Raw genomic sequence first — 55266 nt, 5'->3', positions numbered from 1 at the left:
GTGCTCCGCGACCTGGCCCCCGAGCCCGCCCGCTACGCCCGCGCCCTGCTGAACACCGCCGAGCGCCGCCGCGCCCAGGTGTGGAAGGCGGCCGCGTGATGACCCGCTTCGTGCGCCGCGGCCTGCGCGGCACCAACCGACCCCACCTGACCGCCTCCCCTGCCGGGGACGCGGTGTTCACCCCGCCGGAGGCGGCCGGATCCCTGCCGGGCGCCGCCTGCACCGGCGTCGACCCGGACCTGTTCTTCCCCGAGGACGACGCCGACGACTACGGCTTCTGCGTCCTGCGAGCCAAGGACATCTGCGCCGGCTGCCCGGTCCGCGAGATGTGCCTGGCCCTGGCCATGGAGCGCGGCGAGAAGCACGGCATCTTCGGCGGCCTCACCCCCTACCAGCGCCGCCTCCTGGCAGACCGGCAGCGGAAGCAGGCGGCCTGATGACCACCACCGCGACCGCGGACACCGTGCAGGCCGACGAGGCCCTGCGCCGGGTCCGCGAGAACGCCGCCCGTCTGGCGGAGCGGGTCGAGCGGCACGCCGCCGACCTCGACGCCTGCCACCGCGCCGAGCGCGCCGCCACCCCGATGCCCGCCCGGATCGGGGGTGCGCGGTGAAGCCCCGCCGGATGGACGTCCTGGCCTGGCTGGCCATGGGCGCCGCCGTCACCGTCTCCGCCCACGGCGAATGGGCCTTGGCCGTCCAGTCCGGGTTCCACCCCGTCGTGGCCGCCGGCCTCCCGCTGGCGCTCGACACCTACGCCCTGCGCGCCCTGCGGGCCGGACGCGAGGTGTTCCCGCCGGTGCTCGGGATGATCGCCACCAACGCCGCCGCGCACCTGCTCGCCGCCGGAATCCTGCACCCCGGCTGGCAGCTCATCGCGCTCGTCTCCGCAATCGCCCCGCTCGTGCTGTGGCGAGTCCACGTGCTCCACACCAAGGACGCCACCGAGCCCGCCCCGGCGGACGGGCGGTTGCCGGAGCCGGATCTGCCGCCGCTGTGGGCCGAGCCCGTACCCGCGGTACCCGGCCCGGCCGGGGTGTACCCGGCGGCCGTACCCGCCGTACCCGGGCCTCACCCGGCCGCTGTACTGGAGCCTGTCGTGGCCCCTGTTGAGGCAGCGCCGGAGCTGCTGTTCATGCCGCTCCCGGCCCGCCCCGCACCCGCCGCGGACCCGGAGCCTACCCGCCCGCACCACGTGGACGGGTACGTACCCGAGGACGACGAGTACACCGGATACACCGCCCCTGACCAGCAGGAAGACCCGGGCACGGTGGATGAGCTGCTGCCGGTGGCGGCGGCGCGGTTCGCGGGTGTACTCGCCAACGGCGGCCTGCCGTCGGTGCGTACCCTGCGCGCCGAGTACGGCATCGGCCAGCCCCGCGCCCAGCGGGTACGCGACGCCCTCCGGCCGCTCGTCGGCGCCAAGGTGGTACCCGCGTGAAGCGCCGGTCCGAGGCGCCGGCCGCCACCGGGCCGGGGTGTATCCCGACGTTCCGGTGGCGGCAGGCCCCCGACGGGTACGCCACCCGCCGGCAGCTCCGCAAGCGCGGTCTGCGGCCGGGCGGGCAGCCGGTCGCCGCGCAGATGTGCTGGCGCTCGCGCTTCGGCGGCACCGCCACCGCGTTCCTCTACCGCCTCGACCTCGCGGCGCCGGTCCGGCCGATGACCCCCGCCAGGCAGGCCGCGCTCGCCAAGGCCAACTCGGCTCGCCGCTGGTGCCCGCAGTGCTCGCGCGACGCCGGTTACGTCCTGCCCGCCCGGTACGGCACCTGCGTGCCGTGCGCGGACCGGCTCGGCCTCACGGCCTGAACATCCCACCACTGAACGGGAGATGCACCATGTCCGACACCACCGTCACCACCGCGGCCGCCGACCGGACGTACGCGTGGATCATCACGCTGCAGGCCTGGATCGGCAACGGCACGCTGAGCGTGTCCACCACCGACGGCAACTACACCCCGCCCGCGGGTGCCACCCGCGCCGACGCCTACCGGGCCATCCGGGAGTCGGTGACCCGGCAGAAGCCGGAGCTCGCCAACGCCAACACCATGTTCTTCAGCCTGGAGCCCAACCAGCTCTGACCACCACGGACCAGCGCCACCCCGGGACGGCCGCTCCTGCCGGCAAGCTGACCGGCCGTCCCGGGCCTCCGAATCCCTCCCTGAAGAGAAACCGGAGTTGCCATCATGGCCGAGCCTCCGACCGTGGTCGAGGTCACCGCCCAGCCCCTCCCCGCCGTCCCGCCCATGCCCACCGCCCCGCCGACCGCGGGCAACCCGCCGGTGGCCCCGGTGCCGGGCCTGCCGCTCGCGGTGGCCGCCGCGAACGCGGCCGGCGCCGTCGCCACCGGAGCCTTCGCCCTCGGCGGCCCCGCATCCCTCGCGGTCGCCGGTGTCGCCGCCGGCGCCCTCGCGGCCCGCTCCCTGGCTCGCTGCGGCCACCGCAACCGCACCAACACCTCCACCCGCAGCGGCAGTCCGGCCGGACCCGCCACCGGCGGGGGACGCGGCACCGTCCCGCGTGCGTCCACCGGGCTCGGGCAGGTGCCCGGCACCCGGCGAACGTCCGCCGCCGCCGGTGGTGGTGGGGTGCCGTGGGCCGGGCAGGCCCGGCCGAGCGCGTCCGGGCTGCGGGCCGCCGCCCGCACCGCCCAGCACCGCACCACCCCGACCGCCCCCAGCGCAGCCCAGCCGCAGACCGCGACCGCCACCCCGGCCACCGGGGCCGTCCCGGTCGGCGCCCGGCGGGCCGCCGCCGGTCCCGCGAGCACCGGCGGCGGCCGGCCGGGAGCGGGCACCACCACCAGGTCGTCCGGCCGGTCCGCGGCCGGCCACCGGGCCGGTGCCGACAGCCGTTCCGGGTCGGGTGGTTGGCGTCAGCCGGATTGGGTGGCCCGGTCGGTGGCGAAGGGCGCACGGGGCAACGAGCCCGTTCGCCGCGGCAGTCCGGGAGAGCGCTGGCCGGAGGCGTCCGCCGGCCGGGCGGCGAGGATCGCCGCCCGCACCGAGAAGCGCCTGATCAAGGGCCACCAGCGCGCGTTGCGCAAGGCCGGTCTCGACCCGGCCACCGGCCTCACCGCCACCGCTGCCGCCAAGGCCAAAGCGAAGGGCGGGAAGCCGTCCGCCCCGGTGGTGTCGACGCCCGAGCAGCAGAAGGCGCTTCGCCGCTCGGCGTGGCGCTACCGGGCGCGGATGGCCGGCGCGGTCCTCGGCACCGGGTTGGTGGGGCTGGGGTCGGTATTGGCGGGCAACTGGCGGCACCGCGGCATGGTCGCCTCCCACCTGCGCCGCACCTGGCGGCACCTGGCCGGCCGCGCCCGCACCGCCCGCGAAGCACGGGACGCGGCCATCGCCGGGGCCGACCTGGCCGCCGTCGGCGAGGTGCCGGTGCCCGCCGAGACCGTGAACGACCCCGCCCGCACGACCGAGCCCACCACCGCGGCTCCCGAGAGGCAGGCGGTGCAGGAACCGACCGTCTGGACACCGACCCGCGTCATCTTCGGCTGGCGCCCCCAGGAGGCAACCATGTCCGACTCCCAGTCCACCGTTCCCGCGTTCTCCCTCTCCTCCGCCGCCGACGTGATGCTTCAGGCCGCCTCCACCTTCGACCCCGAGTACATGACGGAGTTCGAGCAGCTGGTCAACGACCTGCCCACCGCGTTCCTCACCATCCAGGACGTGCTGCGGGTCCTCGCCGAGCTGTCCGCCGAACGCCTGCCGGTGGACCCGGCGGTGGTCGAGGAGATCGGCGAGGGCTACCGCGCCATGGCCAAGGTCATCGCCGCCCTCGAAGAGGTCCCCGTCATCTACCGCCGCGTCCACGAAGCCGACATCGAGCGGATCGAGAACCCCCGCAACGGCCTCGACGGCGAACGCCGCTGGAACGTCCAGTAACCCCCGGCGTCCCGCCGCTCGTCCCCGGGCCGCCCACCCCACGGTGGGCGGCCCGCTCCCTCCCCCCTCCACCCTTCGTGAGCAGGAGAGAAGCACGATGACCAACCCCAAGCACCCCAAGTCCGGGGTGCGGATCGACTGGAAGGCCGGACACGGGATCCTGTCCGGCACCGTCAACGGCACCCTCGGCGCCCTCACCACCGCGAGCCTCGGCCACGCCACCGGCATGCCCGCGGGCTGGGCCCTCGCCGCCGGCGCCGCCGGGGCGATCGGCACCCTCGCCGCCGGGATGCGCCGCCGCCTCACCGGCGCAACCCTCACCTTCCGCGGGGCGTGCTGGCTCACCGCCGGCGGCTGGTCCTCCTGGGCCATCGCCCACGGCGGCCCCTGGACCTGGCCCCACCTCGGCACCCTCACCGCCGCCGGAATCGCCGCCGGCACCCTCGCCGTCGGGTTCGCCGCCCACGAGGAGATCGAGCAGGAATCCCGCCGGCACATGCTCCTGATCGGCGCCCGCCGGCAGATGGGCGCCGAATGGACCGCCCGCATCAAGCGGGTCTGCAACGTCGACGTGGTGGTCCTCGGGATCGAGCACTGGCCCTCCGGCGCCGGCTACACCGTCGAGGTCGAACTCCCCGAGGGCGGCACCACCCGACGGGCCATCACCGACCGCACCGAAGGCCTCGGCGCCGACCTCGACCTGCCCGAGGGCTGCGGCCTGGCCACCATGCCCGGCATCTCCCGCCGGCGGGTCCTCATCATGGTCACCACCCGCAGCCTCGCCGGGACCGAGCTGCCGTTCCCGGTCGAGGACCTGCACGAGACCACGACGGTGAACAACCCGGTGCCGGTCGCGCTGCTGTCCACCGGCGAGCGCGCTGAGCTGGACCTGCGGCAGGCGTCCACGATCGTCACCGGCCCCACCGGCTCCGGCAAGACGAACTGGCTGCACACCCTGATCGCCCTCCTCGGCCAGACCAACGACACCCTGGTCTGGGTGATCGACCTCAACGCCGGATCGATCGGCCTGCCCTGGCTGAACGCCTGGCGCGACGCCCAGACCGGCCGGCCCGGAACCCGCTGGGCCGGGGCGGACATCCCCACCCCCGGCGTCGACTGGGTCGCCTCCACCCCCGCCGAGGCCAAGCGCATGCTCGGCGCGGCGGTACGGATCGCCAAGCGCCGCAAGACCGCCTACCAGGACGCCATGCGCGACGCCAACGAGGACAAGCTCCCCGTCGGCCCGAACGTCCCCGAGATCGTCATCGTCATGGACGAAGGCGCCGAGGTCGCCGCCACCCGCGAGGCCAAGGCGGTGCTCGCCGGAATCTCGGAGGTCATCCGGATCGCCCGCGCCATGGCCATCCGGGTCGTCGTCTCCGTCCTGCGCGTCACCCAGGACGTCATGCCCGACCCGCTGGTCCGCAAGATGGCGTCCAACCGGGTCGCCACCGGCGCCTACGAGGACTCCGAGCTCGGGCACCTCTTCGGCTGGCGGGCCCTGCGCGCCGAGGACTCGTTCTCCGGGCCGGGGTCGCTGCTGGTCGGCACCGAGGGCAAGCAGCCCACCAAGGCCCGGCAGTGGCGCATCACCCCCGGCCAGATCGAGGACATCACCGCCCTCACCTCCCACCGCCGCCCCGCGCTGGACGCCCCCTCGCTCGACGCCGCGGGCATCGACTACACCGAACGCTGGCAGCTGGAGCGCTGCGGCCACCTCTGGGAATCCACCACCGTCCCCGCCGGCGGCCAGCCCGGCAGCACGGAGCAGGCGGCCGGCAGGGCGGAGCAGGGGCTCGGCACCGGTCCGCTGCCGGGCGGGTGGAAGGCCACCGCCGGATGGGACCAGCCCGCCGAGGCGCCGACGGACGAGCTGGAAAGCCTGTGGCTGCTGCCCGCTGCCGACGAGCCGGGCAGCGCGACGGCCACCGACTGGTCCGACCCCAGCACCTGGTCCAGCGGCCGCGAGCAGGACACCCCGGAGGAACCCGGCGCCCGCGAAGCAGCCCTTCTGCTGCTGATCAAGGCCGGACCGCAGGGCACCGGGGCGTCCGCCATGGAACGGGTCCTGAAGCCCGAGTTCGGCACCACCCGGCAGACCATCAACGGCTGGCTCAGGGAGTGGACCGAGGCAGGAGAGACGGTCCGCACCGGCTCCGGTACGGCAGCGCGCTACGTCCATCACACCCACGTCCCCAAGCCTCCCGCCAAGGGCTGACACCGCCCCCGCTTGTCGCTTGTCATCTCCACCCGCCCAGGGGCCCCGTGCGCTTGTCGCATGGCGCGGATACCCCCTGTGACCTGGGAGGCGACAAGCGACAAGCGACAGACGACAAGTGCCAAGCGACAACCAACGCGACAAGCCGCAGGCCGCCTCTCTGCGGCCTGCCACTGGTGCCACGTGATGGCCCACAACCCCGATCCGAACCGGCACCCGAAAGGCCACCGCCGTGATCGTCTCCGTCTCGCTCGCCGTCCTGCTCGCCATCGTCAGTGTCCTGCTGATCCGCGGCCGCCGGGCGTCCATGCCGACCGCCGCCGCGCTCTGGCTGTCGGGCTTCACCCTCGCCTCCACCGGCGTCGCCGGACCCGTCAACGCCGCCATACAGGCCGCCGTCGGACTCATCTCCCACCACTGACCTCCCGGAGGGCACCGAAATGAACACCACCCAGCAGCACACCCCGGCGGTGCTCTACACCGCCGACGGCCAGCCCTACTACCTCCCCGGCCCGGCCCCCGTCGCCCCCCTGATCGCGCACCAGCCCACGCAGCTCCCACACCTGGCACACCAGCAGGCCCCGACGGCCGGACAGAACCACACCCCGGTAGCGATGTTCAACGAGTTGCCGGGGCGCGACCCGTGGCCCGCCCGGCTGCTGGCCGGCGGGATCGGCACCGGCGCCGCCGGCCTCGGAGTCGGCTACATGCTGCAGGCCGTCGCCCAGGCCGCCACCGGCCTCGGCCTGCTCGCCGCCGTCCTCGCCCTCTCCTGGCTGCTCAAGAACAGCGTGGGCAGCAACGGCGCTGGCGGGCGGGGCGCGGTGAACGTCCACGTCACCACCCACAACCGCAACCGCTGAACGCCGGGGCCACCGGCCCCGGACAGCACGAAACCCCGCAGCAGCCGGACGACCTTGCCGGGTGACACCGGCTGCTGCGGGGCGATCCGCTCCCGTTTCCACGAGACCGAAGGACACCAGCATGCCCGAGTTCGGCCCGCACACGCTCGCCGTCACCGACGACAGCTACGACAGGTCCCGCGCCTCCGACGGGGACTCCCGCTACGGCGCCTACCTCGCCCTCCACCCCCACCTGCTGAACGACGATGGCGAACCGCTCCGGCCCGTCAGCTTCGCGGCCGTCGCCTGGATGGTCGCCACCAGCCCCATCATGGCCCCCGGCTACGTCCGGGTCCGCCCCGACCTGCACGCCATCACCGCCGTCATCACCGACGATGGCCGGCTCGCCCTGCGGATCACGGTCCCGCTCCGCCACCACGCCCTCACCCACCGCCCCGGCCGGGTCCTGGACTGGCAGCGGGAGCACAACCCGTGGGCGGACCAGCGCTGGGCCGCGCTGGAAACCCCGGAACCGTCCGACCGCACCGCCGTTCTCGTGACCGCCGATCTGATCGTCCCCGTGCCGGACCGACTCCTCATCACGCCCGGCACGACCCGGCCCGGCCCGGCCATGACCCGCGCCGCCAAGGCCGCCGTCCGCGCCCTGGCCGGCATCGCCAACGCCAACACCCACCTGGTCGCCGACCTGACCGGCGGCGCCCGGTGACCACCCAGCACCACACCGACCCGCACCACAACGTCATCCCGTTCAACCCCGAACCCGCCGAGGTCATCACCGCCGAACAGGCCGTCATCGGCGCCGCTTTGCTCGACCCAACCCGGATCCCCGCCCTCGCCCAAGCCCTCGGTGGTGACCCCGGGGTGTTCTACCGGCCGGCGCACGAGACGATCTGGCGGGCCATCACCCGGATGGCCGGTGCCGGGCAGCCCATCGACCCGCTCCTGCTCACCGACGCCCTGCGCGCCTCCGGGGACCTCGCGCGGGTCGGCGGCGCCGCCTACCTGCACGGGTGCGTGGACGTGACGCCGACCGCCAGCCACGGCGAGTACTACGCCGAGCTGGTGCAGGTCGGCGCCCGACGCCGGCGGATCTCCAGCGGCGCCGGCCGCATCGCCCAGCTCGCCGGCGAACACACCGCCGACCTCGACGGCATCCGCACCGCCGCCCTCGACACCCTGCGCGCCCTGGACGAAGGCGAGGCCTGGTCCACCCCCGTCGTCCTCGGCTCGCACGGCGCCCTGCCCACCTTCCCCGTCCACTCCCTCCCCGCCTGGGTCGCCGAGCACGTCGCCGCGGTCGCCGAGTTCACCCAAACCCCGCCCGACATGGCCGCCACCATGGCCCTCGCCGCCCTCGCCACCGCCGCCGGCGGCCGGGTCCACGTCCAGATCCGGCCCGGCTGGAGCGAGCAGACCAACCTGTTCCTCGTCTGCGCGATGCCCCCGGCCAGCCGCAAATCCGACGTGTTCGCCGCCATGACCGCCCCCATCTACCGCATCGAGGACGAGCTGCGCGAGGAAGCCCGCGCCCGGATCATCGAGGCCCAGACCGCCAAGGACACCGCCGACGCCGAGGTCGAAGCCCTCATGAACCGGGCCAAGAAGGCCGGCGACACCGTAGACCGCGCCCACCTGGTCGCCGAGATCTCCGCCGCCCGCATGCTCGCCGACCAGATCCAGGTCCCGCCCACCCCGCGACTGACCGTCTCCGGCGACATCACCCCCGAACCGCTCACCCACCAACTCGCCATCCACCGCTGCCTGGCCGCGCTCTCCCCCGAGGGCGACCTGTTCGACATCATCTCCGGCCGCTACAGCGCCAAGCCCAACCTCGGCGTGTTCCTGCAGGCCCACAAGGGCGAACGCCTGCAGACCGACCGCATCACCCGCGAGCAGCCCACCGTCGACAAGCCCGCCCTCACCATCGGCGTCACCCCCCAGCCCGCCGTCCTGCAGGAACTCGGCGCCACCCCCGGCGCCCGCGACCGCGGCCTGCTCGCCCGCTTCCTCTACTCGCTGCCGCCGTCCAACCTCGGCTACCGCAAGACCCGCACCACCGCCGTCCCCGAACCCGTCGCCCGCGCCTACGACACCAACCTCGCCACCCTCATCCGCACCCTGGTCGACCTGCCCGAACCCGTCACCGTCCCCTGCGACCCGGCCGCCGACCTCGCCGTCGAAGGCCTGCAGGACCGCCTCGAAGTGCAGCTCCGCCCGGACGAGCCGCTCGCCCACATCCGCGACTGGGCCGGCAAGCTCGTCGGCCACACCGTCCGCCTGGCCGGCCTGCTCCACCTCGCCGACCACCTGTCCACAGGCTGGGGACAACCCATCGCCCCGGACACCATCGCCCGCGCCGCCGAGATCGCCGACTACTTCACCGCCCACACCCTCGCCGTCTTCGACCTCATCGCCGCCGACCCCGCCACCGAGGACGCCCACGCCGTCCTCGAATGGCTCCGCCGCCCCAAGCAGGACGGCACCCACCGCCAGCACATCAAGGCGTACGACGCCGTGGCGTCCTCCCGGCGGTTCAAGAAGGTCGCCGACGTCGAACCTGCGCTGAACCTCCTCGAACAGCATGGCTACCTCCGTACCGACCAACCAGCCGCGACCGGCCAGCGCGGACGCCCCAGCTCCGTCACCTACCGTGTCCACCCCTCCCTGACCGCACCCGCCGACAGCCAGACCGGCCCGTAACCGTCAGGGAAGTCAGGACAAACCCCTGACCAGCACGAACAACTCCGGACACCCCGTCAGGAGAAGTCAGGGATGTCAGGAGAACCCACCCCTTTCCCTGACATCCCTGACAATCCCTGACGCCCCGCCAGGACCCAAATCCGCAGGTCAGCGATTTCCCCTGGCATCCCTGACACTTTCCCCCCTCCGCCCCCGCCCGCGGGCGGTCCCCGTCACACCCCGCAATCGCCATCCGTCCTCTCAAACGGAGACCCAGCCATGCCCAAGCAGGAGTACCTGAAGCTCCCCGCCGTCCTCGAAGAGCTGGAGATGTCCCGCGCCGCGTTCTACCGGATGCGCGCCCGCGGCAAGGGCCCGAAGCTGACCAAGCTGCCGAACGGTCAGATCCGCGTGAGCCGGGCCGCGCTGGACGCCTGGTGGGCGTCGTGCGAGGCCGCCGCCTGATGCCGACCTCGTACAAGGTGCAGTTCTGGGAGCACCGGGTCCGCCTCGACCGGCGCAAGCCCTACATGGTCCGCTGGGTCGTCGGCGTCCGGGAGTTCTCGGAGTCCTACCTCACGAAGACCCAGGCGGACGGCCGCAAGGCCGAGCTCATCACCGCCGCGCGGGCGGGCGAGCCGTTCGACCTCGACCGCGGCCTACCCCTCTCCGAACTGCGGAAAGAGAAGCAGGTCACCTGGTACCAGCACGGCCGGAGCTACGTGGAGAAGCGCTGGGAGGGAGCCCCCGCCAAGACCCGGACCACGTGGGCCGACGCGCTGGCCACGGTGACGTTCGAGCTGGTCCGCACAAAGGCCGGCATGCCGGACAAGCGGCTGGTGCGGCGCGCGCTGTACAGCTGGGCCTTCAACGTCAACCAGCGCGACACGGAGCCGCCACCGGAGATGGCGAAGGCGCTGGCCTGGGTCGCGAAGAACTCCGTGATGGTGGCGGAGTTCGAGGACCCCAAGATGATGCGCCGGATGCTCGATGCGCTGGCGGTGAAGCTGGACGGCAAGAAGGCGGCGCCGTCGGTCATCCTCCGCAAGCGCCGGATCCTGCACCACATCCTCGGCCACGCCGTCGAGGAGGGGCTGCTGACCACCAACCCGATGCCGCTGGTCCAGTGGCAGCCGCCGGACAGCGAGGAGGAGGTCGACCCCGGCGTGGTGGTGAACCCCGAGCAGGCCATCGCACTTCTCGACGCAGTCGGGCGGCAGGGGCGGCGCGGACCACGCCTCAAGGCGTTCTTCGGGTGCCTCTACTACGCCGCGATGCGGCCGGCCGAGGTCATCCACCTGAAGCGCGACCGGTGCATCCTGCCCGAGCAGGGGTGGGGCCGCCTGGTCCTGGACGGGAGCCGGCCGCGCGTCGGGTCGTCGTGGACCGACGACGGCACATCCCACGACACTCGCGGGCTGAAGCACCGGGCGGTCAAGGCGACCCGGCCCGTCCCGATCCCCCCGGAGCTGGTCGCGCTGCTGCGGGACCACATCGACGCGCACGGTGTCGCGCCGGACGGCCGGCTGTTCCGCACCTCGCGGGACGGCATGGTGCAGGAGAGCGGCTATGGCGCCGTGTGGGCGAAGGCCCGCGCCGAGGTGCTGTCCCCCGCCGACTGCGTCACAGCGCTGGGCAAGCGACCGTATGACCTGCGTCACGCGTGCGTCTCACTCTGGCTGAACTCCGGGGTCGACCCCACCGAGGTCGCGCGCCGCGCCGGCCACAGCGTCGCGGTGCTCTTGCGGGTCTACGCGAAGTGCCTCCACGGCACCGAGGACTACGCGAACGAGCTGATCTCCAAGCGGCTCGGCCGCGGCGCCGTCCCGCCTCAGCTCCCACGCCGCACGGACCTCGCCTGAATCTGGTCCGTGGCTGGTCCGGACGCGCTGGTCAGGGCCGGGATTCCGGCGGGATCAGGTGAGACAAACCAGGCAAATCACCCATCCGATACGCCATGCGTTCGAACACAACAGAAATGGCCCCTGGCCTGCGTTTCCGCAGATCAGGGGCCGTTCCGTTATCCGGTGGCTGGTGCAGGGTTCGAACCTGCGTAGCTTGCGCGACAGATTTACAGTCTGCTCCCTTTGGCCGCTCGGGCAACCAGCCAGGGATGGTGTCTCGCGGGGGGCTGCCCCGTTCGACGTCGTAAACGATACCTGATGGACGGGGGTGCTCCGCCACTCGATTGGTCACGTGGTGATCAAGGGCGGGTCGTGGCTGTCGGCCGCAGGGCGGGGGCACGGCTGGATAGGCTGGGGTGGCGGCCGTCCGGGAGGGTGGCCCCTGACCGTGAAGCCAGTACCGCAAGGAGACCAACACCCATGGCCGACTCCAGTTTCGACATCGTCTCGAAGGTCGAGTGGCAGGAGGTCGACAACGCGATCAACCAGACCTCCCGCGAGATCTCGACCCGCTTCGACTTCAAGAACGTCGGCGCCGAGATCAAGCGCTCGGGCGAGAAGATCGAGATGAAGGCCAACGGCGAGGAGCGCGTCAAGGCGATCCTGGACGTGCTGAAGGACAAGTTCATCAAGCGGAACCTGTCCCTGAAGGCGATGGACGCCGGAGACCCGCAGCTGTCCGGCAAGGAGTACAAGATCTCCGTGGACATCAAGGAAGGCATCACGCAGGACGATGCCAAGAAGGTCGCGAAGATCATCCGTGACGAGGGCCCCAAGGGCGTCAAGGCCCAGGTCCAGGGCGAGGAGCTGCGGGTCAGCTCCAAGTCCCGGGACGACCTCCAGGCCATCCAGGCCCTGCTCAAGGGCAAGGACCTGGACTTCGCGATCCAGTTCGTGAACTACCGCTGACCCTGGCGCCCCCAGGGCGCGGCGCAGCCCACGAGGCCCCCGGACCAGCTGTGGTCCGGGGGCCTCGTGGCTGTTGCCCGCAGCAGGCCTACCGCCGCGCGGTGAAGTCGGGCACGGCCCGACTGCGGTCGACCGCGCCGGCGGCCCCGGTGACCTTCTTGACCAGGGCGGCCACGTCCTCCTGCGCCTTCCTCAGCGCGTCGGCGGCCTTCGCCGGCAGGACGACGGGGGCCTCGACAGCCGGGCCACGCGGCGCCTGCCCGGCCGGTGCGCGCCCGGCCGGTGCGTGCCCGGCAGGCAGCTGCGCGGCCGGGAGCTGCGCGGTCGGGAGCTGCGCGGTCGGGGCCGGCAGGTCCACCGGTGCGTCCGGCACGTCGACGGGCAGCTCCGGCAGGTCGACCGGCAGGCCGCCGAGCAGCGCCGTGACGGCGGCCGTGAGCTCGTCGACCTTCTTCTGCAGGTCCGCCAGGTCCGGGGTCCCGGTGGGCGAGGTGACCAGCGAGAGGATGCTGTTGACCAGGCCGAGGACGCTGCCGAGCGCGCCGCCGAGGGCATCGCGGGGCTGCGCCTGGTTCATGGTGGCCGTCGAGCGGACCGCGACGGTACGGGTGGTGGTCGCGGGGGCGGCGGCGGCCGCGTACGCGAAGTCGACGGTCGCCAGGGAGACTGAGGTGAGGCCCACTGCTGCAGTCAGCGCGGCGGCCGTCCGGATGGCACGCATGGGAAAGCTGTTTCCTTTCGGTGGAGTTCAGGCATCTCGCCTGCACCACACGTTGGGCCACCCCCCGTACCCCGGCCACCGCTTGTACGCCGAACGGTGCGTGACCCTTCGTAGGCGTCGGCCCCGCCCCGTCGGCCCCGCCCCGCCGCACCCCGCCCCGCCGCACCCCGCCCGTCAGCCGCCGGCCGCGATCCAGTCCTCCATGTGCCGGCGCCGGCCCAGGCCGACGGTCTCGAACTCGTCCAGTCCCGGCCCGCCCTGGGCCCCTAGCCGGCGCAGCGCCCGGGAGATCGGGGTGCCCTCGGCCGGGTTCGGGCCGTCCTCGCCGAGCTGGAGCGGTCCGAGCGCGATCCGGCCGTCGATCCAGACCGCGGCGCTCTGGCTGCCCTCACCCCCGAAGTAGGCCGCTTCCAGGTAGGCGATCGGGGCCGACTGGGACCATGCCTCCAGCCTGCGGCCCAGGCCGCCGGGGAAGTAGGAGAAGCCCGCCTGCCCGGCACCGGCCGGCTGGTGCAGGGCGGTGTGCAGCCGTTCCGTCATGGGGATCAGCGCGAGGCCCTGCTCCAGCCGCACGACCCGCGCGACCGGTACTTCCGCCGCCACCACGTGGAGCAGTTCGGCGGTCGCGGCCAGCGCGTTCAGTTCGTATGACATCTCATCATTCTCCGCATCGGGCGAGCCCGGGGCAGGAAATTAATCGAACTGGCTATCCAGCGGGACGACCTGTGGCAGCGGCGCCCCACCACCGGACACGGCTGCGGCCCGGCCGGCCGGTACGGCAGAGTGGACCGGGTGACGAGGACCGCGCACCGCCCCACCCCCGAGGAACTGGCCGCCGCCCAGGACACCACCATCCCGGACGTCGCGGCGCCCGGCCTACGGGTGCTGTTCTGCGGCATCAACCCGGGCCTGTGGTCGGGCGCCACCGGCCGGCACTTCGCCCGGCCCGGCAACCGGTTCTGGCCCGCCCTGCACCGCTCCGGCTTCACCCCGCGCCTGCTCGGGCCCGACGAGCAGCAGGAGTTGCTCGCACTCGGGCTCGGCATCACCAACGTGGTGGCCCGGACCACCGCCAAGGCGGCCGAGCTGACGCCCGAGGAGTACCGGGTGGGCGGCGCCGAGCTGGTCGCCCGGGTGGAGCGGCTGCGGCCGCGGGCCCTGGCGGTGCTCGGCATCGGCGCGTACCGGACCGCCTTCGGCCGGCCCAAGGCGGCGGTGGGGCCGCAGCAGCACGTCATCGGCGCGACCCAGGTCTGGGTGCTGCCCAACCCCAGCGGGCTCAACGCGCACTACACGCTGGACGGGATCGCGGCCGAGTTCCGCACCCTGCGCGAGGCGGTCGCGGACTGAGCGCCCCCACACCTACCCACACCCGCAGCCGCAGCCGCAGCCGCAGCGACACGACTCCTAGCGCCGACGCAGCCCCGCCGGCAGCGGCGTCGAGCGCAGCTCCCGGATCAGCGCCCGGACGGCGGCGGTGCCGGCCAGCTCCGGCGTGGTGACGTAGCCGACCTGCCGGGTGGGCGGCTCCGGCCCCAGGTCGGTGACGGCCAGTCCCGCCGGGGCGCCGAGCAGGGTGAGCCTGGGCATGATCGCCATGCCGATCCCCTGGGCGACCATGGACAGCACCACGCTGTCGTCCTCGGCCTCCACGGTCGCGGCCGGGATCCAGTCCTGCCGGTCCCACCAGGCGCGGGTGTAGGAGCCGCAGTTCTCGTCCCAGTCGATCAGCGGCAGGCTGCGCGGCCGGTCCCGCCCCTGCGGGTGCGCGAGCGCGTACGACTCCTCGAAGAGACGGACCGCCAGCAGCCCCGGGACCCGGGTGGTGTCCGCGTCGAGCGTGGCCAGGCCGAGGTCGGCGCGGCCGTCGGCGACCTCGCCGGCGGTGCCCCGGCCGAGTTCCCGGACGATCCGGACCTGCGGGGTGAGCGCCGGGTAGCGGTCGGTCAGCCGGGCCAGGACGGCCGGCAGCAGGTGCGCGGCCACGCTGCGGAACGCCGCGATCCGCAGCACCCCGGCGACCTGCTCGGCCTCGCTCGCCCGGGCGTCGGTGCGGATCGCCTCCAGCAGTCGCAACACCTGACGGGCGTGCGCGGCCACCCGCGCGCCCGCGGCGGTGGGACGGGCGCCGTACCGGCCGCGCTCGAAGAGCACCGCGCCGAGCTTGCGCTCGCAGGAACGCACCGCGTGCGAGACGGCGGACTGGGTCATCCCCAGGCCCACCGCGGCGGCGGTGAAACCCCCGGCCCGCTCGACGGCGACGAGGACGCGCAGCTCCTGCGGAGCGAGGTCGGTCATCCGCCGAACCTACCGCGATCCATGAAGACCGCTCATGGAAGGCCGCCTGCCATGAAGGCGCACCCCTGCCCGGCCCGCTCCCCCGCCTCCTACGGTGATCGCACACCCGCCACCCGCCACCCGCCACCCGCCACCCGCCAGGAGAACACCACCGTGTCCCGCACCCTGCACGCCGTCCACCAGGTCTCCCGCCCCACCGGTCTCCCCACCGCCGAGAACTTCGCCCAGGTCACCGAGGAGATCCCCGCGCTCGCGGACGGCACCGCGCTGGTCGAGAACCTCTACCTCTCGGTCGACCCGTACATGCGGCAGGAGATGGACGAGGGCGGCTGGGAGCTGAACGCCCCGCTGGAGGGCCGCGCGCTCGGCCGGGTGGTCGAGTCCCGCACACCGGCCCTCACCGTCGGCGAACTGGTCGCGCACCGCCAGGCCTGGCGCACCCACGCCGTGGTCGCCCCGGACACCGTGCGCCGGCTGCCCGACCTCCCCGGCGTCCCGCTCAGCGCGCACCTGAGCGTGCTCGGCGGCACCGGCCTGAGCGCGTACGTCGGCCTGACCAGGATCGCCCGGCTGCAGCCCGGCGAGGACCTGTTCGTGTCGGCGGCGGCCGGCGGGGTCGGCAGCGCGGCCGGCCAGCTGGCCCGGCTGCTCGGCGCCCGCCGGGTGGTCGGCAGCGCAGGCTCGGCGGCCAAGGTGCGCCACCTGACCGAGCGGCTCGGCTACGACGCCGCCTTCGACCACCACGACGCCCCGGTCACCGAACTGCTCCGGGCGGCCGCGCCGGACGGGGTCGACGTCTACCTCGACAACGTCGGCGGCGACCACCTGGAAGCGGCGATCGACGCACTGCGCGACCGCGGCCGGGTCGCCTGGTGCGGGGCAATCGCCCAGTACAACTCCACGCAGCCGCCCGCCGCACCACGCAACCTCTTCGACGTGGTCGGCAAGAGCCTGCGGCTGGAGGGCTTCCTGGTCCGCGACCACCTGGACGCGCAGCAGGAGCTGTACGCGTTCCTGGCCCCGCACATCCGCTCCGGCCGGGTGGTGCCGGACGAGACCGTGCGCGAGGGCTTCGACCAGGTGGTCGGCGCCTTCCTCGGCCTGTTCAGGGGCGAGAACACCGGCAAGATGATCGTCAAGCTGGGCGGGTGAACACCGGCCGTCAGACCAGCCGCCCGCCGCCGTCCACGTGCAGCACCGTGCCGGTGACGTACGGGTTGAGCATCGCGAACAGCACCGCCTGCACCAGGTCGTCCACCGAACCGACCCGACGGGCCGGGTTGCGCTCGGCGACCGTCCGCAGGAAGGCCTCCTTGCCCGCGCCCAGGCCGTCCCAGCTGCCGGTGTCGACGATGCCCGGCGAGACCGCGTTCACCCGGGCCGGGGCGATCTCCACGGCCAGCGCCTGCACCAGGAAGGCCAGCGCCCCGTTGGTCGTCGCCATCACCGTGCGGGCGGGCGCCGGGCGCCAGGCGGCGACGCCGGAGAAGAAGGTGAACGAGCCGCCCTCGGCGACCTGACCGCCCAGGTGCTTGGCCAGCAGCAGCGGGCCGATCACCTTGGCGTCGAACGCCCGCCGGACGGCCGCCGGCTCCAGCTCGGCCAGCGGACCGTTGGCCGGCATCGCGGCGGTCGAGACCAGGTGGTCGAACCGGCCGACCACGGCGGCCAGTTCCGCGATCGACGCCTCGTCCGCGAGGTCGACCTGCACCACCTCGGCCCGCCCGGCCGGCTCGCCGGCCAGCTCACCGGCGGTCCACTCCAGCTTGCGCGGGTCGGGGCCGGCCAGCACCAGGTCGGCGCCGGCGGCCGAGGCCGCCAGCGCGAGCCGGCGACCGGTGTGCGACCCGGCGCCGATCACGACGACCCGGCGCCCCTCCAGCGCACGCGGGCCGGGCAGGGCGGAGAGTGCTCGCAGGGCGGCGGTGGGGGCAACGGACTGGGACACGATGGATCGACTCCTCGAAAGCGGGGCACAGCAGTGCGGAACGGTCACCACGACCCTGTGCCCAGCAGCCCCCATGCGTCCAAGGCTTGTTTTCTCCGCCTGCCATAAACTCCCTGCATGGCGACGTTGCGACAGCTCGAATACCTGGTGACCGTGGTCGACACCGGCTCGTTCACCCGTGCGGCCGAGCGGCTGCACGTCACCCAGCCCGCCCTCTCGCACCAGATCCGAGCCCTGGAACGCAGCGTCGGCGGCCCCCTGCTGGAGCGCCTGCCGCGGGCCGTCCGGCTCACCCCGACCGGCCGCGCCGTCCTCCCGCACGCCCGGGCCGCGCTGGCCGAGGCCGAGCGCCTGCGGTCCGCCGCCGCCCGGGCGGCCGGCCTCGACGAAGGCGAACTGGAGGTCGCCACCGTCTACTCGGTGAGCATCGGCCCGCTCCCGGCGGTGCTGCGCAGCTGGCGGGAGCAGTACCCGGGGGTGCGGATCCGGCTGCGCGAGTACCCGCACGCCGAGCGGCTGCAGGCCGCGATGGCGGCCGGCGAGGCCGACCTGGCGGTCGGCCCGACCCCGGCGGGCTGGGAGGGGCCGGTACGGGAGCTGGGCGTGGAGGAGTTCGTGGTGGTGCTGCCGGCCGGCGAGCTTGTCACGGGCCCGGTCCGGCTGGCCGGGCTCGCCGAGCGCGACTGGGTGCACTACGCCCCCGGCAACGGGCTCGCCGAGGTGCTCGACCAGGCCTGCGCCAAGGCGGGGTTCCAGCCCCGGATCGCCGTCCGGACCGAGCAGACCGCCGCCGCACCGCTGCTCGCCGCCGCCGGCCTCGGGCCGGCCCTGGTCCCGGCCAACACGCTCCCGCCCGGCTTCGACGGCACGGTGCTGCACCCGCAGCCGCCGGTCCGGCGCACCCTGACCGCCTACACCCGCACCCGGCCGGACCGCCTCACCACCGCCTTCGCCGAACTGCTCGCCCGCGAGATCCGCGTCGGACGCACCCCCGCCTGACCCGACCTGGTCGACGTGCTCGGCCCCGTCGGCCGTAACGACGACACCACCGACGGCGAGAGCGTGTGCCGGAGCTCCTCCCCGACGCCGACGGCTACTTCGTCCACCGGCGGGGCAGCGACAGGTACTCCCTCTGCCTGCAGAGCCTGAACCGGAAGCCGGGCACGGTCCACGCCTCGTAGTCGGGCACCCGGGCCCGGCCGGCCTTCGCGCACTGCCCGCTTCTCGTGCCGCACGCTCCTGGTGCCGCACCCGCGAGCGGCACTCGGTCGCCCTACCCCCGGCCGCGCCGGGCCCGGGCCAGGATCCGCAGCGGCGCCAGCACCCCGTAGCCGACATCCCGGCGCAGCGCCCGCACCCCGGCCCGCTCCACCGCCGCCAACTGGTGCGCCATCAGCTCGGTCATCATCCGGCCCACCGCCCGCAGCCCCGGGTCCGCCAGGTCCACCACGTCCGCGGCGGCGTCCAGCGCCGCCCGGGCCCGCGCGCACTGGTCGGCCAGCAGCGCCCGCACCGCCGCACCGTCCCGCCCCTGCTCCAACTCGGCCCGGGTCACGCCGTGTTCGGCGAGCCGGTCGCGCGGGATGCACAGCCGGCCGGCGGCCAGATCACCCGCCAGATCGGCCAGGAAGTCCGCCCGCTGCGCGGCGTCGACGAACCGCCGCCAGCCGGCGGCCGCCGCCTCGTCGGGCCCGCCCCGGTACTGCAGACCGGTGAAGACCACCACCCCCGGCCAGGCGTAGGCGTCCAGGTAGGCCTGGAAGTCCCGCTCGGTGTCGAAGCCCGCGAACCCGGCCTCGGCCGAGGCCGCACCCGCCAGGAAGTCCGTCACCCAGCGCACCGGCAACTCCCGCACGGCCACCGCGTGCGCGTACGCCCGCAGCACCGGGTCCGCACTGCGCCCGGACTCCAGCGCCTCACCCACCCGGTCGGTCAACTCCTTGAGCCCGCGCTCCCGTTCCTGCGGCGTACCGCTCTCGGCGACATCGTCCACCAGGTTCATGAACGCCAGCCCGGCCGCCAGGTACGGCACCAGCGGCGGCGCGGCCAGCAGCCGCAGCGCCAGGTACGGGGCCTGCTCCCGCCGCAGCACCCGCCGGGCGGCGGCGGTGTAGTCGGCCCGCAGCGGAGCCTCGGTGATCTCCGCGGCGGTGAGGGTGCTGCGCCAGCTGGGCAAGGCGACCGGTTCTCCTTGAGGGGGGCGGGCGTCCCGAGCCGTCCCGGTGCGTCCCGCGGGTGCCCCGGGGTGCCCCGGAGGGCTTCCCGAGGCGTCGGACACCCGCCCACCGTATCCACCCGGGCGGGCCTGCCCCGCCGCCGGGTGGTGGTGCGGAAAACTGCTGCCCATGAGCGAGGACACCCTGATCGAGGCGGTACGCAGCGGGGACCGGCCGAAGGCCCTGGAGTTGCTGGCCGCCGGCGCACCCGCCGGCCCGGCCGGCCCCGGGGCACCGGCCCCGCTGGCCGTGGCAGCCGCGGCCGGCGACGGCCTGATGGCCGAACTGCTGCTGGAGCACGGCGCCGACCCCGACCAGGGCGCACCGCTGGCCCTGGCCGCCGAGCGCGGTGCCTTCGGGGTCGCCCAGGTGCTGCTCGCGGCCGGCGCCGACCCCACCGCCCCGGACTCCCAGGGCCGGACGCCCGCGGAGCTCGCCCGCCGCTGGCAGGGCCTCGACCCGGAGCAGGAGCTGCGCCGGCGGCTCGCGGCGGCCGGGCCCGGCACGGTGGCCGTCCACCGCGAGGAGCAGCCGGACGAGACCGGCCTGATCGTCGCCGAACGCACCGGCCCCGGGCCGGGCGGCCGGGCCGAGGTGGCCGAGGTGCAGGACGGGCACTCGGCGGTGCTCTGCCTGCTGGAGGAGTCACTCGGGATCGACGCCCCGTTCGAGGAGCTCACCGCCCGCGCGCTGGCCTGCCCGAGCTCCGAGCACCCCGGCTGGTGGGAGCCCGTCCGGCTGCTGCACCGCCGGGGCGGGGAGAGCGCCTACCTGGCGGCCGAGCGGCTGTGCGGCGACGAGCGGCCGCGGGCCAGGGAGTTCGGGGTCGACGTGCTGGCGCAGTTCGACTACCTGTCCCGGGAGCGGCCCTACGCGGAGCGGATCGTCGCGCTGCTGCGGCGGATGGCGGCGGCGGAGCAGGACCCGGAGGTCCTCCAGTCGGTGCTCGCCGGGCTCGGCCACCAGCGGGATCCGGCGGCGCTGCCCGAGCTGGCCCGCCATGTCCACCACCCGTACGCCCCGGTCCGGCACAGCATCGCGGTGGCCCTGGTCGGCCTGGTGCCCGGCGACCACGCCGAGGCGATGGCCGCGGTGCTGGCCCTGGTCGCCGACCCGGACGACGGCGTACGCGACTGGGCGGCCTTCGCGCTGGCCTCGGTGGAGGCCGACACCCCCGAGATCCGGGACACCCTCGCCGGGCTGCTGGCGGACCCTGCCACCCCGGTGGTCGCCGAAGCCGCCCGCGGCCTCGCCCACCGCGGTGACCCGCGCGCGGTCGAGCCACTGCTGCGGCTGCTCCGGGAGACCGACCCCGACGAGTACGCCTGGGACGTCGCCCTGGAGTCCGCCGAGAGCTCGGCGGACCCGCGCCTGCGCGACGCGGCCCGCACCGCCGCCGCCGGCACCTGGGCCGAACTGCGCCACAGCCCCTGACCCGGGCCCCGACGGGCGCCCGGGGCCGGATCACCAGCCGGCGAACCGCTGATCCGAGGAGACCACCTCGCGGCCGAGCGGCATCAGCGAGATCGGGATCATCTTCAGGTTCGCCCAGCCGAACGGGATCCCGATGATCGAGACGAACAGCGGAATGCTGGTCGCGATGTGCGCCAGCGCCAGCCACCAGCCTGCGAACACCAGCCAGATCACATTGCCGACGCAGGACGCCGCCCCCGCGTCCTCCCGCACCACGGTCGTCCGCCCGAACGGCCACAGCACGTATCCAGCGATGCGGAAAGAAGCAATGCCAAATGGAATTGTAATAATGAGGATGAAGCAAATGATTCCGGCAATTGCATACGCAATGGCCATCCAAATGCCGCAGAAGATCAGCCAGAGGACGTTCAGGATGCCTTGGATCACCGTCATGAGACCAGCCTCCCACGCACATCGCGGCCCCGCCTGCCGTTGACAGGGCTCCCCGTCCGGGCCGGTCGCCGTGCGGGACGGGGCACCGACGTGGCGATCGACCCGACCTGCGCCGGGGACGCCCACGCACTCGCTGCGCACCTTCCGCAGCTCTCGGTTCGCAGCGGAGAGCATCTCGCCGTTCGGTCGACCGGCTCACGCCACTACCGCCCGACCCGCGCGTGAAGCAGATGATTCCCGCGACTGCGTAGGCCATGGCCATCCGGACGCTGCGGAAGATCAGTCACAGGACGTTCAGAACGGTGTCCAGCACCTTCATGGTCCAAGCCCTCATGGCACGGCGTCCCCGTCAGGACGGGCTCCGGCCCCCGCCTCGTGGGCGCTGGCGGTCGCGCGGCCGAGCAGCACCGCGCGCTCGCGGCCGTTGCGGGTGAGCGCGGCCGCCCGCTCGAACTCCGCCGCGGCCTCGGTGTGCCGGCCGAGCCGGGCCAGCAGGTCGCCCCGGGCCGCGGGCAGCAGGTGGTAGGCCTTCAGCGAGGGCTCGTCGCGGAGCTGGTCGACCAGGTCCAGCCCGGCCTCCGGGCCGAAGGCCATCCCCAGCGCCACCGCCCGGTTCAGCTCGACCACGGGCGAGGGCGCCCGCTCGGCGAGGGCGGTGTAGAGCGCGGCGATCCGCACCCAGTCGGTGCCCGCCGCCGTCCGGGCCCGGGCGTGACAGGCCGCGATGGCGGCCTGCAAGGTGTACGGGCCGGGCGGCGTGGCCAGGCCCCAGGCCCGGTCCAGCGCGGCCAGGCCACGGTGGATGAGCAGCTGGTCCCAGCGGCCGCGGTCCTGGTCGAGCAGCAGCACCGACTCCCCGCCCGGCCCGGTGCGGGCCGCCGACCGGGAGGCCTGGAGCTCCATCAGGCCGACCAGCCCGTGCACCTCGGCGGCGCCATCCATCAGCCCCGCCAGCAGCCGACCGAGCCGCATCGCCTCCTCGCACAGCGCCGGCCGCATCCAGTCGTCGCCGGCGGTGGCCGCGTACCCCTCGTTGAAGATCAGGTAGACCACCTCCAGCACCGAGCCCAGCCGGGTGACCAGCTCGGCGCCCTCCGGCACCTCGTACGGCACCTCGGCGCGGGCCAGGGTCCGCTTCGCCCGGACGATCCGCTGCGCGACGGTGGCCTCGGTGGTGAGGAAGGCGCGGGCGACCTCGTCCGTCCGCAGGCCGCCGATCACCCGCAGGGTGAGCGCGGTGCGGGCCTCGGTGGAGAGCACCGGGTGGCAGGCGGTGAAGACCAGCCGCAGCAGGTCGTCCTCGATCGCGTCGCCGAGCGCCGGGGCGAGCTCCTCGGGGCCCGGCGGGCGCTCGCCCTCCAGTTCACGGCCGAGTTGCGCGAGCTTGCGCGCGTACCGCTGCTCACGGCGGATCAGGTCGATCGCACGGTGCTTCGCGGTGGCGGTCAGCCAGGCGCCGGGGTTGTCCGGCACGCCGGTCGTCGGCCACTGCTCCAGCGCCGCGACCAGGGCGTCCTGGGCGAGTTCCTCGGCGGCGGAGAAGTCACCGACCAGCCGGGTGAGCACGGCGGTGATCCGGGCCGACTCGATCCGCCGGAGCGCGTCGATCGCCCGCTCGGTGTCCTGCCGCCGGGTGGCGGCCCCGGCGGCAGGAGGTGGGATGTCCGAAGCTGCAGGGGTGTCCGAAGCCGTCACAGCCCCCATCAGAGCAGCTTCCGGCCCCGGACACCCGGGGAAGACGCGGGCAGGCCCGGACCGGCCGCGGTCAGCCCTGGATCGGCCGCTGGTTGGCGTCCCGCCAGGCCTGCTCCTTCTCCAGCGTCTCGGCGGAGACCGCGTCGGCCGGGAAGTCGCCGGCCTCGAAGACCGGCCGGATCTCCAGCGTGTCGCCGGGCGCGAACGGTGCCCGCGAGCCCCACTCGACGGCCTCCTCGCGCGAGCTGACGTCGATCACCCAGTACCCCGCCAGCAGCTCCTTGGTCTCCGCGAAGGGCCCGTCCGTCACGGTGGGCCTGCCGCCGTCGGTGTAGGTCAGCCGGACGCCGGTCGAGCTGGGCTTCAGGCCGTCGGCGGCCAGCATCACCCCCGCCTTGATCAGCTCCTCGTTGAACCGGCCCATCGCGGCGATCGCCTCGGAGCTCGGCAGCACACCGGCCTCGGAGTCCGCATTGGCCTTGACCAGCATCATGAATCGCATCGTCTTCTCCCTCGTCGACGGCCCGAAGGCCGCTCGGTCCCGTTCAGGTCCTCAGGTCCCGCTCAGGTCTCCAGGTCCCGCCCGGGTGCTTCCACCCCGTACGTCGATCGCGCCACGGCCGGATCGACAGCCCGGCCGAAGATCTTTCACTTTCGCTTCGGCGCCGCCGGCTCCCCGGAGTTCTGCAGCCGGTCGAACTCCGCCACGTCCGGGTGATGCAGGTCGAAGGCCGGGCACTCGGAGCGGATCCGCGGCAGGGTGACGAAGTTGTGCCGGGGCGGCGGGCAGGAGGTCGCCCACTCCAGCGAGCGGCCGTAGCCCCAGGGGTCGTCGACCTCGACCCGCTGCCCGTACCTGGTGGTCTTCCAGACGTTGTAGAGGAACGGCAGGGTGGACAGGCCGAGCAGGAAGGAGCCGATGGTGGAGACGGTGTTGAGCGTGGTGAAGCCGTCCGAGGCCAGGTAGTCGGCGTAGCGGCGGGGCATGCCCTCGGCGCCGAGCCAGTGCTGGACCAGGAAGGTGGTGTGGAAGCCGACGAAGAGCGTCCAGAAGTGGATCACCCCGACCCCCTCGTCCAGCATCTTGCCGGTCATCTTCGGCCACCAGAAGTAGAACCCGGCGAACATCGCGAAGACCACGGTGCCGAAGACCACGTAGTGGAAGTGGGCGACCACGAAGTACGAGTCGGAGACGTGGAAGTCGATCGGCGGGGAGGCCAGCAGCACCCCGGTCAGACCGCCGAACAGGAAGGTGACCAGGAAGCCGATGCTCCACAGCATCGGGGTCTCGAAGCTGAGCGAGCCGCGCCACATGGTGCCGATCCAGTTGAAGAACTTCACCCCGGTCGGGACGGCGATCAGCAGCGTCATGATGGAGAAGAACGGCAGCAGCACCTGCCCGGTGACGAACATGTGGTGCGCCCAGACGGTGACCGAGAGCCCGGTGATCGCGATGGTGGCGGCGATCAGTCCGGTGTAGCCGAAGACCGGTTTGCGGCTGAAGACCGGGATGATCTCGGTGATGATGCCGAAGAACGGCAGCGCGATGATGTAGACCTCGGGGTGGCCGAAGAACCAGAACAGGTGCTGCCAGAGCATCACCCCGCCGTTGGCCGGGTCGAAGGCGAGCGCGCCGAACTTGCGGTCCGCCTCCAGCACCAGCAGGGCGGCGGCGAGCACCGGGAAGGCGAACAGCACCAGGATGCTGGTGAACAGGATGTTCCAGACGAAGATCGGCATCCGGAACAGCGTCATCCCGGGCGCCCGCAGGCAGACGATGGTGGTGATGAAGTTGACCGAGCCGAGGATCGTCCCGAAGCCGGAGAACGCCAGCCCCATGATCCACATGTCGCCGCCGATGCCCGGACTGTGCTGGATCCCGGACAGCGGCACATAGGCGAACCAGCCGAAGTCCGCGGCGCCGTCGGGGGTCAGGAAGCCGGCCACGACGATCAGCGAGCCGAACAGGTAGAACCAGTACGCGAGCGCGTTCAGCCGGGGGAAGGCGACGTCCGGCGCTCCGATCTGGAGCGGCATGAACCAGTTGGCGAAGCCCGCGAAGAGCGGGGTGGCGAACATCAGCAGCATGATCGTGCCGTGCATGGTGAACGCCTGGTTGAACTGCTCGTTCGAGACGATCTGGGTCCCGGGCCGGGCCAGTTCGGCCCGCATGACCAGCGCCAGCACCCCGCCGATCAGGAAGAACCCGAACGAGGTGGCCATGTACAGGGTGCCGATCTGCTTGTGATCGGTGGTGGTCAGCCAGACCGCCAGCGCCCGGCCCCGGTGGGCCCGGCGGGCGGCGCGCCGGCGGCTGCGCTGGGTGGGCGGCCGGCGCGGGGTGCTCAGGTCGTCCTGGGGCAGAATCGTCACGGCGGCGCACCTTCCGAGGGTGGATCCACCTACGACTACCAGCCACGCCGCAGCGGCACCCGAAACGCGCCCGACCGGCCCCCCGCTGTACCCCTCCCGGGGCAACAGACCGGGCAGCAGACCCGGGCAGCGTCGGCGGCGGCAGCAGGACGCTACCGGCCGGCCATCTGCTCCAGGCGCTCGATCCGCTCCCGCATCGGCGGGTGCGTCGAGAACAGCCTGGCCCCGAACTCCCCCGGGCGGAACGGGTTGGCGATCATCATGTGACTGGCCGTCTGGAGCTGCGGCTCGGGCGGCAGCGGAAGCCGCTGGGTGCCGGCGTCCAGCTTCCGCAGGGCGCTGGCGAGGGCGAGCGGGTCGCCGGTGATCCGGGCGCCGTCCGCGTCCGCCTGGTACTCCCGGGAGCGGCTGACCGCCATCTGGATCAGACCGGCCGCGAGCGGGCCGAGCAGCATGATCAGCAGCATCCCGAACAGGCCGGGCCCGTCGTCGTCCTCGCTGCGGCCGATCGGGATCAGCCAGGCGAAGTTCACCAGGAACATGATCACCGAGGCCAGCGCGCCGGCCACCGAGGAGATCAGGATGTCGCGGTTGTAGACGTGGCTCAGCTCGTGCCCCAGCACGCCCCGCAGCTCGCGCTCGTCCAGCAGCTGCAGGATGCCGTCGGTGCAGCAGACCGCCGCGTTGCGCGGGTTGCGTCCGGTGGCGAAGGCGTTCGGCGCCGGGGTGGGCGAGATGTACAGCCGGGGCATCGGCTGGCGGGCCGCGGTGGAGAGCTCGCGGACGATCCGGTACAGCTGCGGCGCCTCGATCTCGCTCACCGGGCGGGCCCGCATCGCCCGCAGGGCGAGCTTGTCGCTGTTCCAGTAGGCGTAGGCGTTGGTGCCGATCGCGACCACCAGGGCCACCAGCAGACCGGTGCGACCGAAGAAGCTGCCGATCAACAGGATCAGCGCGGACAGGCCGCCGAGTAGTACGGCCGTCCTCAACCCGTTGTGCCCGCGGTGCACGGCAGACCCTCCAAGTGGTGCGCGTGGGAAGCCGTCCGTCCCAACCTCTGCCCAGCTCAACGGCAGGGCGGGCCGGGTTCGTTCCCTCGTGCACCGGAGGCTACCCGCGCCCGCGCGGGGCGGCCGGTCAGAACAGGCTGCCGGTGACCACCTGGAGGACGAGCTGCGGCGCCACCGACAGGACGGCCGCGCCGGCCGCGGTCAGCCCCAGGGTGGCGGCCAGCGGGCCGGGCACCCGGCGGGTCTCGACGGCGCCCTGGGCCGGGGTGAACAGCTTCGCCGTCCACAGCAGGTAGTAGTAGAGCGCGATCGCCACGTTGGCGGCCATGATCACGGCCAGCCAGCCGAGCCCGGCGTCCACGGCGGCCTGGAAGACCACCACCTTGCCGAACAGGCCCACCACGCCGGGCGGCAGGCCGGCCAGGCAGAGCAGGAAGAAGGCCAGCGCCAGCGCGCTCCAGCGGTGCCGGGCGAACAGGCCCCGGTAGTCCTCCAACCGGGTGGCGCCGGAGCGCTGGACGACCGCGACCACCCCGAAGGCGCCGAGGTTGACCAGCCCGTAGATCAGCGCGTACGCGACCGTGGCGCCCAGCGGATCGCCGGAGCCCGCGTAGCCGGCGGCGGCCACCGGCACCAGCAGGTATCCGGCCTGGCCGACCGAGGACCAGGCGAGCAGCCGCACCGCGCTGTGCTCGGTGTCGGGGCGCTGGCGCAGCGCGCCCACGTTGCCGACCGTCATGGTGAGCGCGGCGAGCACCGCGAGCGCCAGGCCCCAGGTGTGCCCGTAGGGGCGGAAGGCGACCGTGCTGACCAGCGCGAGCCCGGACAGGCCGGAGGCCTTGCCGACCACCGAGAGGTAGCCGGCCACCGGCAGCGGGGCGCCGGTGTAGGTGTCGGGCACCCAGAAGTGGAACGGGACTGCGGCGACCTTGAAGGCGAAGCCGACCAGGGTGAGCACCGCACCGGCCTCGGCCAGCGGCCGCAGCTGCCCGGGGGCGTGCGCCAGGCCGTCGGCGACGGCGGTGAGGTGGATCGAGCCGGTGGCGGCGTAGACGAAGCTGACGCCCAGCAGCATCACGGCGGTGGCGGTGACGGAGGAGAGGAAGAACTTCAGCGCGCTCTCCGCGCCCCGCCCGTCCCGGCGCAGCCCGACCAGGGCGAAGGCCGGCAGCGAGGCCACCTCCAGCGCGATGATCAGGGTGGCCAGGTCGCGGGCGGCGGGCAGCAGGGCGGCGCCGCTCGCGCTGGAGAGCAGCAGGAACCAGTACTCGCCGCCGGGCAGCTTCTCCTCGTCCACGGTGTGCAGCGAGAGCAGCGCGGCGATCAGCGCGCCGCCGAGCGCGAGCAGCTGGAAGGCGAGCGCGAAGTGGTCGGCGACGTACGAGCAGGTGCCGGCGCCCTGGAGGCAGAAGGTGGACCGGCTGCCGCCGCGGCTGAGCGGGAGCAGCGCGGCCAGCGCCAGGACCAGGCCGCCGACGGCGGCCACACCGAGTGCCTTCTTGCCGCGTTCGGGCAGCAGCAGGTCGGCCAGCAGCACGGCCAGGCCGGCCAGGGCGGCGATCAGCGGGGGCGCGATCGCCACCCAGTCGACGGACTGGATCAGGCTGCCCGGGTCGGTGACGGCGAGTGAGCTCATGGCGGGCTGCCCCAGGAGATGAGTGCCGGTCGGGTGGCTGAGCACGGGTCAGCCACCCCCGAGGAGGTGCTTGACGGCCGGGTCGGACAGGCTGAGCAGCAGGGCCGGCCACAGGCCCGCGACCAGGGTGAGCGCGGCCAGCGGGGTCCAGCTGACGGCCTCGTACGGGCGCAGGTCGGGCAGCTCGGCGACCAGCGGCGGCTGCTCGGGGTCGCCCATGCAGACCCGCTTGACCACCAGCAGCAGGTAGCCGGCGGTGAGCAGGGTGCCGACGCCGGCCAGCACCATGTAGGTCAGGAACGCGGGCCGGGACAGCCCGGCGGCCGGGTCGAACGCGCCGAACATGGCGAGCAGTTCGCCCCAGAAGCCGGCCAGCCCCGGCAGGCCCAGGCTGGCGACGGCGGCGAAGGCGAGCAGGGCACCGATCCGCGGCGCCCGGCCGTACAGGGCCGCGCCGGTGGCGCCGGCCAGGGTGTCCAGGTCCGCGGTGCCGTAGCGGTCCTTGAGCGCGCCGACCAGGAAGAACAGCAGGCCGGTGATCAGGCCGTGCCCGATGTTGGCGAACAGCGCGCCGTTGACGCCGACCTGGGTGAGGGAGGCGATGCCCAGCAGCACGAAGCCCATGTGGCCGACCGAGGAGTACGCGATCAGCCGCTTGAGGTCGCCCTTGGCGCCGGGGCGGGCCAGTGCCAGGCAGGCCAGCGAGCCGTAGACGATGCCGACGGCGGCGAACGCCCCGAGGTAGGGCGCGAAGGTGGCCGCGCCCTGCGGCACGATCGGGAGCAGCACCCGGACCAGGCCGTAGGTGCCCATCTTCAGCAGCACGCCGGCGAGCAGCACCGAGCCGACGGTGGGCGCCGCGGTGTGCGCGTCCGGGAGCCAGCTGTGCAGCGGCCAGGCCGGGGCCTTGACCGCGAGGCCGACCAGGATGGCGAGGGCGGCGATCACCTGGGTGGTGTGGGTGAGGCCGCTGCCGTGCGCGTCGGCGAGCCGGGTCATGTCGAAGGTGCCCGCGTCGAGGCCGATCAGCAGGAAGCCGAGCAGCATCACGGCCGAGCCGAGCAGGGTGTAGAGGATGAACCGGCCGGCTGCGGGCACCTTGCGCCCGCTGCCCCAGCGGGCGATCAGGAAGTACATCGGGATCAGCACGGTCTCGAAGGCCAGGAAGAACAGCACCAGGTCCAGCACCGCGAAGGTGGCGAGCATGCCGACCTCCAGCAGGAGCAGCAGGCCGGTGAACGCCCGTCCGCCGGGTACGCCCTCGCCGCTGGGCAGCCGCTTGGTGGAGTACACCGCGCAGAGCAGCGTGAGCAGCGCGGTGAGCACCAGCAGCGGCAGCGAGATGCCGTCCACACCGAGGTGGAAGCGGACCCCGATGGCGGGGATCCAGTCGGTGTCGGTGACCGCCTGCATCCGGCTCGGCCGGTCGTGGTCGAAGCCGGCGGCCAGCACGACGGCCAGGGCCAGCACCGCGCCGGTGACGGCGACCCCGAGCCACAGCGCGCGCCGGTCGGAGGTCGCCCGGTCGGGGCCGAGCGGGGCCAGGGTCGCGGCGGCGCCGAGCAGCGGCAGCAGCAGGAGGGCGATGAGGACCGCGTTCATCGGGTGCTCCAGGTTCGGGCTGCGGGTCGGCGGGGTCGGCGCTGCTGGTGACGGTTCATGAGCCGACCGCCACCAGGACGGCGAGCAGGACGGCGCCGGCCAGCAGGGCGCTCAGGTAGGTCTGGGCGTTGCCGGTCTGGGTCCTGCGGACCAGCCACCCCAGCAGGTTGGTGCCGTCGCCGGCGCCCCGGACGTAGGTCTCGACGACCTCGCGGTCCAGGAACCGGACCAGCCGGGCGGCCGCGGCCGTCGGCCGGACGAACAGCGCGCTGTACAGCCGGTCGACGCCGAAGCCGTGCTGGGCGGGCCGGTACAGCGGGCCGAGCAGCCGGCGGCCGGGGTCGGCGGGCACGTGCTCGACGGCCGGCGGGCCGGCCTGCTCGGGCACCCGTTCCTCGCTGGCCCGGCGGGCGGGCGCCGGCCGGGCGGTGGCGGCCCGCCAGGCGGCGTACGAGACCAGGATGCCCACCAGGGCGAGCCCGGTGCCGATCACCGCGGTGGCGGTGGAGGGCCGCAGCGAGCCGCCGTCCAGCAGCTCGGGCAGCCAGTCGGTGCGCAGGCTGGTGATGCCGAAGGCCATGGTGGGCACCGCCAGCACCCACAGCGGCCAGCGCATCGCGGGCGGCTCGGCCTGGCCGGGGTCGGCCTCGTCGGGTTCGGGTGAGTACGGCGCGCCCGACTCGGGGGCGGTCGCCTCCGGGCCGGCGGTGATCGGGGCCGCGGCGACCGGGGCCGCGGCTACCGGGGCTGCGGCGACCGGAGCCGCGGCCGCCTTGCCGTGGAAGGCGACCAGCCACATCCGGGTGGCGTAGGCGGCGGTGAGCACCGCGGTGAGCCCGGCCGAGAGCAGCACGATCCAGCCGGCGGCCGAGGGCACCGCGGAGGCGGGGCCGAGGCCGCCGGTGAGCGCCTCGCCGGTGGCGGCGTGTTCGGCGGCGGTGAACACCGCCTCCTTGCTGAAGAAGCCGGAGAACGGCGGCAGGCCGACCAGCGCGACCAGCGCGATGCCCATCGTCCAGTAGGCGTCCGGGACCTTGCCGCGCAGGCCGGGGATCTTGGACATCGCCGAGATGGAGTTGGTGTGCGCGGCGTGGATCACCACACCGGCGGCGAGGAACAGCAGGGCCTTGAAGGCGCCGTGGCTGACCAGGTGGAAGACGGCCGCCTCCCGGTCGCCGGCGGCCAGCGCGCCGGCCATGTAGCCGAGCTGGCCGACGGTGGAGTAGGCGAGCACCCGCTTGAGGTCGTCCTGGGCGAGGGCGCACAGCGCCGAGCCGACCATGGTGACGGCGGCCATCACGGCCAGCACCACCAGGGCGGCGCCGGAGAGCAGGAAGACCGGGAGCAGCCGGGCCACCAGGTAGATGCCGGCGGCGACCATGGTGGCCGCGTGGATCAGCGCGGAGACCGGGGTCGGGCCGGCCATCGCGTCCGGGAGCCAGGTGTGCAGCGGGAACTGCGCGCTCTTGCCGGCCACCCCGGCGAGCAGCAGCAGCGCGATCAGGGTGGGGTGGCCGAGCCGGCCCTCGCCGGCGGCGGTGAGCACCCCGTCGATCCGGAAGGTCCCGGCGTCGGCGCCGAGCAGGAAGATGCCGAACAGGAACGGCACGTCGCCGAGCTTGGTGACCAGGAAGGCCTTCAGCGAGGCCGCGCGGGCGTCGGCGCTCTCCCAGTGGTGGCCGATCAGGAAGTACGAGCAGATGCCCATGACCTCCCAGCCGACCAGAAGGATGATCAGGTCGCCGGAGTAGACCACCAGGAACATGGCCGCCGTGAACAGCGAGACCAGTGCCGCGTACGAGGGGTAGCGCGGGTCCTCGCGGAGGTAGGCCGTGGAGTAGACCTGCACGCAGACGGCGACCAGGCCGACCAGCACCGAGATCAGCGAGCTGTAGCCGTCCAGGTGGATGGCGAGGAAGATGCCGGGGCCGCCGGTCGGGGCGAGCCGGGTGGCGGCGTCCAGACTCTGGCCGGTGCCGAGCTGGAGGGCGACCACCAGGGCCAGCACGGCGGAGGCCGCGACCGGCAGGATCGCCAGCGGCCGGGCGAAGCCGGGGGCGCGGCGGCCGGTGGCCAGGGTGGCGGCCGCGCCGAGCGCGGGCAGCACGGGGACGAGGACGGGCAGCGCGAGGTTCATGCGGCGGCCTGGCCCTTCAGCTCGGCGGCGGCGGTCTCGGCGGCGGCAGCCTCGGCCGGGTCGCCGAGCGCGGTGACCCGGTCGATGTCGGCGGTCCCCCGGGTCCGGAAGACCAGCAGCACGACGGCCAGGCCCAGGCCGATCTCGGCGGCGGCGACGGTGATGGTGAACAGGGTGAGCGCCTGTCCGGCGTGCAGGGTGTCGCGCAGCCAGACGTCGAAGGCGACCAGGTTGAGGTTGACGGCGTTGAGCATCAGCTCGACCGACATCAGCACCAGGACGACGTTCCGCCGGGCGAGCACGCCGTACACGCCGACGCAGAACAGCAGCGCGGCGAGGACGGCCGGGTAGGCGAGGTGCATCGGGTCAGCGCTCCTGCGTCGGGGCGGCGGGGGCGGGGGCGTTGGCGGCACCGGCGGGGGCGGCAGCGGCGGGGGGACGGGGGCCGCCCACGGGCTTGCCCGCCCGCAGCCTGCCGGCCCGCGGCCGGGGCACCCGGCCGTTGCCGGTGCGGGAGAGCACGATCGCGCCGACCAGCGCGGCCAGCAGCAGCACCGACAGCGCCTCGAAGGGCAGCACCCAGTACCGGAAGAGCATCTCGCCGGTCGCCCTGGTGCTGCCGCCCCCGGCACCGAGGTCGACCCAGGCGGAGCGGAACGCGTCCACCACCAGGGTGACCAGGGTGGCGCCGGACGCGAGTGCGACGCCGAGCGCGACCCAGCGGTTGCCGGAGTCGGCGTCGGGCGAGCGGCCGATCGGCGCCCTGGTCAGCATCAGGCCGAAGAGCACCAGCACCACGACCGAACCGAGGTAGATCAGCACCTGGACCCAGGCGATGAACTCGGCGGTCAGCAGCAGGAACTCGATCGCCAGGCCGCCGAGCGCGACCACCAGCCACAGCGCGGCGTGCACCAGCTGCTTGGTGGTCACCGAGACCACGGCGGAGCCGAGCACCACCAGGCCGACCAGCAGGAAGACGATCTCCACCCCGGTCGGGGAGAGGAAGGAGCGGGTGGCCGGGTCGAGCGAGCCGGCGGCGGCGAGCAGACGGCCCGTCACCGGTCACCTCCTTCGGCTTCGGCGGCCTGCGCGGCGGCGGCCAGCTTGTCGGCGGCCTTGCGCGCCATCCCGATCTCCTTCGGCTCCTCGGCCCCCGGGTCGTGCGCCGGCGGCGGCGGGACGGTCCACATCCACTCGCGCAGCCGGTCGCGCTCGTGGGTGAGTTCCAGGATGTCGGTCTCCGCGTACTCGAACTCCGGCGACCAGAAGAGCGCGTCGAACGGGCAGACCTCGATGCAGATCCCGCAGTACATGCAGAGCGAGAAGTCGATCGCGAACCGGTCCAGCACGTTGCGGGTGCGGGCCCGGGCGTTCGGGTCGGCGGCCGGCAGCGTCTCCTTGTGGGAGTCGATGTAGATGCACCAGTCGGGGCACTCGCGGGCGCAGAGCATGCAGACCGTGCAGTTCTCCTCCAGCAGCGCGATCACCCCGCGGGTGCGCGGCGGCAGTTCGGGCTGCACGTCGGGGTACTGCGCGGTGACGGTCTTCTTCGTCATCGTCCGCAGCGTCACGGCCAGGCCCTTGGCCAGGCCACTTCCTGGGATCCGCATCAGGAGATCGCCACCTTGATGATGCCGGTGAGGGCCAGCTGGAGGAGCGCGAGCGGGATCAGGCCGGTCCACGCGAACTTCATCAGCTGGTCCTCGCGCAGCCGGGGGTAGGTGACCCGGATCCAGATCACCACGAAGGCCAGCGCGAAGGTCTTGAGCAGCGTCCACAGCCAGCCCAGCGAGTCCGGGCCCGGGCCGTGCCAGCCGCCGAGGAAGAGCACCGCCGTCAGCGCGGAGACCACCAGGATGCCCGCGTACTCGGACAGCAGGAACAGCGCGAAGCGCAGGCCGGTGTACTCGGTGTACGCGCCGAAGATGATCTCGGAGTCGGCCACCGGCATGTCGAACGGCGGCCGCTGCAGCTCGGCCAGGCCGGCCGTGAAGAACACGAACGCGCCGATCGCCTGCCATGGCAGCCACCACCAGTGGAAGCCGTCCACGATGCCGGTCAGCGAGACCGTCCCGGCCGCCATCGCCACCGAGGCGGCGGCCAGCAGCATCGGCAGCTCGTACGACATCAGCTGGGCGGCCGCGCGCAGGCCGCCGAGCAGCGAGAACTTGTTGGCCGACGCCCAGCCGGCCATCAGCGAGCCGAGCACGCCGATACCCATCACGGCCAGCACGAAGAACAGCCCGGCGTCCACCGCCTGACCGACCAGCCCGTTCGGGCCGATCGGGATCACCAGCAGCACCACCAGGTACGGCAGCAGGGCGACGGCCGGGGCCAGCTGGAAGACCCGGCGGTCGGCGCCGGCCGGGACGATGTCCTCCTTCTGCGCGAACTTCACGCCGTCGGCGACCAGCTGCGCCCAGCCGTGGAAGCCGCCGGCGTACATCGGGCCGAGCCGGCCCTGCATGTGGGCCATCACCTTGTGCTCGGTCTGGCCGATCACCAGCGGCAGGGTCAGGAAGGCCACCAGGGTGCCGACGCAGCGCAGCAGCGTGTCGATCAGGTTCACGCGCTGTCTCCGTCCTGGTCGGGCGTCTGCGAGGTCCCGGGCTGCGGGGTCTCCGGCTGCGGGGTCCCGGGCTGCGGGGTCCCGGGCTGCGGGCTCTCGGGCTGCGGCTCCGGGGCCTCCGGAGCCTCGGGGGTTTCGGCGGCCTCGGGGGTCCCGGGCTCCGGCTCGGCCGGCCCGTGCGCGGGCACCGGTGAGTGCCAGGGCGCGTCCGAGGACCGGGTCCGGGCGGGCCGCCCGGGCGCAGCCGGTGCCTCGGCGGCCTGGGCCGCCTCGGCAGGCGCGGCAGGCGCGGCGGCCTGGCTCGCGGACCCTTCGCCGACGCTCCGGGTGCGGCGCGGCCGGTCGGCCCGGATCTCGGGCGCCTCGGCGGCGCCGGCCTCCGGCTGGCTCACCGAGCCCGCCTCGACGCTGCGCGCCCGGCGCGGCCGGACCTCGCCCGCCGCGCCCTCGGCTGCTGCCGCGGCGGCGCGCGGGGTACGGGCGGCGGCGCCCGCCCGGGCACCGCGCGCGGGGCGCTCGGCGACCGGCGGCAGGGTGCCCTTGAGCGGCCCCCACTCGTTCGGGTCCGGGACCCCGGGCGGCTGCATCTTGCGCCGGGCCGGGCCGTCGCCCTCGGACTCGCCGGGCTCCTTGGCACCGGGCCAGGCCTTGGCGACCCGGGCCGCCAGCACGAAGTCCTTGCGCAGCGGGTGGCCCTCGAAGCCGTCCGGGAGCAGCAGGGTGATCAGGTGCGGGTGCCCGGCGAAGTCGATGCCGAACATCTCGTGGGTCTCCCGCTCGTGCCAGCCGGCGCCGGCGTAGACCTGGACGGCGGTCGGCAGCACGGCCTTGTCCCGCGGGATCCGGGTGCGCAGCAGCAGGTGGCGGACGGCGGGCTCGCCGAGCGCGGCCAGGTGGGCGCAGACCGAGTAGCCGTCGGCGAGCTCGTCCACGGCGCTCAGCCAGTCGAAGTAGCTCAGGCCCAGACGGTCGCGGGCGGCGGTGAGCGCCTCGATCCAGTGCTCGGCCGGGACGTCGACGGTGAGCAGCTGGTACGCCTCGGCGGCGGTGGCCCACTCGCCGATCGCGGCGGCGGTCTCCTCGGGGGTGCGGCTCATCGGTCCGCCTCCCCGGGGCCGGCCACCAGCGGGCGGCGCAGCGCGGAGACGGGCGCGGCGTACCGCTCCGGCAGCGACTCGGCGGCGATCTTCTCCTGGAGCTTGAGGATGCCCTGCAGCAGCGCCTCGGGCCGCGGCGGGCAGCCGGGCACGTAGACGTCCACCGGGATGATCTGGTCGACGCCCTTGGTCACGGAGTAGGAGTCCCAGTAGGGGCCGCCGGAGTTGGAGCAGGCGCCGAACGAGATGACGTACTTGGGCTCGGGCATCTGCTCGTAGAGGCGCTTGACGGCCGGGGCCATCTTGTCCGTGACGGTGCCCGAGACGATCATCAGGTCGGCCTGCCGGGGGCCGGGCGCGAACGGGATGACACCCATCCGGATGAAGTCGTGTTTGGCCATCGACGCGGCGATGAACTCGATCGCGCAGCAGGCGAGGCCGAAGTTGAAGCACCAGAGGCTGTAGCGGCGGCCCCAGTTCAGCACCACCTTGACCGGGTCCGGCGCCAGCCGGGCGAGCGGGCCGAGGCGCCGCTGTTCGACCGCCACACCGGGCCGCGCCGGGTCGGGCATCCCGAGCGGGACGGGGCCGCCGGAGCCGTGCGAGTGGGTCACGTCCATTCCAGAACGCCCTTCTTCCAGGCGTAGAGCAGTCCGACCGCGAGGAAGGCGATGAAGACGAACATCTCCACCAGCGTGGTCGCGCCGTAGCCGGCGGCGGCGAACACGGTCGCCCACGGGAACAGGTAGATCGCGTCGACCGCGAAGATCACGTACAGGAAGGCGTAGACGTAGTACCGGATCTGGGTGTGCGCCCAGCCCTCGCCCACCGGGTCGACGCCGCACTCGTAGGTGAGCAGCTTCTCCGGGGAGTACACCACCGGCCGCAGCAGGCGGTTGGCGGTGAACGCCACCGCGACGAAGAGCACGCCGATGACCGCCAGCAGGCCTACCGCCGCATACGCGTCGAAGTAGCCGCTGCCCACGGCAGGGTCGGCAGCGACCAGCTGCCCCTCCATGCGTTCGCCTCCACATCGGGCGGCCCACCGGGCCCACGGCCCGATCGGATCACCGCTCTTCTTTACACACCCATAACCATCACTCAGGCGTGAGTCTAAGTGCACGGCCCGCTTGCTCCGGAACCTGCCCGTCCCGCAAGACGGCCGGGGTGGGGTTATCCCCAGGATGGGGACGGAGATCACCCCCATGGCCCCGGCCGGGGCGCACCGGGGATGCTGGTGCTCCTGGTCGACCGAGAGGGTGGAAGCCGATGGATACCGCGGAGCACCGACCGGCGGAGCCCCGCCGCCCGTCGCTGTACGGAGCGCAGCTGTGGGGTCAGGTGCAGCACCTGCTGCTGAACCTGCCGGTCGGCCTCGCCGGGTTCGTCTTCACCGTGGTCACCCTGACCGTCGGGCTGGCCCTCTCGGTGACCGTGGTCGGGCTGCCGCTGCTGGCCTTCGGGCTGACCGGCTGCCGCTGGCTGGGTGCGGTGGAGCGGGCCAGGGCGCGGGCCGCGCTCGGGGCCACGGCGCAGGAGCCGGGGCCGCCGGTGCGGCGCCGCAACGGGGTGTCGGGCTGGGTGAGCGCCGTGTTGACGGACTCGCTCGGCTGGCGGTCGGCGCTGTTCAACGTGGTGCTGCTGGTCTGGGGGATCCTCAGCTTCACGCTGACCCTGGTGCTGCTGGTGGTCGGCTGGCCGGTGCTGCCGTGGGTGGTGCGCTGGATGTCCGAACTGGAGCGGATGCTGGTGGACAGCCTGCTGGCACCGAACGCGCTGGCGCTGCGGGTGCACGAGCTGGAGGAGGACCGCGGGGCGGTGGTGGACACCGCCGCGGCCGACCTGCGCCGGATCGAGCGCGATCTGCACGACGGGGCGCAGGCCCGGCTGGTCGCCCTGGCGATGGACCTCGGCCTGGCGAAGGAGAAGCTGGCCGAGACGGACACCCCGGAGGGCATCGCGTCCGCCGCCGCGATGGTGGGCGCCGCGCACGGCGAGGTGAAGCTCGCCCTCCAGGAGCTGCGCGACCTGGCCCGGGGCATCCACCCGGCGGTGCTGACCGACCGCGGGCTGGACGCGGCGCTGTCCGCGGTGGCGGCCCGCTGCACCGTCCCGGGCGGGGTCAAGGTGCACGTCGACCTCAGGGGCGCCGAGCGGCCGGACTCGGCCGTGGAGGGCATCGCCTACTTCACCGTCAGCGAGTTGCTCACCAACATCTCCAAGCACGCGGGCGCGCGCTCGGCCACGGTGGACGCCTGGCGGGTCGAGGACCGGCTGATGCTGCTGGTGCAGGACGACGGCAAGGGCGGCGCGGCCGCCTACCCGGGCAGCGGGCTGGCCGGCCTGGCCGAGCGGATCGGGGCGGTGGACGGGGTGTTCCTGGTGGAGAGCCCGGCCGGCGGGCCGACCAGCATCACCGTCGAACTGCCGTGGCGGACCAGGGCGGCCCGCACCTGATCCGCCCGGTGGTTCGGGCCCGGCGGTCCGCCTCCCTTGCGCGGTACGGTCCGCCGGGCCCGGGTCCTGGGCCCCGCTACAGGGTGCCGAGGGTGACGTCGGCGGTCTTGGTCTGACCGTCGCGCTGGTAGGTGACGGTGGTCTTCGCACCGGGCTGGAGCGAGGCCAGTGCCGTGGTGAGCGCGCCGATGGTGGTGATCCGGGTGTCGCCCAGCTTGGTGATCACATCGCCCGGCTGCAGCCCGGCCGCGGCGGCCGCGCCGCCGGCCACCACGGTGACGATCGCGGCGCCGGCGGGCTGGAAGTTGCTGTCGAAGTAGGTGCGGGCGGTGATGCCCAGGGCGGCCCGGCCGGAGTTGGCCACCGTGCCGGTCTTGATCAGCTGGTCGGCGATGCCGGTGACGGTGGCCGCCGGGATGGCGAAGCCGATACCGGGGGCGGCGCTGCCGTTCAGCTCCTGGTCGACGGCGGCCAGGGTGTTGATGCCGATCACCTGGCTGGAGAGGTTGACCAGGGCGCCGCCGCTGTTGCCGGGGTTGATGTCGGCCGAGGTCTGCACCATGTTGCCGATGGTCGCCCCGGGCGAGTCCGGGCTCTGCGGCTCGGTGACGGTCCGCCCGGTGGCCGAGACGATGCCCTGGGTGACGCTGCTGGCCAGGCCGAGCGGGCTGCCCATGGCCAGGGTGATCTGCCCGACCTCCACCTTGCCGCTGTCGCCGAAGACGGCCGGCCTGAGGCCGCTCGGCACGGCGGAGAGCTTGATCACCGCGAGGTCGGACTCCGGGAAGCTGCCGACCAGGGTGGCGTCCAGCGGTTTGGTGCTGTTGGCGAGGGTGACGGTGAAGTTCTTGGCGTCGCCCACCACGTGCGCGTTGGTGACGATGTCGCCCTTGTCGTCGTAGACGATGCCGGAGCCGAGGCTGTCGCCGGCGGTGATCTGGACCACCGAGGGCAGCACGTCGGAGATCACCCGCCGGTAGTCGCTCTCCAACTGGTTGCCGCCGGACGGGGAGGCCGAGGCGCCGGTCGAGGACGAGGACGTGTTCGAGCCCGAGGAGGAGGCGGCCGCGGACGAGGAAGAGGCGGCGCCGCCGGAGCACCCCGTGAGCAGCAGGCCGGTCAGGGCGAGCGTGCCGGGGATCAGCCGGACCTTCGGCCCGGTCGGGCGGGGGCCGGCCGGGATCGGTCGGGTCGGTTCCTTCTTGGGGCGCACCTGAGCTTCCTCCAGGTTCGTGCGTATACGGTCAGCAGCGGGGTTCCGGTACTTCAAAGCCCCGAAACAGGCCGAACTTTGTCAGCATTTCACCTTTATGTCCGATTCCCCGGTAAGGCGCGCCCCATAGGATGCGGCCTATGACTTGGTTGATCACAGGTGGGGCCGGTTACATCGGCGGGCATGTCACGCAGCAGCTGGTCGAGGCCGGCGAGCAGGTCGTCGTGCTCGACGACCTCAGCAGCGGGGCCGCCGAGCGGCTGCCCGCCGGAGTGCCGCTGGTGGTCGGCTCGACCCTGGACCGGGCGGCCCTCGACCGGGCGATCGGCGAGCACGGCGTCACCGGGGTGCTGCACATCGCGGCCAAGAAGCAGGTCGGCGAGTCGGTCACCGAGCCGCTGCGCTACTACCAGGAGAACGTCGAGGGCCTGCGGGTGGTGCTGGAGGCCGCCGCCGCGGCCGGCGTGAGCCGGGTGCTGTTCTCCTCCTCCGCCGCCGTCTACGGCATGCCGGACGTCGAGCTGGTCACCGAGGACACCCCCTGCGAGCCGATCAACCCGTACGGCGAGACCAAGCTGGTCGGCGAGTGGCTGATCAACGCCGCCGCCAAGGCACACGGCCTGTCCACCGTCTCGCTGCGCTACTTCAACGTCGCCGGCGCGGCCTCGCCCGAGCTGTCCGACGAGGGCGTCACCAACCTCGTCCCGATGGTCTTCGAACGGCTGACGGCCGGCCGGGCCCCGCGGGTCTTCGGCGCCGACTACCCGACCCCGGACGGCACCTGCGTCCGCGACTTCATCCACGTCGCCGACATCGCCTCGGCCCACGTCGCCGCCGTCAAGCGGCTGAACGCCGCCACCGAGCAGGTCAACCTGACCCTCAACATCGGCCGCGGCGAGGGCGTCTCGGTCCAGGAGATGCTCGCCGTGATCGGCCGGGTCACCGGCTACGACACCACCGCCGAGGTCACCCCGCGCCGTCCCGGCGACCCGGCCCGGGTGGTGGCCTCCGCCGACCTGATCCACAAGGAGCTGGACTGGACGGCGCGGTACGAGGTCGAGGCGATGGTGGCCTCGGCCTGGGACGGCTGGTGCGCCCGCCACCCCGAGGCCCGCCGCCGGGCCTGACCCCGGCCGCACGACCGAGGGCCCGTCCACGTCACGCCGACGCGGACGGGCCCGCCGTCGATCGGGCCCCGTCGCCCTCCGGGGCCTACGGCACCGCCGTGCCGTAGAACGAGTCGAGCGCGTACACGCAGCGGTCCTTGCTCCCGACGAAGACCCGGCCGCCGACCGCCACCGGGGAGCCGGTCAGCTCGCCCTTGGTGCCCAGCTCCCAGCGCAGCCGGCCGGTCGCCAGGTCCACCGTGTGCAGCGAGTGGTCCTTGCTGCCGATGTGCACCAGCCCGTCGGCGACCGCGGGCAGCCCGACGATCTCCCCCCGGGTGGTGTAGCGCCAGCGCTCCCGCCCGGTGGCGGTGTCGAAGGCGAACAGCGTGTCGCCCGAGCCGAGCAGCGCGGTGTCCTCGGCGAGCACCACCGGCTCGGCCCCCTGCCGGCCCGCCGTACGGGCGCGCCAGCGCTCCCGCCCGGTGGCCGCGTCCAGCGCGTACAGGGTGCCCAGGTAGTCCGCGACGTAGACGGCGGCGCCGTCCACCGCGGGCGGGGAGAACAGCACCACCGGTGCGTCGAAGCGCCAGCGCTCCGCGCCGGTGGCGGCGTCCAGCGCGTGCACCCTCGTCCCCGCGGTCAGGTGGACCACCCCGGCGCGCCCGACCGGGCGGGACGGGACCTCCTCGCCGACCTGGAAGGACCAGCGCAGCCCGCTGCCCCGCGGGTCGACGCAGCGCAGCCGCCCGGCGCCGTAGTAGTACGCGCTGCCGCCGACCAGGGCCGGACCGGACTGCGGGTTCTCGTAGTCCTGCTGGGCGTCGTCCGCCCGCCACAGCTCGGCGCCGCTGGCGGCCGAACGCAGCTGCACCCCGCCGCCCCTGATCCCGCAGCAGAGCACCCCGTCGGCGGCGTCCAGCGAGTAGATCCAGCCGTCCAGCGAGCTGCGCCAGCGCTCGGTGCCGTCGGCGACGTCCACCGTGTACAGGTGCGGGCCGTCGGCCGCGTGCACCCGTCCGGCGTCCACCGCCAGCGCCCAGGCCACGTCCCGGGTCTTGTAGCGCCGCTCGCCGGAGGCGATGTCCAGCGCGTGCACCTCGAAGCTGGAGACGAACAGCGTTCCGTCCGCCACCACCGGGGTGCCCCAGACGTCGTTGGACATCCGGAACCGCCAGGGCCGCCAGCGGGCCACCGGCCCGGCCTGGGACGGCAGGGCGGGCGGCGGCGCCACCGGCGCGTGCGACGCCCCGGTGCGGCGGACCCAGTCCGTACCGGCGGGCGGGGCTGCGGGGGCGACGCTGCCGGTCTGGTCGGCGCGCGGCCCGGGCCCTATCCGTACCGAGGCGCCGGGCAGCCGCACCTCGGCATCGGAGCCGGCCGCCGGACGGCTGCCGCGGATCTTCTCGGTGGCCGCGTCGGCGCCCAGCGAGCCGCCGTCCGTGCGCGGGTCGGCGAGCCGGGCCGGCGGGGCCGGCGGGTGGGCCGGCTGCGGCAGCCGCACCGGCGGCGGGGGCGCCTGGTGGACCGGCCGCGGCTGCACCGGCACGGGCGGCAGCGGCCGGCGGCTGCGCTTGCGCTCGATCAGGTCCAGCGCGGCCGGCGGCAGCCAGTCCCCGGCCTCCCCGGAGGCGTCGTCCCGGGAGAACAGGTGCGGGGCCAGCTCGGCCTGCAGCTGGGCCGGGGTCGGCCGGTGCTCGGCGGCCGGCCGCATGCAGGCCCGGACCAGGTCCACCAGCTCCAACGGCAGCCCGGACAGGTCGGGCTGGTCCCGCAGCAGCTGGAACACCGTCTCCACCGGGTTGGCGCCGCGGTAGGGGGCGTGGCCGGTGGCACAGAAGACGATCAGCGAGCCGAGCGAGAAGATGTCGCTGGCCCCCTTGACGCTGCGGCTGTCCCTGGCCTGCTCGGGCGACATGTAGGCGGGGGTGCCGACCGCGACGTTGGTCATGGTCAGCCGGGTGTTGGAGACCCCGGCCGCGATGCCGAAGTCGATCACCCGCGGACCGTCCTCGACCACCAGCACGTTGGACGGCTTCAGGTCGCGGTGCACCAGCCCGGCGTGGTGGATCGACTGCAGCGCCTCGGCGATCCCGGCGGTGAGCCAGCGGACCGCGTCCACCGGCAGCGGACCGCACTCGTTGACCAGGTCCTCCAGGGAGGGCGCGGGCACGTAGGCGGTGGCCAGCCAGGGCACCGCCGCGTCCGCGTCCGCGTCGACCACCGCCGCGGTGTAGAAGCCGCCGACCGTCTTGGCCGCCGCGATCTCCCGGGCGAACCGCACCCGGAACAGGTCGTCCTCGGCCAGTTCGCTGCGCACGGTCTTGATGGCGACCCGCCGGCCGGAGGCCGACCGGGCCAGGTAGACCAGGCCCATCCCGCCCGCGCCGAGCCGCCCGAGCACCTCGAAGGGCCCGATCCGTCTCGGGTCGTGCGCCGTCAGCTGGTCCACTCCGTAGCCACCTCCCCTTCTGCCGCCACCCATCGGGTGCCGGACCCGATTGTCCAATGCCCACCCCCCGGGATCCAATCTCCCCCGCCCACACCGCGTCGCCGGTTGCCCGGCCCCCCTCCGCGCCGCTGCGGCCCCGGACCGCCGCGGGGCGATCTGACGGTTCGGCGGTCGTCACCCTCGGTCATCCGACCGCCCTTCAGCCGACCCCTCGTCACGCTGTGGGGTCATCAGTGCACGGGGGGGCTTCAACAGCATCGGAGCAGTCCGTTGAAATTCCGTCCGTACACTCCTGGGGCGCACTGCTTTAGCACCCCCGAGCGGCGTAATAGTCGCATCACCGAATCGCGCCAAGATCTCGCCACGGTAAGCTGACGGCATGACAGGACAAGTTCGCACCGTCGACGGTCGCGTCGCCGGGCGACGCGGACAGGAGACGCGGCAGAAGCTGCTCGACTGCCTCCGCGAGATGCTCAGCACGTCGCCCTATCGGGACGTCAAGGTCATCGACGTCGCCCGTATGGCGGGTACCTCCCCCGCGACCTTCTACCAGTACTTCCCGGATGTCGAGGGCGCCGTCCTCGAGATCGCAGAGGAAATGGCCGAGGACAGCGGCGGGCTCAAAGAGCTCGTCGATGGAAAGTCCTGGGCGGGAAAGACCGGCTACGCCACTTCGGAAGATCTGGTGGACGGATTCCTCGCCTTCTGGCGCAAGAACGACGCCATTCTGCGCGTCGTCACTCTCGGTGCGGCCGAGGGGGACAAGCGGTTCTTCAAGCTCCGCATGAAGGTCCTCAACTCGGTCGCCGGTCCGCTCGCCGAGGCGGTGAAGGCGAACCAGGGCAAGACCGACAAGTCGGTCGATCCGGCGGCATTCGCCGGTGCACTGGTCTCGCTGCTGGCCGCAGCCGCCGAGCACCAGAAGGCGTTCACCTCCTGGGGCGTGAAGGTCAAGGACCTCAAGCCCAACCTGGCACTCCAGGTGTACCTGGGCGTCGCCGGGAAGAAGCCGCCCAAGTAGGGACGCCACCACCCACCCACCCGTCCATCCAGCGCGCAGCTCCCGGCCTCCTGTCCGGGGTGTGTCGGACGGCGGCCGTGTCCTCGGGGGAGGTCCGCCGACGTACCGTGACGCGCACCAACGAGTCGCAACACCACCGTGGGGCGGCCGGAACCGAGCTGGTTCCGGCCGCCCCACGGGCGCGTGCGGGTACGGCTGCGCGGCTACGGGCAGCGCACCACCTGGCCGGCGTACGCCAGGCCGCCGCCGAAGCCGAAGAGCAGCACCGGGTCGCCGGAGACCAGCTCGCCCCGCTCGACCAGCTTGGAGAGCGCCAGCGGGATCGAGGCGGCGGAGGTGTTCCCCGAGTCCACCACATCCCGGGCCACCACCGCGTCCGGCGCGCCGAGCTTGGCGGCGATCGCGTCGATGATCCGCAGGTTGGCCTGGTGCGCGACGAAGCCCTTCAGCTCGGCCGGCTCCAGCCCCGCCTTGCGGCAGGTCTCGCGGGCCAGCGGGGCGATCGCGGTGGTCGCCCAGCGGAACACGGCCTGGCCCTGCTGGCTGATGGTCGGGTCCCACCCGGTGATCACCACGGCGTCGCCCTTCTCCGGGGTCGACCCCCAGACCACCGGGCCGATCCCGGACTGCTCGTCCGGCACCGCCTCGACCACGGCCGCGCCGGCGCCGTCGCCGAAGATCACGCAGGTGGAGCGGTCGGTCCAGTCGATGGTGTCCGACATCCGCTCGGCGCCGATCACCAGCGCCCTGGTGGCCGAGCCGGCCCGGATCGCGTGGTCGGCGGTGGCCAGCGCGTAGGAGAAGCCCGAGCAGACCGTGTTGATGTCGTACGCGGCCGGGGACGGCACGCCGAGCCGGGCGGCGACCGCGGCGGCGGTGTTGGGGCTGCGCTCGACGGCGGTGCAGGTGGCGACCACCACCAGGTCGATCTCGCCGGCCTGGAAGCCGCTGCCGGCCAGCGCCTTCTGCGCGGCTTCGGTGGCCAGGTCGACCAGGGTCTCGTCGACCGCGATGTGCCGGGTGCGGATGCCCACCCGGGAGCGGATCCACTCGTCGTCGGTGTCGACCAGCTTCGCCAGGTCGTCGTTGGTGAGGACCTTGGGCGGCTGGTAGTGGCCGAGCGACACGATACGGGAGGCGGTCATACCGCAACTCAACCCGGTTACCGGCGGGTCGGGCGGTGACGCCCTCAGACAGGATCCGGTGGCGGAAGCTGTAGGGGCCGGACAACACCCCTTGCCGCGCCCGGGCCGACGACCCAGGTCAGACCGCCAGCGAAGCGGCGTCCCCCATGGCGATCATCGGATGGGCGGCCGGATCGAGCGTCTTGATCAGCTCGACCATGTGGTCCTCGGTGAGCGAGATGCAGGCGTGGGTCGGGCCGCCGTGGTCCAGGTGGATCCAGATCCCGCCGCCCTTGGTCTTGCCCTCGGGCTTGGCGGTGTCCAGCGGCGAGCGGCCGGTGACCCGGTTGTAGTCGATCGCCACCACGTAGTCGAAGGACCCCGCGAGCGGCTCCCCGTTGAAGCCGCGCCCGCCCATCACGAAGGCGGAGTCCTCGGTGTACGGGAGCCGGCTGCCCGGGTCGGCCTTGCGTCCGCCGGCGTCGCTGAGCGAGAAGAGCCCGACCGGGCTGCGCAGGTCGCCCTCGGTGTGCTTGGCGGTCCAGCCCTTGAGCGCGTTGTGGGAGGGCCAGCTCTGCCCCGGCTGCCAGCGGCCGTCCGGGGTGCGGGTCCAGATCGTCACGGTGGAGTCCGAGGAGTCCTTGCCCTGGCCCGAGACCAGCACCAGCTGGGTGGTCTGGGCCGGCACCTTGGCCATCCAGGTCGGGCCGAGCCCGGCGATCGCGGCCAGGCCGCCGTCGTTGCGGGTGGAGCGGTCCGCGGCGGGCGCCTCGGTGCGGCCGGCGGCCGGCTGGGCGGCCGGGTCGCCCTGCGGCACGGTGGTGTCGGGCTCGGCCCGGTCGGGGGCGCCCGCGGCTATCGACTCGGGGAAGCCCCGCCCGGGGCCGACGGCGAACCAGCCCGCGGCGGCCGCCAGCAGCATCGCCGCCCCCACCGTCAGCTTGCCGCCGCGCCGCTTGGGTTTCGCCCGGCGGCGGCGGCCGCTGCGCGGGCCGAGCTGCTCGGCCCTGGGCTCCGTGGCGGGCTCGCCGCGCCGCGGCGCGGGCACTGCGGCCGAGCGGCGGGGCGAGGTGGCGCGGCGGGTACCGGACATGCTGACGATCCTTCCAAGCCGCGGGTCGATGCGAAACCCGTGGCGTGTGGTGAGCCTGTGAGCATACGCGCTCACTTTCATGAACGGTCCCGGTGTCCGCGGGCCGCCCCGGAACGCCGCAGGCCTCCCGACCGGCCGGGTCGGGAGGCCTGCGGGCCGGGATCAGAGGCGCATCGCCTGCGGGGTCTCGCGACGCTGCAGGTCCGGGCCGTCGTACTCGCGGATGATCTCGTAGCGGGTGTTCCGCTCCACCGGGCGGAACCCGGCGTCCCGGATCAGGTCGAGCAGATCGGCGCGGCCGAGCTTGTTCGGCGTGCCGAAGTTGTCCGCGTCGTGGGTGATCTTGTACTCGACCACCGAGCCGTCCATGTCGTCCGCACCATGGCTGAGCGCCAGCTGCGCGGTGGTGACGCCGTGCATCACCCAGAAGACCTTGACGTGCGGCACGTTGTCGAAGAGCAGCCGGGACACCGCGAAGGTCTTCAGCGCCTCGGCGCCGGTGGCCATCTCGGTGCGCGCCATCAGCTTGTTGCGGACCACGCCGTCCTTGGAGTCGTGGAAGTCGTGCTGGTAGCGCAGCGGGATGAAGACCTGGAAGCCGCCGGTCTCGTCCTGGAGCTCACGCAGCCGCAGCACGTGGTCGACCCGGTGGCGGGGCTCCTCGATGTGCCCGTACAGCATGGTGCACGGGGTCTTGAGGCCCTTCTCGTGCGCCAGGCGGTGGATCCGCGACCAGTCCTCCCAGTGGGTCTCGTGGTCGACGATGTGCTGGCGGACCTCCCAGTCGAAGATCTCCGCGCCGCCGCCGGTCAGCGACTCCAGGCCGGCGTCGATCAGTTCGTCCAGGATCTCGCTCGCGGACAGGCCGCTGATCCGCTCGAACCAGTGGATCTCGGTGGCGGTGAACGCCTTCAGCGAGACGTTCGGCAGCGCCGCCTTCAGCTCGCGCAGGGAGCGCGGGTAGTAGCGCCACGGCAGGGTCGGGTGCAGGCCGTTGACGATGTGCAGCTCGGTGAGGGAGTCGACCTCCATCGCCTTGGCGAGCTTCACCGCCTCCTCGATCCGCATCGTGTAGGCGTCCTTCTCGCCCGGCTTGCGCTGGAACGAGCAGTACGCGCAGGAGGCCGCGCAGACGTTGGTCATGTTGAGGTGGCGGTTGACGTTGAAGTGGACGACGTCGCCGTTCTTCCGCGTCCGCACGTGGTGCGCGAGGCCGCCCAGCCAGGCCAGGTCGTCGCTCTCGTAGAGCGCGATGCCGTCCTCGCGGGTCAGTCGCTCACCCGCGTAGACCTTCGCCTCCAGCTCGCGCTTGAGCCCTGCGTCCATGCGGTGCTCCGCCTCCTCCGACGTCCGATCAATGCCGCCACTGAGCCTACGCCCCGCAGTACGGCGCGGGCTCCAGGGGGCGCCGGGGCGCCCGGCGGGTCAGACGGCGAGGAGTTCGGCGAGCAGCGCCGGATCGAGGTTGCCGCCGCTCACCACGGCGGCGAAGACCCGGCCCTCCAGTTCGGCCGCGCGGTGGAAGTACGCCGCCGGGGCGACCGCGCCGGAGGGCTCGGCGACCAGCCGGCCGCGGCGGGCCAGCAGCGCCACGGTCGCGCGGATCTCGGCCTCGCTGACCGTCACGATGTCGTCCACGTAGGCCTGCAGGTGCTCGAACGGCAGCGCCCCGACCGACGGCGTCCGCAGGCCGTCCGCGATCGTCCGGTAGGTGTCGGCGACCGGCCAGGCGGTGTGGCGCCCCGTGCGCAGGCTCGCCTGCGCGTCGGCGGCCAGCTCCGGCTCCACCCCGATCACCCGCACGCCCGGGCAGGCCAGCTTGAGGGCCGCCGCCGTGCCGGAGATCAGACCGCCGCCGCTGACCGGGACGAGCACGGTGTCCAGCTCGTCCGGGGCGTCCTCGGCAATCTCCAGGCCGACCGTGCCCTGCCCGGCGATGATGTACGGGTCGTCGTACGGCGGCACCCACACGTACCCGTGCCGGGACACCAGCTCGACGGGCAGCACGTCCCGCTCGGCGGGGGTGACCAGCACCACCTCGGCGCCGAAGGCCCGGGTGTTCTCGACCTTGACGGCCGGTGAGGTGTCGGGCATCACGATCACGGCCTTGATGCCGAGGATCCCCGCCGCGTAGGCCACCGCCTGCGCGTGGTTGCCGCTGGACTGGGCGACCACGCCACGGGCCCGCTCCGCCTCGCTCAGCGCGGCGAGGCGGTTGTAGGCACCGCGGATCTTGAACGCCCCGGTGGGCTGGAGGCCCTCCGGCTTGAGCCAGAGCGCGCGGGTGCCGTCCGCCGCCCACGGGCACGGCAGCAGCGGGGTGCGCACGGCGACCCCGGCAATCCGCCGCTGCGCGGCGCGCAGCTCCTCCAGACCGACCAGCGACATCCGGCTCACTCCCCCACTTCGGTCAACGGCAACTCACTCACCCGGTTCTCCCACTTGGTGGAGAGCACCACCGTGGTCCTGGTCCGGGCCACACCCTTGGTCCCCGAGATCCGCTTGACCACCGACTCCAGGCCCTCGACGTCCGGCACCCGGACCTTCAGCATGTACGAGTCGTCGCCCGCGATGAACCAGCAGTCCTCGACCTCGGGGAGGTCCTTCAGCCGGTGCGCCACGTCCTCGTGGTCGGCGGCGTCGGTGAGCTGAAGGCCGATCAGGGCGGTCACGCCGTAGCCCAGCGAGGCCGGGTTGACGGTCGCCCGGTAGCCGGTGATCACACCGGCCTGCTCCAGCCGGTTGATCCGGTCGGTCACGCTGGGGCCCGACAGGCCGACCAACCGGCCCAGCTCGGCGTACGAGGCGCGGCCGTTCTCCCGGAGCGCCTGGATGAGCTGTCTGTCCACTGAGTCCATATGCCTGCCCGCGTCCTTCCGAACCTCTCCAGACCCACTGATCATTATCCGAAATCAAAGGCGCTACACGCGGATCGACCCGGATATCGCAAAGAACATACTCTCCCGTTCACCGCCCGCTCACCCGGCCCGGCCCGGGGCCTTCACCGCCCCGCCCAGTTCACCCTCCCAACGGCGGTACAGCGCGTGCCGCACCCCCACCGCGTCGAGCACCCGGCCGGCCACGAAATCCACCAGTTCACGGGCGGTGGAGCCGCCCGCGTAGAAGCCCGGCGAGGCCGGGAGCACCACCGCACCCTGGGCGTCCAGCTCCACCAGGTGCTTCAACGTCACCCCATCGAGGGGCGTCTCGCGAACGCACACCACCAGCGGCCGACGCTCCTTCAGCGTCACGCTGGCCGCGCGCTGCAGCAGGTCCTTGGACAGCCCGAGGGCGATCCCGGCCACCGCCCCGGTGGTGGCGGGCACGACCAGCATGCCCTTGGCCGGGTACGAGCCGCTGGACGGCCCGGCCGCGAAGTCGCCGGCCGCCCAGTGGCGGACGCCGGACAGGTCCTCGACGCCGGTCCAGGCGGCCAGGTCCTTGCGCCAGTGGGCGTCCCGGAAGGAGATGCCGGTCTCGTCCAGGATCGTCAGCCGCGCCGCGCGGCTGACCACCAGGTCCACCGCCTCGCCGGCCGCCAGCAGCCCGCGGATCACCGACGCCGCGTACGGCGTCCCCGACGCGCCCGATACCCCGACCACCCACGGCTGCCGCACCTGCTGATCACTCATACCGGCACCCTAGGCCTTGTGCCGGAGTGCGCCTGGACGGGCGTGCGACTGGGAGAGGATGGGCGGTATGGCGCCGACGCTGATCGATCTCACGCACCCGGTGGTCACGGGGATGCCGGTCTACCCGGGCGACCCGGAGGTGGTGCTGCGGCCCGCCCTGACCGCGGCGGCCGACGGGGTGAACGTGCTGGGCCTGCACCTGGGTTCGCAGTCGGGGACGCACGTGGACGCGCCGTACCACGTGGACGTGACCTGGCCGACCCTGGACGGGCTGCCGCTGGAGCTGTTCACCGGCCCGGCGGTGGTCGCCGACCTGCGCGGACTGGCGCCCCGGACGGAGGTGACCGCGGACCGGCTGGCGCCGGCCCTGGAGCGGGCCGCCCCGGGCACGGTGCTGCTGCTGGCGACCGGCTGGCCCCGGCACTGGGGCACCGACCGGTACCTGGCCCACCCCTACCTGGGCGTCCCGGCCGCCGAGGCGATCGTCGCGGCCGGCATCCGCACCGTCGGGGTGGACGCGCTCTCGGTGGACCGGACACCCGATCCGGGGCCGGCCGATCCCGCGGTGGCCGAGCTGCTGGCACAGCTGGCGGACGAGCACGATCCGGCCCCCGAGGAGCCGAGCCTGGCGGCCCACCGGGTGCTGCTCCGGCCGGCCGGCGGTGCGGTGATCGCCGAGAACCTGACCGATCTGTCCCCGCTGCTGGCGGCCCAGGCGGCCGGCCGGTCCCTGGAGGTCTCGCTCTTCCCGCTCCGGCTGGCGGCGGCGGACGGCGCACCGGTGCGGGCGGTCGCCCGGCTGGGCTGAGCCCACCCCGCACCCGCCCATAGGTCTAGACCAACTGGGGGGCCGCCGCTAGGCTCGCACCATGGCAGAGATCATCGGAGTCGTGGAGCGGCTCTGGCGGTACCCGGTGAAGTCCACCGGCGGCGAGCCGCTCGACGTCGTCGAGGTCGACGAGCGCGGGCTGGCCGGGGACCGGCTCTACGCCGTCCGCGACGGGGCCGGGAAGTTCGGCTCGGGCAAGAACACCCGGCGCTTTCGCCGGATGGACGGCCTGCTGCGGCTCAGCTCCCGGCTCGGCAGCCGGATCGACGGCCCCGAGCTGTTCGACCCGCTCGGCGGCCCGGTCGGCGACCCGAACGCCTTCCTGCGCGCCTACCTGGAGCGCGACGACGTCGAGCTGGCCCGCGAGGACGCCGTCTCGCACTTCGACCAGCTGCCGGTCAGCGTGCTCACCACCGCCACCCTGGACTGGGTCCGGGCGGCCGTCCCGTCGGCCGTGGTGGACGAGCGGCGGTTTCGCCCCAACATCCTGCTGCGCACCCCGCCCGGCACCCCGGCCTTCGTCGAGGACGACTGGTTCGGCCGGGAGGGCTGGTTCGGCCGGGACGGCGGCGGGCCGACGGGCGGGGAACCGGAGGGCGCCCGGCTGACCTTCGTGCGCTCCAGCGAGCGCTGCGCGATGACCGGCACCGCTCAGCCCGGGCTGCCGCACGCTCCCGAGATCCTGAAGGCGATCGCCCAGGCCCACGACACCCGGCTGGACGCCCTGGCCACCGTCGAGCACCCGGGCCGGATCCGGCTCGGCGACCTCCTCGCGCTGGGCTCCGCACCGGGCCGAGGCGGCCGTCGGACGCCCGCTCAGGCGGCCTGCAGGACCAGGCAGAACGGGTGCCCGGCCGGGTCGGTGTAGACCCGCCAGGACGGCTCGCTGAGCTTGTGGACCCCGCCGAGCGCCAGCACCCTCGCCTCGCCCCCGTCCAGGTCCTCCACCTCGATGTCCAGGTGCAGCTGCTGCGGGTGGGCCGGGTCCGGCCACATCGGCGGCCGGAAGTCCTCGACCCGCTGGAAGGCCAGCACCATCCCGCCGGGCACGTGCACCGTCGACCACTCCTCGTCCAGCTCCCAGCGCGGATCCGGCCGGTCGACCTCGCCGCCGAGCAGCTCGGCGTAGAAGTGCGCCAGCCCCGCCGGGTAGTGGCAGTCCAGCACCACGCACTGCAGCTTGCCGATCATCGGATCCACCTCTCTGCGCCCACCACCGGCCCTGCCCCCGCCCGCCCATGATCCCCCGCCGGCCCGCATTCCCCCCGGACCGCGCCCGGGGTGTCCGAGCACGGTCCACGGGCGGCGGGGTCAGATCCCGAGGCCCCGGATGATCAGGTCGAGGAGGGTGAAGGCGAAGAGCGAGATGCCGACGAAGCCGTTGGTGGTGAAGAAGGCCCGGTTGAGCCGGGAGAGGTCGGCGGGCTTGACGATGGTGTGCTCGTGGACGAAGGCGGCGGCCACCACGGCGAGGCCGACCCAGTAGGCCGGGCCCGCGTCGGTGAGCAGGCCGTACCAGACCAGCAGGCCGGTGGTGACGGCGTGACAGGCGCGGGCGCCGTACAGGGCGGCCGCGATGCCGTAGCGGGCGGGCACCGAGCGGACGCCCTCGGCGCGGTCGGCGGCGACGTCCTGGGTGGCGAAGATCAGGTCGAAGCCGCCGATCCAGATGCCGACCGCCAGGCCCAGCACCACGGCGTCCCAGGACCAGGAGCCGGTCACGGCCAGCCAGGCGCCGATCGGGCCGATCGCCTGGGCCAGCCCCAGGATGGCGTGCGGGAAGTCGGTGAACCGCTTGCCGTACGGGTAGACCACCATCGGCACCACGGCGATCGGGGCCAGCGCCAGGCAGAGCGGGTTGAGCAGGGCGGCCGCGCCGAGGAAGACCACCAGCGCGATCGCCGAGCCCAGGTAGGCCGTGCGCAGCGAGACCGCGCCGGTGACCAGCTCGCGGCCGGCGGTGCGCGGGTTACGGGAGTCGATCTCCCGGTCGATGATCCGGTTGGCGGCCATCGCGAAGGTCCGCAGCCCGACCATGCAGACGGTGACCAGCAGCAGCACGCCCCAGCGCACCTCGCCGTACTTGACGAACATCGCCGTCAGCGCGGCGATGTAGGCGAACGGGAGGGCGAAGACCGAGTGCTCGATCATCACCAGTCGCAGGAACGCCTTCGCCTTGTTCGGCGGGGCTTCGAAGGCGGCGGTGGTCACAGTCCGTACTCCTTCCAACGGCGCGTCACGCGTTCGGCGGTGGCCGGGTCGGAGCTGACCATCTCGGGCCAGCCGCCGTCCCGGGTGTAGCCCTCCGTGGGCAGCTTGCGGGTGGCGTCGATGCCCGCCTTGCCGCCCCAGAACTGCTGGTACGAGGCGTGGTCCAGGTGGTCGACCGGGCCCTCGACGACCGAGAGGTCGCGGCTGTAGTCGACGTTGCCGAGCGCCCGCCAGGCCACCTCGTGGTAGTCGTGCACGTCGCAGTCGGAGTCCACCACGATGATCAGCTTGGTCAGCGACATCATGTGCGCGCCCCAGATCGCGTGCATCACCTTCTGGGCGTGCTTGGGGTACTTCTTGTCGATCGAGACGATCACGCAGTTGTGGAAGCCGCCGGCCTCGGGCAGGTCGTAGTCGACGATGTCCGGGATGATCACCTTCAGCAGCGGCAGGAAGAACCGCTCGGTGAACTTGCCCAGCGGCCCGTCCTCGGTCGGCGGACGGCCGACCACGATGGACTGGAGCAGCGGGCGCCGCCGCATGGTCACGCAGTCGATGGTGAGCGCGGGGAACGGCTCCTGCGGCGTGTAGAAGCCGGTGTGGTCGCCGAACGGGCCCTCCGGCAGCATCTTCCCGGGCTCCAGCCAGCCCTCCAGCACCACCTCGGCGTCGGCGGGCACCTGGAGCGGGACGGTCCTGCAGTCGACCATCCTGGTCCGCTCCCCGGCCACGAAGCCGGCGAACAGGTACTCGTCGATGTCGCCCGGCAGTGGCGCGGTGGCCGCGTAGGTGACGGCGGGCGGGCAGCCGAAGGCGATCGCGACCGGCAGCTTCTCGCCGCGCGCGGCGGCGACCGCGGCGTGGTTGCGGCTGTCCTTGTGGATCTGCCAGTGCATGCCGATGGTGCGCCGGTCGTGCCGCTGGAGCCGGTAGAGGCCGAGGTTGCGCACCCCGGTGTCCGGGTCCTTGGTGTGGGTCAGGCCCAGGTTGAAGAAGGACCCGCCGTCCTGCGGCCAGGTGAACAGGGCGGGCAGCTCGTCCAGGTTGACGTCCTCCCCGGTGAGCACGACCTCCTGGACGGGGGCCTCGCCGGATTTCACCTTCTTCGGCGGGACGTGCGTCATCGAGGCCAGCTTGCCGAAGGCCTCGCGGATGCCGGTGAAGCCGTTCGGCAGCTCCGGCTTGAGCAGGCCGCCGATCTTCTCGGAGATCTCGTCCGGGGACTTCAGGCCGAGCGCCTTGGCGAGGCGCCGCTCGGTGCCGAACACGTTCATCGCCAGCGGCATCGAGGCGCCCTTGACGTTCTCGAACAGCAGCGCCGGGCCCTTGGCCTTCTGCACCCGGTCGACGATCTCCCCGACCTCCAGGTACGGGTCCACCTCTGCCTTGATCCGCTTGAGGTCACCCTCTCGCTCCAAGGCCCTCAGAAACGAACGGAGATCGTCGTATGCCATGCCTGCCAGTATCCGGTACGGACTAGCCTGGCCCCGCCAAGGGTCCCGTCCCGTCGTCCGGGCCCGCCTGCCGAATTCTCCGGGGGAGTTCACCGCCGTGCTGAGGAACCTGCCTTTCCTGCTCGCCCTCGCCTTCTGGGTGTGGGCCTTCATCGACTGCCTGACCACGCCGGAGGAGGAGGTGCGGTACCTGCCGAAGGTGGTCTGGGTGATCGTCGTGCTGCTCTTCCCGCTGGTCGGCTCGATCGCCTGGCTGGCGGTCGGCAAGGAGCGCCGCTCGGCCCGGGGGCGCTCGGCGGCGTGGCCGTCCGGGGCCGGCGCCGGCCACCCCGCGGGTGAGCGGCCGCGCGGCCGGCAGCTCGCGCCGGACGACGATCCGGAGTTCCTCGCCTCGCTGAAGAAGGACAACCACCGGCACGAGGAAATGCTCAAGCAGTGGGAGGCCGATCTGCGTCGCCGCGAGGAGGATCTGCGCGGCTCGGAGGACCCCGATCAGGGGCCTCGGGCCTGACCAGAACGATTTTGGCGCTTCCCTACGAGTCACCGCCCGTTTGCCGTACCGTTCGCCGCCCGTCCCGCCGCCCCGGCGCACCCGGCCCAGGCCGGGCTCCGGGGCGTGATCATCTCGCGCACGCACACCGCTGACCTGCCGGTTCCCCCTCCGGTCCGACCACCGGGACACCGTTCGGACAGTCGTACGAGGCCCGGCCGCCGGGCCGGGTTGCGCGGTGCCGTTCTGTTCAGCCTGCACATCTATTGGCTCCCGACCTTGTACGGAATCGACGCCGAAACGCGGCGGCCCGGCCTCGTAGTGTCGTAAGTGAAGAAGTGTTCGCAGCAGCAGCCGCCCACAGCAGGTCCGGCTGTCGGACAGTTCCCGCGACTTGGAGTGGTTTCGAGATGACGGTTCTGCACGAGGCGCCGATCGGCGACGAGGTCCCCGAGACCCCCGCTGATGCGCGGGGGCGGGTGGCCGAGCTGCACGAGCTTCGGGAGCAGGTCCGCCGGGGTCCGAGCGAGAAGGCGACCGAGGCGCAGCAT

General features: G+C 73.4%; 56 protein-coding genes and 1 tRNA gene (1 of these 57 only partly in view). 25 read left to right on the top strand and 32 right to left on the bottom strand.

Annotated features, from left to right (window positions below):
- The 14 genes from AB0K43_RS03615 to AB0K43_RS03550 form a co-directional block, all read left to right on the top strand.
- On the top strand, positions 1–99 hold the end of the coding sequence (locus tag AB0K43_RS03615) for a hypothetical protein (RefSeq protein WP_363635369.1). Its footprint begins 144 nt before the window's first position; only the last 99 of its 243 coding nucleotides appear in the window; the start codon falls outside the window, past its left edge; its stop codon occupies positions 97–99.
- Positions 99–437, top strand: a complete 339-nt coding sequence (locus tag AB0K43_RS03610; RefSeq protein ID WP_363635367.1) for a WhiB family transcriptional regulator — start codon at positions 99–101, stop codon at positions 435–437. Before AB0K43_RS03615 ends, AB0K43_RS03610 begins: the two co-directional genes overlap by 1 nt.
- Positions 437–613: a hypothetical protein gene (locus AB0K43_RS03605; protein WP_363635365.1), complete on the top strand. Its 177-nt coding sequence runs from the start codon at positions 437–439 to the stop codon at positions 611–613. Before AB0K43_RS03610 ends, AB0K43_RS03605 begins: the two co-directional genes overlap by 1 nt.
- A gap of 11 nt (positions 614–624) precedes the next feature.
- Positions 625–1440, top strand: a complete 816-nt coding sequence (locus AB0K43_RS03600; protein WP_363635363.1) for a hypothetical protein — start codon at positions 625–627, stop codon at positions 1438–1440.
- Positions 1437–1808 carry an RRQRL motif-containing zinc-binding protein gene (locus AB0K43_RS03595; protein WP_363635361.1) on the top strand — a complete coding sequence of 124 codons (372 nt, stop codon included), beginning with the start codon at positions 1437–1439 and terminating at the stop codon, positions 1806–1808. Before AB0K43_RS03600 ends, AB0K43_RS03595 begins: the two co-directional genes overlap by 4 nt.
- A gap of 29 nt (positions 1809–1837) precedes the next feature.
- Positions 1838–2080 (top strand): hypothetical protein, encoded by a 243-nt coding sequence (locus AB0K43_RS03590; protein WP_363635359.1) that lies wholly within the window; start codon positions 1838–1840, stop codon positions 2078–2080.
- Between the two features lie 105 nt (positions 2081–2185).
- A complete protein-coding gene (locus tag AB0K43_RS03585; protein ID WP_363635357.1) occupies positions 2186–3892 on the top strand; it encodes a hypothetical protein in 1707 nt (568 codons plus the stop codon).
- Between the two features lie 97 nt (positions 3893–3989).
- Positions 3990–6110, top strand: a complete 2121-nt coding sequence (locus AB0K43_RS03580; RefSeq protein WP_363635355.1) for a hypothetical protein — start codon at positions 3990–3992, stop codon at positions 6108–6110.
- Positions 6111–6342: 232 nt separating this feature from the next.
- Positions 6343–6531 (top strand): hypothetical protein, encoded by a 189-nt coding sequence (locus AB0K43_RS03575; protein ID WP_363635353.1) that lies wholly within the window; start codon positions 6343–6345, stop codon positions 6529–6531.
- A 19-nt stretch (positions 6532–6550) separates the two neighbouring features.
- Entirely contained in the window at positions 6551–6973 is a 423-nt protein-coding gene (locus AB0K43_RS03570; protein ID WP_363635351.1) for a hypothetical protein, read from the top strand.
- A gap of 121 nt (positions 6974–7094) precedes the next feature.
- Positions 7095–7679 (top strand): hypothetical protein, encoded by a 585-nt coding sequence (locus AB0K43_RS03565; RefSeq protein ID WP_363635349.1) that lies wholly within the window; start codon positions 7095–7097, stop codon positions 7677–7679.
- Positions 7676–9673: a DUF3987 domain-containing protein gene (locus AB0K43_RS03560; protein WP_363635347.1), complete on the top strand. Its 1998-nt coding sequence runs from the start codon at positions 7676–7678 to the stop codon at positions 9671–9673. The genes AB0K43_RS03565 and AB0K43_RS03560 overlap by 4 nt, the downstream gene beginning before the upstream one ends.
- 258 nt (positions 9674–9931) lie before the next feature.
- Positions 9932–10117 carry a helix-turn-helix domain-containing protein gene (locus tag AB0K43_RS03555; RefSeq protein ID WP_363635345.1) on the top strand — a complete coding sequence of 62 codons (186 nt, stop codon included), beginning with the start codon at positions 9932–9934 and terminating at the stop codon, positions 10115–10117.
- A complete protein-coding gene (locus tag AB0K43_RS03550) occupies positions 10117–11514 on the top strand; it encodes a tyrosine-type recombinase/integrase (protein ID WP_363635782.1) in 1398 nt (465 codons plus the stop codon). The genes AB0K43_RS03555 and AB0K43_RS03550 overlap by 1 nt, the downstream gene beginning before the upstream one ends.
- 166 nt (positions 11515–11680) lie before the next feature.
- Here AB0K43_RS03550 and AB0K43_RS03545 read toward each other — a convergent pair.
- Positions 11681–11761 (bottom strand) — tRNA-Tyr (locus AB0K43_RS03545).
- A gap of 215 nt (positions 11762–11976) precedes the next feature.
- On the opposite strand from AB0K43_RS03545, the gene AB0K43_RS03540 reads away from it, so the two are divergent.
- On the top strand, positions 11977–12465 hold the full coding sequence (locus tag AB0K43_RS03540; RefSeq protein ID WP_363635343.1) for a YajQ family cyclic di-GMP-binding protein: 489 nt from the start codon (positions 11977–11979) through the stop codon (positions 12463–12465).
- 88 nt (positions 12466–12553) lie between these two features.
- On the opposite strand, the gene AB0K43_RS03535 is transcribed toward AB0K43_RS03540, so the two are convergent.
- Together AB0K43_RS03535 and AB0K43_RS03530 are read right to left on the bottom strand one after the other, a co-directional pair.
- Positions 12554–13186, bottom strand: coding sequence for a hypothetical protein (locus tag AB0K43_RS03535; RefSeq protein ID WP_363635341.1), 633 nt, complete (start codon positions 13184–13186; stop codon positions 12554–12556).
- A gap of 174 nt (positions 13187–13360) precedes the next feature.
- Positions 13361–13840 carry a hypothetical protein gene (locus AB0K43_RS03530; protein WP_363635339.1) on the bottom strand — a complete coding sequence of 160 codons (480 nt, stop codon included), beginning with the start codon at positions 13838–13840 and terminating at the stop codon, positions 13361–13363.
- A 138-nt stretch (positions 13841–13978) separates the two neighbouring features.
- Here AB0K43_RS03530 and mug point away from each other — a divergent pair, with 138 nt between their 5' ends.
- Positions 13979–14536 (top strand): G/U mismatch-specific DNA glycosylase, encoded by a 558-nt coding sequence (mug, locus tag AB0K43_RS03525; protein WP_363635337.1) that lies wholly within the window; start codon positions 13979–13981, stop codon positions 14534–14536.
- Positions 14537–14593: 57 nt separating this feature from the next.
- Here mug and AB0K43_RS03520 read toward each other — a convergent pair whose 3' ends face one another.
- Complete coding sequence (locus AB0K43_RS03520) at positions 14594–15484, bottom strand: LysR family transcriptional regulator (protein WP_363635335.1); 891 nt, start codon at positions 15482–15484, stop codon at positions 14594–14596.
- Positions 15485–15637: 153 nt separating this feature from the next.
- Between AB0K43_RS03520 and AB0K43_RS03515 the strand changes: the two genes are divergently transcribed.
- Complete coding sequence (locus tag AB0K43_RS03515; protein ID WP_363635780.1) at positions 15638–16636, top strand: NADP-dependent oxidoreductase; 999 nt, start codon at positions 15638–15640, stop codon at positions 16634–16636.
- Between the two features lie 10 nt (positions 16637–16646).
- On the opposite strand, the gene AB0K43_RS03510 is transcribed toward AB0K43_RS03515, so the two are convergent.
- On the bottom strand, positions 16647–17432 hold the full coding sequence (locus AB0K43_RS03510) for an SDR family oxidoreductase (protein ID WP_363635333.1): 786 nt from the start codon (positions 17430–17432) through the stop codon (positions 16647–16649).
- 117 nt (positions 17433–17549) lie between these two features.
- On the opposite strand from AB0K43_RS03510, the gene AB0K43_RS03505 reads away from it, so the two are divergent.
- Positions 17550–18431 (top strand): LysR family transcriptional regulator, encoded by an 882-nt coding sequence (locus AB0K43_RS03505; protein ID WP_363635331.1) that lies wholly within the window; start codon positions 17550–17552, stop codon positions 18429–18431.
- 274 nt (positions 18432–18705) lie between these two features.
- On the opposite strand, the gene AB0K43_RS03500 is transcribed toward AB0K43_RS03505, so the two are convergent.
- Positions 18706–19608, bottom strand: a complete 903-nt coding sequence (locus tag AB0K43_RS03500) for a squalene/phytoene synthase family protein (protein WP_363635329.1) — start codon at positions 19606–19608, stop codon at positions 18706–18708.
- Positions 19609–19777: 169 nt separating this feature from the next.
- Between AB0K43_RS03500 and AB0K43_RS03495 the strand changes: the two genes are divergently transcribed.
- Complete coding sequence (locus AB0K43_RS03495; protein WP_363635327.1) at positions 19778–21082, top strand: HEAT repeat domain-containing protein; 1305 nt, start codon at positions 19778–19780, stop codon at positions 21080–21082.
- A gap of 30 nt (positions 21083–21112) precedes the next feature.
- Here the strand turns inward: AB0K43_RS03495 and AB0K43_RS03490 are convergent, their stop codons facing one another.
- The 15 genes from AB0K43_RS03490 to AB0K43_RS03420 form a co-directional block, all read right to left on the bottom strand.
- On the bottom strand, positions 21113–21514 hold the full coding sequence (locus tag AB0K43_RS03490) for a YccF domain-containing protein (RefSeq protein WP_363635325.1): 402 nt from the start codon (positions 21512–21514) through the stop codon (positions 21113–21115).
- Between the two features lie 330 nt (positions 21515–21844).
- Positions 21845–23176 carry an RNA polymerase sigma factor gene (locus AB0K43_RS03485; RefSeq protein ID WP_363635778.1) on the bottom strand — a complete coding sequence of 444 codons (1332 nt, stop codon included), beginning with the start codon at positions 23174–23176 and terminating at the stop codon, positions 21845–21847.
- Positions 23177–23279: 103 nt separating this feature from the next.
- Positions 23280–23711: a YciI family protein gene (locus tag AB0K43_RS03480; RefSeq protein WP_363635323.1), complete on the bottom strand. Its 432-nt coding sequence runs from the start codon at positions 23709–23711 to the stop codon at positions 23280–23282.
- Positions 23712–23857: 146 nt separating this feature from the next.
- Positions 23858–25582, bottom strand: a complete 1725-nt coding sequence (gene ctaD, locus AB0K43_RS03475) for a cytochrome c oxidase subunit I (RefSeq protein WP_363635321.1) — start codon at positions 25580–25582, stop codon at positions 23858–23860.
- Between the two features lie 152 nt (positions 25583–25734).
- Positions 25735–26592, bottom strand: a complete 858-nt coding sequence (gene htpX / locus AB0K43_RS03470) for a zinc metalloprotease HtpX (protein WP_363635319.1) — start codon at positions 26590–26592, stop codon at positions 25735–25737.
- A gap of 127 nt (positions 26593–26719) precedes the next feature.
- On the bottom strand, positions 26720–28228 hold the full coding sequence (locus AB0K43_RS03465; RefSeq protein ID WP_363635317.1) for an NADH-quinone oxidoreductase subunit N: 1509 nt from the start codon (positions 28226–28228) through the stop codon (positions 26720–26722).
- A 48-nt stretch (positions 28229–28276) separates the two neighbouring features.
- A complete protein-coding gene (locus AB0K43_RS03460; RefSeq protein WP_363635315.1) occupies positions 28277–29830 on the bottom strand; it encodes an NADH-quinone oxidoreductase subunit M in 1554 nt (517 codons plus the stop codon).
- Positions 29831–29885: 55 nt separating this feature from the next.
- Positions 29886–31967, bottom strand: coding sequence for an NADH-quinone oxidoreductase subunit L (locus tag AB0K43_RS03455; RefSeq protein ID WP_363635313.1), 2082 nt, complete (start codon positions 31965–31967; stop codon positions 29886–29888).
- On the bottom strand, positions 31964–32329 hold the full coding sequence (nuoK, locus tag AB0K43_RS03450) for an NADH-quinone oxidoreductase subunit NuoK (RefSeq protein WP_363635311.1): 366 nt from the start codon (positions 32327–32329) through the stop codon (positions 31964–31966). The genes AB0K43_RS03455 and nuoK overlap by 4 nt, the downstream gene beginning before the upstream one ends.
- A gap of 4 nt (positions 32330–32333) precedes the next feature.
- Positions 32334–33026 (bottom strand): NADH-quinone oxidoreductase subunit J, encoded by a 693-nt coding sequence (locus AB0K43_RS03445; RefSeq protein ID WP_363635309.1) that lies wholly within the window; start codon positions 33024–33026, stop codon positions 32334–32336.
- Positions 33023–33580, bottom strand: a complete 558-nt coding sequence (locus tag AB0K43_RS03440) for an NADH-quinone oxidoreductase subunit I (RefSeq protein ID WP_363635776.1) — start codon at positions 33578–33580, stop codon at positions 33023–33025. Before AB0K43_RS03440 ends, AB0K43_RS03445 begins: the two co-directional genes overlap by 4 nt.
- Positions 33577–34536, bottom strand: a complete 960-nt coding sequence (gene nuoH, locus AB0K43_RS03435) for an NADH-quinone oxidoreductase subunit NuoH (protein WP_363635307.1) — start codon at positions 34534–34536, stop codon at positions 33577–33579. The genes AB0K43_RS03440 and nuoH overlap by 4 nt, the downstream gene beginning before the upstream one ends.
- Entirely contained in the window at positions 34533–35633 is a 1101-nt protein-coding gene (locus AB0K43_RS03430) for an NADH-quinone oxidoreductase subunit C (protein ID WP_363635305.1), read from the bottom strand. The genes nuoH and AB0K43_RS03430 overlap by 4 nt, the downstream gene beginning before the upstream one ends.
- The gene (locus AB0K43_RS03425) at positions 35630–36205 is read right to left on the bottom strand and encodes an NADH-quinone oxidoreductase subunit B family protein (protein ID WP_363635774.1); all 576 of its coding nucleotides are present in this window, start codon (positions 36203–36205) and stop codon (positions 35630–35632) included. Before AB0K43_RS03425 ends, AB0K43_RS03430 begins: the two co-directional genes overlap by 4 nt.
- Before the next feature lie 38 nt (positions 36206–36243).
- Positions 36244–36651: an NADH-quinone oxidoreductase subunit A gene (locus tag AB0K43_RS03420; protein WP_363635303.1), complete on the bottom strand. Its 408-nt coding sequence runs from the start codon at positions 36649–36651 to the stop codon at positions 36244–36246.
- A gap of 251 nt (positions 36652–36902) precedes the next feature.
- Between AB0K43_RS03420 and AB0K43_RS03415 the strand changes: the two genes are divergently transcribed.
- Positions 36903–38090: a sensor domain-containing protein gene (locus tag AB0K43_RS03415; RefSeq protein WP_363635301.1), complete on the top strand. Its 1188-nt coding sequence runs from the start codon at positions 36903–36905 to the stop codon at positions 38088–38090.
- 76 nt (positions 38091–38166) lie between these two features.
- Here the strand turns inward: AB0K43_RS03415 and AB0K43_RS03410 are convergent, their stop codons facing one another.
- Positions 38167–39234 (bottom strand): trypsin-like peptidase domain-containing protein, encoded by a 1068-nt coding sequence (locus AB0K43_RS03410; protein ID WP_363635772.1) that lies wholly within the window; start codon positions 39232–39234, stop codon positions 38167–38169.
- 209 nt (positions 39235–39443) lie between these two features.
- On the opposite strand from AB0K43_RS03410, the gene galE reads away from it, so the two are divergent.
- The gene (gene galE, locus AB0K43_RS03405) at positions 39444–40430 is read left to right on the top strand and encodes a UDP-glucose 4-epimerase GalE (protein WP_363635299.1); all 987 of its coding nucleotides are present in this window, start codon (positions 39444–39446) and stop codon (positions 40428–40430) included.
- A gap of 85 nt (positions 40431–40515) precedes the next feature.
- Here galE and AB0K43_RS03400 read toward each other — a convergent pair whose 3' ends face one another.
- Positions 40516–42861: a PQQ-binding-like beta-propeller repeat protein gene (locus tag AB0K43_RS03400; RefSeq protein ID WP_363635297.1), complete on the bottom strand. Its 2346-nt coding sequence runs from the start codon at positions 42859–42861 to the stop codon at positions 40516–40518.
- Positions 42862–43240: 379 nt separating this feature from the next.
- On the opposite strand from AB0K43_RS03400, the gene AB0K43_RS03395 reads away from it, so the two are divergent.
- On the top strand, positions 43241–43882 hold the full coding sequence (locus tag AB0K43_RS03395; RefSeq protein ID WP_363635295.1) for a TetR family transcriptional regulator: 642 nt from the start codon (positions 43241–43243) through the stop codon (positions 43880–43882).
- Positions 43883–44085: 203 nt separating this feature from the next.
- Here the strand turns inward: AB0K43_RS03395 and AB0K43_RS03390 are convergent, their stop codons facing one another.
- From AB0K43_RS03390 to AB0K43_RS03365, 6 genes are all read right to left on the bottom strand, one after another.
- Entirely contained in the window at positions 44086–45027 is a 942-nt protein-coding gene (locus AB0K43_RS03390; protein WP_363635293.1) for a beta-ketoacyl-ACP synthase III, read from the bottom strand.
- 118 nt (positions 45028–45145) lie between these two features.
- Positions 45146–46099, bottom strand: coding sequence for a hypothetical protein (locus AB0K43_RS03385; RefSeq protein ID WP_363635291.1), 954 nt, complete (start codon positions 46097–46099; stop codon positions 45146–45148).
- A gap of 162 nt (positions 46100–46261) precedes the next feature.
- Positions 46262–47425 carry an aminofutalosine synthase MqnE gene (gene mqnE, locus AB0K43_RS03380; RefSeq protein WP_363635289.1) on the bottom strand — a complete coding sequence of 388 codons (1164 nt, stop codon included), beginning with the start codon at positions 47423–47425 and terminating at the stop codon, positions 46262–46264.
- Between the two features lie 99 nt (positions 47426–47524).
- Positions 47525–48487 carry a threonine/serine dehydratase gene (locus AB0K43_RS03375; RefSeq protein WP_363635287.1) on the bottom strand — a complete coding sequence of 321 codons (963 nt, stop codon included), beginning with the start codon at positions 48485–48487 and terminating at the stop codon, positions 47525–47527.
- A gap of 5 nt (positions 48488–48492) precedes the next feature.
- A complete protein-coding gene (locus AB0K43_RS03370) occupies positions 48493–48957 on the bottom strand; it encodes an Lrp/AsnC family transcriptional regulator (protein WP_350638124.1) in 465 nt (154 codons plus the stop codon).
- A 120-nt stretch (positions 48958–49077) separates the two neighbouring features.
- Entirely contained in the window at positions 49078–49731 is a 654-nt protein-coding gene (locus AB0K43_RS03365) for a UbiX family flavin prenyltransferase (RefSeq protein ID WP_363635285.1), read from the bottom strand.
- 67 nt (positions 49732–49798) lie between these two features.
- Between AB0K43_RS03365 and AB0K43_RS03360 the strand changes: the two genes are divergently transcribed.
- Positions 49799–50539, top strand: coding sequence for a cyclase family protein (locus tag AB0K43_RS03360; protein WP_363635283.1), 741 nt, complete (start codon positions 49799–49801; stop codon positions 50537–50539).
- Between the two features lie 61 nt (positions 50540–50600).
- Complete coding sequence (locus AB0K43_RS03355) at positions 50601–51428, top strand: MOSC N-terminal beta barrel domain-containing protein (protein WP_363635281.1); 828 nt, start codon at positions 50601–50603, stop codon at positions 51426–51428.
- On the opposite strand, the gene AB0K43_RS03350 is transcribed toward AB0K43_RS03355, so the two are convergent.
- The 3 genes from AB0K43_RS03350 to AB0K43_RS03340 form a co-directional block, all read right to left on the bottom strand.
- The gene (locus AB0K43_RS03350; RefSeq protein WP_363635279.1) at positions 51377–51751 is read right to left on the bottom strand and encodes a VOC family protein; all 375 of its coding nucleotides are present in this window, start codon (positions 51749–51751) and stop codon (positions 51377–51379) included. The genes AB0K43_RS03355 and AB0K43_RS03350 overlap by 52 nt on opposite strands.
- A 120-nt stretch (positions 51752–51871) precedes the next feature.
- Positions 51872–52771 (bottom strand): menaquinone biosynthesis prenyltransferase MqnP, encoded by a 900-nt coding sequence (gene mqnP, locus AB0K43_RS03345; protein ID WP_363635276.1) that lies wholly within the window; start codon positions 52769–52771, stop codon positions 51872–51874.
- A complete protein-coding gene (locus tag AB0K43_RS03340; protein ID WP_363635274.1) occupies positions 52768–54225 on the bottom strand; it encodes a menaquinone biosynthesis decarboxylase in 1458 nt (485 codons plus the stop codon). The genes mqnP and AB0K43_RS03340 overlap by 4 nt, the downstream gene beginning before the upstream one ends.
- A 97-nt stretch (positions 54226–54322) precedes the next feature.
- On the opposite strand from AB0K43_RS03340, the gene AB0K43_RS03335 reads away from it, so the two are divergent.
- Complete coding sequence (locus AB0K43_RS03335) at positions 54323–54736, top strand: PLD nuclease N-terminal domain-containing protein (protein WP_363635272.1); 414 nt, start codon at positions 54323–54325, stop codon at positions 54734–54736.
- The last annotated feature ends 530 nt before the right edge of the window (positions 54737–55266 follow it).

The organism is Kitasatospora sp. NPDC049258 (genome assembly GCF_040678895.1).
Classification (GTDB): domain Bacteria; phylum Actinomycetota; class Actinomycetes; order Streptomycetales; family Streptomycetaceae; genus Kitasatospora.
This window is presented reverse-complemented; position numbering and strand designations above follow the sequence as displayed.

What these genes read in the sequence shown, in the direction of transcription:
- AB0K43_RS03610 (WP_363635367.1), top strand. Translation starts at nt 99, where the DNA reads ATGACCCGCTTCGTGCGCCGCGGCCTGCGCGGCACCAACCGACCCCAC.
- AB0K43_RS03605 (WP_363635365.1), top strand. Translation starts at nt 437, where the DNA reads ATGACCACCACCGCGACCGCGGACACCGTGCAGGCCGACGAGGCCCTG.
- AB0K43_RS03600 (WP_363635363.1), top strand. Translation starts at nt 625, where the DNA reads ATGGACGTCCTGGCCTGGCTGGCCATGGGCGCCGCCGTCACCGTCTCC.
- AB0K43_RS03590 (WP_363635359.1), top strand. Translation starts at nt 1,838, where the DNA reads ATGTCCGACACCACCGTCACCACCGCGGCCGCCGACCGGACGTACGCG.
- AB0K43_RS03585 (WP_363635357.1), top strand. Translation starts at nt 2,186, where the DNA reads ATGGCCGAGCCTCCGACCGTGGTCGAGGTCACCGCCCAGCCCCTCCCC.
- AB0K43_RS03580 (WP_363635355.1), top strand. Translation starts at nt 3,990, where the DNA reads ATGACCAACCCCAAGCACCCCAAGTCCGGGGTGCGGATCGACTGGAAG.
- AB0K43_RS03570 (WP_363635351.1), top strand. Translation starts at nt 6,551, where the DNA reads ATGAACACCACCCAGCAGCACACCCCGGCGGTGCTCTACACCGCCGAC.
- AB0K43_RS03565 (WP_363635349.1), top strand. Translation starts at nt 7,095, where the DNA reads ATGCCCGAGTTCGGCCCGCACACGCTCGCCGTCACCGACGACAGCTAC.
- AB0K43_RS03555 (WP_363635345.1), top strand. Translation starts at nt 9,932, where the DNA reads ATGCCCAAGCAGGAGTACCTGAAGCTCCCCGCCGTCCTCGAAGAGCTG.
- AB0K43_RS03550 (WP_363635782.1), top strand. Translation starts at nt 10,117, where the DNA reads ATGCCGACCTCGTACAAGGTGCAGTTCTGGGAGCACCGGGTCCGCCTC.
- AB0K43_RS03540 (WP_363635343.1), top strand. Translation starts at nt 11,977, where the DNA reads ATGGCCGACTCCAGTTTCGACATCGTCTCGAAGGTCGAGTGGCAGGAG.
- AB0K43_RS03535 (WP_363635341.1), bottom strand. Translation starts at nt 13,186, where the DNA reads ATGCGTGCCATCCGGACGGCCGCCGCGCTGACTGCAGCAGTGGGCCTC.
- AB0K43_RS03530 (WP_363635339.1), bottom strand. Translation starts at nt 13,840, where the DNA reads ATGTCATACGAACTGAACGCGCTGGCCGCGACCGCCGAACTGCTCCAC.
- AB0K43_RS03520 (WP_363635335.1), bottom strand. Translation starts at nt 15,484, where the DNA reads ATGACCGACCTCGCTCCGCAGGAGCTGCGCGTCCTCGTCGCCGTCGAG.
- AB0K43_RS03505 (WP_363635331.1), top strand. Translation starts at nt 17,550, where the DNA reads ATGGCGACGTTGCGACAGCTCGAATACCTGGTGACCGTGGTCGACACC.
- AB0K43_RS03495 (WP_363635327.1), top strand. Translation starts at nt 19,778, where the DNA reads ATGAGCGAGGACACCCTGATCGAGGCGGTACGCAGCGGGGACCGGCCG.
- AB0K43_RS03490 (WP_363635325.1), bottom strand. Translation starts at nt 21,514, where the DNA reads ATGACGGTGATCCAAGGCATCCTGAACGTCCTCTGGCTGATCTTCTGC.
- AB0K43_RS03480 (WP_363635323.1), bottom strand. Translation starts at nt 23,711, where the DNA reads ATGCGATTCATGATGCTGGTCAAGGCCAATGCGGACTCCGAGGCCGGT.
- AB0K43_RS03465 (WP_363635317.1), bottom strand. Translation starts at nt 28,228, where the DNA reads ATGAGCTCACTCGCCGTCACCGACCCGGGCAGCCTGATCCAGTCCGTC.
- AB0K43_RS03460 (WP_363635315.1), bottom strand. Translation starts at nt 29,830, where the DNA reads ATGAACGCGGTCCTCATCGCCCTCCTGCTGCTGCCGCTGCTCGGCGCC.
- AB0K43_RS03455 (WP_363635313.1), bottom strand. Translation starts at nt 31,967, where the DNA reads ATGAACCTCGCGCTGCCCGTCCTCGTCCCCGTGCTGCCCGCGCTCGGC.
- nuoK (WP_363635311.1), bottom strand. Translation starts at nt 32,329, where the DNA reads ATGCACCTCGCCTACCCGGCCGTCCTCGCCGCGCTGCTGTTCTGCGTC.
- AB0K43_RS03430 (WP_363635305.1), bottom strand. Translation starts at nt 35,633, where the DNA reads ATGAGCCGCACCCCCGAGGAGACCGCCGCCGCGATCGGCGAGTGGGCC.
- AB0K43_RS03425 (WP_363635774.1), bottom strand. Translation starts at nt 36,205, where the DNA reads ATGCCCGACCCGGCGCGGCCCGGTGTGGCGGTCGAACAGCGGCGCCTC.
- AB0K43_RS03420 (WP_363635303.1), bottom strand. Translation starts at nt 36,651, where the DNA reads ATGGAGGGGCAGCTGGTCGCTGCCGACCCTGCCGTGGGCAGCGGCTAC.
- AB0K43_RS03415 (WP_363635301.1), top strand. Translation starts at nt 36,903, where the DNA reads ATGGATACCGCGGAGCACCGACCGGCGGAGCCCCGCCGCCCGTCGCTG.
- galE (WP_363635299.1), top strand. Translation starts at nt 39,444, where the DNA reads ATGACTTGGTTGATCACAGGTGGGGCCGGTTACATCGGCGGGCATGTC.
- AB0K43_RS03395 (WP_363635295.1), top strand. Translation starts at nt 43,241, where the DNA reads ATGACAGGACAAGTTCGCACCGTCGACGGTCGCGTCGCCGGGCGACGC.
- AB0K43_RS03390 (WP_363635293.1), bottom strand. Translation starts at nt 45,027, where the DNA reads ATGACCGCCTCCCGTATCGTGTCGCTCGGCCACTACCAGCCGCCCAAG.
- AB0K43_RS03385 (WP_363635291.1), bottom strand. Translation starts at nt 46,099, where the DNA reads ATGTCCGGTACCCGCCGCGCCACCTCGCCCCGCCGCTCGGCCGCAGTG.
- mqnE (WP_363635289.1), bottom strand. Translation starts at nt 47,425, where the DNA reads ATGGACGCAGGGCTCAAGCGCGAGCTGGAGGCGAAGGTCTACGCGGGT.
- AB0K43_RS03375 (WP_363635287.1), bottom strand. Translation starts at nt 48,487, where the DNA reads ATGTCGCTGGTCGGTCTGGAGGAGCTGCGCGCCGCGCAGCGGCGGATT.
- AB0K43_RS03370 (WP_350638124.1), bottom strand. Translation starts at nt 48,957, where the DNA reads ATGGACTCAGTGGACAGACAGCTCATCCAGGCGCTCCGGGAGAACGGC.
- AB0K43_RS03365 (WP_363635285.1), bottom strand. Translation starts at nt 49,731, where the DNA reads ATGAGTGATCAGCAGGTGCGGCAGCCGTGGGTGGTCGGGGTATCGGGC.
- AB0K43_RS03360 (WP_363635283.1), top strand. Translation starts at nt 49,799, where the DNA reads ATGGCGCCGACGCTGATCGATCTCACGCACCCGGTGGTCACGGGGATG.
- AB0K43_RS03355 (WP_363635281.1), top strand. Translation starts at nt 50,601, where the DNA reads ATGGCAGAGATCATCGGAGTCGTGGAGCGGCTCTGGCGGTACCCGGTG.
- AB0K43_RS03350 (WP_363635279.1), bottom strand. Translation starts at nt 51,751, where the DNA reads ATGATCGGCAAGCTGCAGTGCGTGGTGCTGGACTGCCACTACCCGGCG.
- AB0K43_RS03340 (WP_363635274.1), bottom strand. Translation starts at nt 54,225, where the DNA reads ATGGCATACGACGATCTCCGTTCGTTTCTGAGGGCCTTGGAGCGAGAG.